Genomic DNA, 57671 nt, shown 5'->3' with positions numbered 1-57671 from the left:
AAATATATTATAGTAGAATTATAATATATTAAGGGGGGAACGTTGATAATGAGAGCAACAGGAATGGTAAGAAAAGTCGATGAACTCGGAAGAGTCGTAATTCCAAAGGAAACAAGGAAATTACTTTCAATTAATGAAAAGGACTCTTTAGAAATTTTTGAAGAAGAAAAGAAAATAATATTAAAAAAATATGCTCCTGGATGTATTTTTTGCGGCAATATAAAAAGTGTTACTAAATTTAAAGAAGTTGCTATCTGCGAAGAATGTATAAAAGAATTAAAGAAATTAAATACATAAGAAAATTCAATTTTCTTTTATGAAGTTTTAAGAAAATTACGAATGATGTAATTCTATTTAATCAAGGCTTAGATTTTTAGTATCAAACAAAAATCTAAGCCTTGATTTTAATACCATCTATTGATTATAAATTATTCTTAAAAGGAAAAAGTTATATTAACGAAACTCATAAATCCTCAAGATTTTATTATAGAAGTAAGTTTATTAGTAATTTTATTTATTAACAGGCTCATATTTAAATGATAAAAGTGATAAAATTAGAGTATAGTAACCATATTTCTTAATGAGTAATAATATCAATTATGGGTATTATATAATTGTGGTATTTTAGTAAATCTAAGTTAAAATATTTATATAAAAGGAAAGGAAGTGAGTATTTAGGCTAAGGAACTTATAGATTCGTATAGTGATATGCCTAAAGAAGTGAGATGAGTTTATTTTTTAATAAAAAATCAATAGTAATAATTGTTATGACCTTGTTTATAACTATAATGGCAGGATGCTCGAATTCAAGTAAGCCTTCAGGTGATGCAGCAAATGATGGCAAAAACAGCAGTGAAACTAGTGAAAGCAGTGAAGACAAAAATTCAAAGTCAGATGCTCCTTCAGAAAATAGTAATGTTGAGACGTCAAATACTGAAAACAATGAACATAAAGCTGTTCTTGATAATATTAAGAAATTATCTGAAGAGGGAAAGATTATTAACTGCGATTTCCCAGTAAAAACTTCAACTCTACAGGATATAGAAAAAAAGTGGGGAAAAGCAGATAAATCAGATTGGGTAGGAGAAGCAAAAGGAAATTATGCTACTTATTCAAGTAAGAATGTTGTCTTTGGTACTAATAAAGGTGATCAAGTTTTTGAAGTTAGATCATTTGACAGTCAGCTAAAACAAATTTCACTTTCAGATGTTAAAGACTTTTTTGGTCAGCCAGATCATGATGTTACATCAAATGGGGAAAGAATTATAGGCTATAAATCTGGAAGCGAGTTTAAGATTTTATTTGTTTTTAAGGACTCTGGAAATGATCCTAAATTGGACCATTACTCAGTATTATATCCTAGTGGAACTAAAAATAATATGTCTGGTGATAAGGGCAGAGAATGGTAGATTAGTAATAAGGATATGCTTTGGAATATTTATTTTGAGGCATATCCTTATTATGTAATAAAAAATATAAATTAGTAGACATCGCTCCTAAAAACTCTAAGACAAATATCATAATATTTTTGCCTGCCACTAAAGCCATTTAATCCACCATTAACAGCTCTTGTTATAGTTTCAACAGAAGATCTGCTATCGCAAAGAGAATTCATATTATTAGTATACCACCAGAAACCAGCACTCATCCAAGGATAGTTAGCTGCTACGTAGTTAACTCCGTCCATAATGTTTTTATCACGCATATAATTTGAAAAGCTTTGGTAGTTACTTCGCCCAGTTATTTGTATATAACCAGCACCCTTAAATTTTGGACCATCTCCAGGATATATGTTTCCTAAATCCTCACGACCTTCGTATTTATAACCAGGATCAACTTCTTTAGTGTAAAGTCCACATTCAGATTCATAACTGCATTGGCTTATAAAATGCCTTAACCTTGGAAAGGTTATTATAGCAAATGTTTTTAAACAGCTATTTAGCTCATTAATTTGATTAATGGATACATTTTTCCAACCCACTTCATTAAGCTGATTTATTGAAACAATTTGTTCAGATGTTGAAGACGGCGTTGTACTTGGTGTTTGACTAACCAAAGTTGCTAATGTACTAGATCCAACCATTCCATCCGCCACAAGACCGTTTTCTCTTTGGAATTTTACTACTGTATTATAGGTATTAATGCCAGCAATACCATCAACAGTTAAGACATAGCCTTTGCTATTAAGTTGCTGCTGAATTAATTGAATATCTGTTTTTAAAATAGTCCAAGTAGTATCATCAACCACACCATTAGCAGTTAATCTCTTTGAATTTTGGTATTTTATCACTGAATTATATGTTGTAGTTGAAAATTCCCCATTAACTATATCAAAATAGCAACATTTGATTTTTAAGGCATATTGCAGATAAGTAACGTAAGAACCGGTAGAGCCTTTTTCCAGTAACATAATCATATCTCCTTTAAAATTGTTAAACTAATCAAAATTTAAAAATGCATAACTTTATTTTCATATTATGCTTTATATAAACTCAAAAACTAAGTTTCCGCTAAAGATTTCACTTTAGTTAATTAGATAATGTTACTAATAAATATATTATGGATTTAAGGTAGTTATACAAAAATTTTAAGCGTTAACTTATGCTAAAGGTTGAATATTTTTTAGGGGAAATTCCAACTGCATTTTTAAAGGTTTTTAGAAAATTAGTATAATCATTAAAACCACATTTTTCACAAACCTCATTAACATTTGTGCCATTAGCTAACAATGACTTAGCTATGGTTATTCTTCGTGCTGAAATATATTTATTTATAGTAGTTCCAGTAGCTGATTTAAATATTCTACATATATAAGATGGACTTAAATAAAAGTGATTTGCTAAATAGTCAATGGTAATAGGTTCAGTAATATTTTCATTTATATATGTTATAATTTCCTGGACTTGTTGATTGTACTTGTAAGAGTGATCGTCAACATGTAAGTTATTATTTGCAATATAAATTCCATTTAATAAAGTAATTAGTTCTAAAAAAGATGCATATTCAATTATGTCAGAGCCATATCCATTAGTAGCTATTATCTTATTGATAAAATAAAGAAAATGTTGTTGCTGTTCTTTATTTAAAGAGATCTTATGATTGAAATTCTCACTACGATTTGTGAAACAATAACTTAAATCTGTTTTATCACTTGATATAGATTTAAGAAATTCTGGATGAATCGATATAACAATTCGTTCATGAGCCCTATCAACCTTGGAAACGTGATGGCTTTCATATTGATTAATTACAAATAAGTCCCCAGGGCTAATATCATATAGCTTATTATGAATAAGTATTTGCTTTCCACCGGATATAGAGTAATATATTTCATAACAATCATGTATATGTATGTCCATCGTTTTTTCTTCTTTATATAGGCGTGCAATAGAGAAATAGCGTTGTTCTAAGCAGTTCTTTATGGAAGCCTTACAAGAAATTTCTTCTTTCATAAATAAAACTTCTCCTTTCATTTTTAGTGTAAGTTTACTTTAAAAACATCAGTACCTAATATATAATGCATTCATTATAAATCTATGGTTCAAGATTTGCAATATTTTCGAAAGGATATAACAAGAAATTGATTATATGTAGTGATATACTGTAAATATAAAATGTAACACATAGAGGAGGATTTTAACTATGGGAATTATGGATGGATTTTCATTAAAGGGAAAAATTGCATTAGTAACAGGTGCTTCTTATGGTATAGGGTTTAGTATCGCAAAATCTTATGCTGAAGCAGGAGCTACTATTGTATTTAACGATATTAATCAAGAATTAGTAGATAAAGGACTAGCAGCTTACACAGAATCAGGAATAAAAGCTCATGGCTATGTTTGTGATGTAACAGATGAAGCTAAAGTAAATGAATTAGTTGAAAAAATTGAAAAAGAAGTTGGAGTAATTGATATTCTTGTAAATAATGCAGGTATAATCAGACGTATTCCAATGCTTGAAATGAAAGCAGAAGACTTCCGTAAGGTTATTGATGTAGATTTAAATGCACCATTTATTGTGTCTAAAGCAGTAATACCAGGAATGATAAAAAAAGGTCACGGAAAGATAATAAACATTTGTTCAATGATGAGTGAGTTAGGTAGAGAGACAGTTTCAGCATATGCAGCAGCAAAAGGTGGATTAAAGATGTTAACAAAGAACATTGCTTCTGAATATGGAGAATATAATATCCAATGTAATGGTATAGGGCCTGGATATATAGCTACACCACAAACAGCACCACTTAGAGAAGTTCAACCAGATGGTTCGAAACACCCATTTGATCAATTTATAATTGCAAAGACACCAGCAGCGCGTTGGGGAACAGCAGAAGATTTAGCAGGACCAGCTGTATTCTTAGCATCTGATGCATCAGACTTTGTTAATGGTCATATTTTATATGTAGATGGTGGTATCTTAGCTTATATAGGAAAACAACCTCAATAGGAAAGGAACGATAGTATGAAAATAGCATTAATAAATGAGAACAGTCAAGCAGCAAAAAATTCAATTATATATGAGTCGCTAAAAAAAGTTGTAGAGCCAAAAGGTCATGAAGTATTTAACTATGGAATGTATGGAGTAGAAGGGGAAGCACAATTAACATATGTTCAAAATGGTATTTTAGCTGCAATATTATTAAACTCAGGAGCAGCAGATTATATAATTACAGGATGTGGAACAGGGGAAGGTGCAATGCTTGCATGTAATGCATTCCCAGGTGTTTTATGCGGTCATATAGTAGATCCATCTGATGCATACATGTTTGCACAAATAAATGATGGAAATGCAATTTCTCTTCCATTTGCCAAAGGATTTGGATGGGGAGCTGAATTAAATTTAGAATACATATTTGAAAAATTATTTGAGGGTGAAAGTGGTCAAGGATATCCAAAGGATAGAGTAGTACCAGAACAAAGAAATAAAAAAATACTAGATGAAGTTAAAAAGGTAACACATACAGATATGTTAACAATCTTAAAGAATATAGATCAAGATTTATTAAAAGGTGCTGTAAGTGGAACTAATTTTAAAGAATATTTCTTTGATAACTGTAAATGCGATGAGATCAAAGAATATATAAAAAATGTATTAGCTTAGTAGATTATAAATATATTTTTGTAACTTATATGTGAGTAATATATTAAAGAATAATGAGTATGTTTTGCTAAATGTTCAACTATTTTAAGAATGTAAACAAACATACTCATTGCGTTGCTAATTGAAATAATATGACTGCATAATAATTAAATGAGATTTATCTATAACGTAAGGGAGGATATGTAAAATGTTTTGTTTTAATAAAGATGTTGAATTTGAGATTCTAGATGAAAACACTAAAAGAAAGGTATTAGTACATGATGAAAAGATGATGGCTGTAGAAGTACATTTTAAAAAAGTAACTAATAACGTAGAGACTCATTCTCATGTACATGATCAGTTATCATATGTGTTAAAAGGTTCTTTTAAATTTATAGTTGGTGATAAAAGCGAGATTGTTAGAGAAGGTGATACAATCTTCATGCCATCAAATATTCCCCATGGATGCATTGTGCTAGAAGATAATTCTATTGTTTATGATGTATTTACGCCAGAAAGAAAAGATTTTTTAAAAAATAACTAAAAGAAACATTTAAAATTTCTACTATAGTAATACTTATAGTAGGAATTTTTTATTCTTTAGGAAATTATAATGCAATTAAATCTGTGGATAACTTTATAGTAGTATATTTTACTAGGGTTAATTATTATAAAAGAATAAAAAAATAAATCATATTCGCCTGCAAAAATGTTCTTGAATGCAGCAGAGCTGCTATTTCTAATGTGCAGATTTTTCTCACATGCGTTCGAAAAGGCAGATGCGTGAAAAAAATCTCCGGTTCCACAGTCGCCTGCGATTTTTTTATTTAAATCAAAAACTCTAGCAGTACTACTAGAGTTTTTTGAAATAAAAGGGAGTATAAATAAAAGTATAATAGGAATAGCTATGTCTTATTTATTATAATGATCTAATAGTCATTTTGTTCCATAATTTTGAAATTATTAGATGTAAAATTTAATAGGAAATAATGAAAGTAGGTGTGTTACAAAAAATTTAGGTGTATATTTATTAGTGTTAGTATACTTATAAAATTAGAGTATCTATGAGTTTAGCAATATATAATAATTGGAAATTTAAATGTGAGAATTTAGGTTAAAAATTTGATTATATATTGAAATATCAAGTATTAAATTAAAATTAAGATTTGGCACAAATGGTTGAATATTACTATTTATTAATACATAATTATCATATAAACTAATTGTTTCGACTTTTCAGGAGGAAATTTTACATGAATAAATATTTGATTAATAGCAAGCTTTTAAAACAATTAGATATTACTATGTTTGTGACAGCTATTTTTATTACAATCTTTGGAATCATAAACATTTATAGTGTAACTCATATAAAGTTTGGATTCTATTATGCTGAACTGCAAATGTTGTGGCTAATTGTTGGACTAGCAATTGTATATTTTATTTTAGTATTTGATTATAATACTATAGGTGGTTATGCAAAACTAATTTATTGGGCAGGAGTAGGACTTTTATTATTTAATGATATAACAAGCAAAGCAGTAAAAGGTGCATCATCATGGATAAGGATTGGAAATAGAGCTATAGAACCTGGTGAATTTGTAAAGTTTGGATTAATACTAATCCTTGCAAAAAAGTTAGATGATCTAGATGGCGATATTAACAATCCAAAAAACTTTCTTATCTTATCTTTTTATGCCTTAATTCCAATGTTTCTAATTGTAATTCAACCTAATTTAGGAATGACTCTTATTTGTTTCTTTATTACGTTAGGAATATACTTCATTTCTGGATTAAACTTAAAGGTTCTTGTAGCAGGCTTTTTCTCAGTTGTCCCATTAAGTCTTATTATATGGTTTAGTGATATATTAAAACCATATCAAAGACAGAGAATATTGGTATTCTTGGATCCAGAATCATATCAGCAGAATGCTGGTTTTCAATTAATGCAGTCTATAACAGGTATTGGAGCTGGTGGGTTAATTGGCTCTGGATTTTTAAAAGGAGTTCGTGCATCCGGTGGCTTCATTCCTGAGGTCCATACTGATTTTATATTTTCTGCAGTTGGAGAGGAATGGGGATTTTTTGGGGCTCTTTTTCTCATAGCTTTATATAGTATTTTAATATATAAAATGATTAAGCATGCAAAAGAATCAAAAGATATTATTGGACGTCTCATTTGTGTTGGAACTGCATCTGGTTTCTTATTTTCAATTTTTCAGAACATTGGTATGACTATTGGAATTATGCCAATTGCAGGAATTACTCTTCCATTTATGAGCTATGGAGGAAGCTCTATACTTGTAAATTTTATGTCATTAGGAATTGTATTAAATGTAGGAATGAGAAAAAGTAGACTTAACTTTTATAGTTAAAACATATAGATTATATATTTTATTTAATAAGTAATTCTATATAAATCTGTATGAGTTATTCGTTATAAGAGTATATAACTTGCAGTCTACGATAGTTTAGACTGGGCTCAATGGATCAAAATTACAGAATATATACTATTATTTCGAATAAATAAAGTTAATTAGACAAAGGAAGATGAGTAATACTTATAGTGATAAATAAAATGGAACAAGGTATATTATTTAAAGCATACCTTGTTCCATTTTATTTATAAATATATATAAATAATAAAGATTATAACATATATTTTATTTCATAAGAATTTCTAGAGCCTCATATAATTATGAAATAAGAGGCGATACAAATAAAATTATTGATAGAATTATAATAAATATAACTGTAGCCCAAGAAACAATATTTTGAGTCTTATTATTAACGTATTCACCCATTATACGCTTATCATTGATTAAAATTATCATAAATGTTAATATTATAGGAGATAGCAAACCAGCAATTTGCTGTGATACAAGTATAATTTGAATAAGCGATATTCCAGGAAGAAGTATAAATAATGCTCCAAGAACAATTATACCAGTATATATTCCAAAGAAAGCTGGAGCGTCCTTGTAATCATTATCCACACCACTTTCCCAGCCAAAAGCTTCACATATCGCATAGGACGTAGAAAGTGGGATGACAGCAGTAGCAAGAACTGAAGCACCAAAAAGTCCAGCACCAAAAAGTATAAATGCAGCTTCACCAGCAAGTGGTTTTAAAGAAATTGCAGCCTCTTCTGCACTAGTTATTGTTATTCCAGCTTTATAAAGTGTTACGGCTGTACATACAATTATGAAAAATGCTACTGCATTCCCCCAGAAAGCGCCTAAATAAACATCAAGTTTTTCGTATTTATACTCAGATATACTGATTTTTTTATCTACTATTGATGATTGGAGGTAAAACTGCATATAAGGTGTAATTGTTGTACCAATCATTCCTATAAAGGTAAGAAGAAAACCTGTATTTAATTCAATGGTAGGCGTCATCATTGATTTCATTACGTGTCCCCAATCAGGTTTAGTTAAAAAAGCTGATATAATATAAGTAAAAAATACAAGAGTAAACAATAGGAAGATATTTTCTACTTTTTTATATGAACCTTTGGTAACAAGTAACCAGATTACTACAGAAACAATAGGGATAGATATATATTTGCTTACATCAAATAATTCTAAGCTTGCTGCAATTCCTGCAAAATCACCAAAAACAACACCCATATTGGCAACTAGTAAAATGGTCATTGCAAAGAAAGTAAGCTTAACTCCGAATTTTTCTCTAATTAAATCAGACAAACCTTTACCAGTTACCACCGCCATTCTTGCATTCATCTCCTGTATAACTGCAAGACTGAAAGTGATTAAAAGTAATCCCCATAGCATTTTATATCCATAAGACGCACCAACGGATGCATAAGTTGTAATCCCACCAGCATCATTTCCTGCGTTAACAGTAATTAATCCTGGGCCAATAATAGTCATAATGAAAAGTAGCTTTTTAAATCTACCAGATAATACTTTCTTCATAGTGCAACCCTCCTTAAGCGTGAATGTTCATGGATACTGTCATTTAATGATACTACACCAACTAAATTATTATCTTCGTCAATAACAGGAATTGAAACAAGATTATACTTATGCATTAAGCCTATAGCATCTTCTATTTCATCCGTATCCCTTAAACTTTCAGGTCTAGTTGTCATTATATTATAAAGTTTTGTATCTGGTTTTGAAGTAATAAGTGAGAATAAAGAAGTAACCCCAATAAGATTATCTTTATCATTTGTTATATATATATAATAACTTTCATCTTCATCAGGCGCATTTCCTTGAATCCACTTAAATACATCACTTACAGTTACATCAGGTAAGAAGGTTAGAAAATCTTTTGACATAATACTTCCTACAGTTTCTTTTTCGTATTCCATAAGCTCTCTAATTTCATCCTGACTTTCTTCGTCCATGTGTGTTAATAGTTTTTCAACTCTATCTTCATCCATCTCTTCTAAAATATCAGCTATTTCATCAGAAGGCATAATCTCAAGTATATCAGAAGCTTTTTCATCAGACATAGATTTTAATAAATTTACTTGAACATCAGTTTCGATTTCCTCGAGAACTTCAGCAGCTTTTTGATTGTTTAAGCTGTGAAACAATATATCTCTGCTTTTGGTATCAAGATCTTCGATTATATCTGCTAAATCTGCTGCGTGTAGAGTTTCAATTTTGCTTGCTGGCATTTGAAGTTGTAGATTGTTAACCCCAGTAGACAAAGTTTGCACATCATCCCATATAATTAACTTGTTTCTTAATCTATACTTTAAAGCTTCTGTAAATATTATAAAAGGATATTCTACACCAAGACGCCTGAGTAATCCTCTAGTTCCTATATCAACGGCAACAAGCTGCCATTTGGAATTTATATTTCCAAGTCGTACATCATTTACACGTTCTACTTTTTTGCCGTTTATGTCTACTATTTGTTTATCTAAGAAATCTCTTACTAAAAAAATATCATCTTCACCAGGAAACTTTATTGTAAGGCTCTCGCTATTAATTTTAATATGATACTTTTCTTTTTCATCTTTGAATATATCTAGCGCATCAGCAGATAGATAAAAAGATTTTTTCCAATTTGTAATTTGTATATATACTACAGTTGGTTTTTCTTGACTAAAATCAAGAATAAGGTCATTTAGTTTACCAATTATTTGGCCAGAAATATTATGAATTTCTTTATGAATAATTTTACTTACAAAGAAATTTGTTATTTTTTCCATGTTTTTCACCCTTTCAATTCAGGGCATAAAGAGTGTATCCAATTAATGCCCTAAAAATATTATTGCTTGAATTTAAATAAAAATGTATATTACAACTTTCCGTATCATGGTCATCCACTGGATACACCTCCTTTAAAAAATAATAAAAGCCCTTCACCATAAGTGAAGGGCACAATAATCAAACACAACATTATACAAATATACGGAATGCAGTAGCACAAAGTACATTTGTTGTATTAACACCTTCACTCGTTGAGTTTTAGCACTATAGAGCATAGAAAACCATATGGTTTTCGGCTACATTAAGTAGAACCTTAATCCGGTAATACCTGTTGACCCATTGGCGTCTTTCGACGTTTCCGGGCAGCAGCATGTATCTATATAGGAGCCTCACCTAACAAAGTTTTTATTTAGCTTTTGTTTTCCGCCTTAATTTTACTACGACATGGTATAAGCCGTCAATAGTAGAAAAAAATTTTTTATATACATAGTAAGTGGATTTTTATGCAGTTATATTTTTAATATGGAAGTTATAAAACACTAAATTAAGAATTGATTATAATTGCAAAAAATTAGAATAAAATGTAATATTAATATGATATAATAATATTATTAATTGAATGGATAGGGGACGATAAAATGGTAAAAAGGTTAATAATATCATCATTACTGGCCATATCAGTGATAGGGATTATTCCAGTATCAGCTTCTGCGACTTGGAAGCAAGATAAATATAAACATTCTTATTGGGTAGAGAATGGTGTAAAAGCTAAAGGATGGAAACAAATCAATGGAGACTGGTATTATTTTAAGGAAGATGGTTCAATAACAAACCAATGGATGGAGTATAATGGAAATTGGTATTATTTTTGGACAAATGGAGTTATGGCATCAAATTCCTGGTTGAAGAATAACGGAATGTGGTATTACTTTGATGGAAGTGGAAAATTAGTGCAAGATTCAATTATTATTGGAGATAAAAAATATGATTTTACTACTTTAACATTTATATTCTCAAAATACTTAACTACTGGTCAAAATATAAATATTGTTGGTGCAGACAATAAAAATATTTCAGATAGTCAAAACACAGCAAATAATCAAGTAAATCAATCATCTGAAAACAATGCAACAAGTAAGAATTAAGGAAAATAACAATATTTAATATAATATTTTAGATCTGGAAGACTAACAGATTGAAGTTGAATTATTCTGTTAGTCTTCTTTATTTTAAAGAAAATTACAGAATTTCGTATAATGAAAGTTTGGTGTCATTTTGCTTTAGATTTATTTATAAAGAATGAATTATAATATTTAGGATTAGGTCGTAGTGACCTAATCCTAAATATTACATGTGCATAAAGATTAAGCATGTCCTAAAAATATACTAGTAAATTCTAAGAATTAAGGAGTAAATGATTAAGCTCTTCAAAGGTAGAAATTTCATACTTAGGTGATATATTTGAATTATTCTCAAGTTTATTTGGATTGTACCAACAGGTATCTATACCGAAATTGATTCCACCCTGTATATCGGAAGTTAAACTATCTCCAACCATAAGTACTGTGTTTTTATTAGTGTGGCGTATGTTTTTTAAAGCATGTCCAAATATTTCTGGATTAGGTTTTGAGATGGAGATTTCCTCAGATATCACTACATCTTCAAAATATTTTGATATAGTTGATTTTCTAATTCTATTTTCTTGTACAGCTGTGAGACCATTAGTAATTATTGAGAGTTTATAGTTTTTAATCAAATGCTCTACAAGCTCTAGGCTGCCATCAAATAAAAAGGAGCAGTTAGACAAGTTTTTCATATATGATTTAGCAAATTCAATCTCATCAAAAGAAATTTTAAGTTTATCCGCAAGTCTTTTAAATCTTTCTACCTTGAGTTTTTCCTGAGTAATTAAGCCTTGTTCAAACTCTTTCCATATAGCAGTATTTATATCGTGATATATTTTTAAGTGGTAATTTTCATCGTAATTGATATTAAATTCGAGTATAGTGTTTTTGAAAGCCTCTCTTTCAGATTTTTTGAAATCAAATAAGGTATCGTCTGCATCAAATAGTATAACTTCATAGTTCATAATATGTCCTCCGTATAGTTGTATATAAATTTGTAAAAATCAAAATTTAATTTTATTTACAATGTCCTGTTAATAAAATAATATATTTATAGGAATTTGAAAATGACATAAGTCATGTTAGGAGAGTCTATGAAAAAAATTTTAGATAATAAACTTTTAAATTATTATATTAAAAAGCATAACATACAAAGCATATTTGATGACACGATACTAAAACATTTTCAGCTTCATTTCTATGAAAAAGAAGAATATATAATGAAGTCAGAAGAAAAACTTGAATATTATTATCTAATTGTAGATGGGAAAATTAAAGTGTTTTATCCTTTTGAAAATGGTAAATCAATGCTATTAAAATTTTATAGAGATTTTAATACTGTAGGAGATTTAGAACTTTTAAAAAACATTCCTATACTTTGCAATATTATTGCAGTAGAAGATACTTATTTAATAGGAATTCCATCAGATATATTAAGAGAAAACTATTTCGATAATACAAAGTTTTTACATCATTTAGTAGAGTCTTTAAGTGAAAAACTTTATGTAACTATTAATAATAGCTCATATAATTTTGTGTATCCACTTATTAATAGGTTATCTAGTTATTTGATGGAACATATAATAGATGAAAGTTACATAATTTTAAATTCATCTTATTTAGAGATTGCTGAATTTTTAGGAACGACTTACAGGCATTTAAATAGAACGTTTAAAGAATTGGAATCACAGGGAATCATAAAGTGTGAAAATAAGAAGATAAATATACTAGATATGAAAAAATTAAATGAGCTTTCAAAAAACATTTATGTGAAATCTCTTTAATATAAATAATGGATGACTTTTAAGACGTGTAAGGGTATAACTTAAGAAGATAAAGTATGAAGTTAGTTAGATTAATTATGCAAACAGAAAATACTTAGAGAAATACGAACTCTAAGTATTTTTTAGTGCCAAAATATATCATAAAATCTTAAGGGATAAAATAAGCTTATTTAAATATTTTAAACATTGTGAAAATTTAAGGGCTTAGGCCTATTATGAAGTAAGCATGATTTAGCTATCTTGAGTGAGTATATGAAATAAGGTCTAAATTTATTTTACATTTTATATGAGATTTGCAAAGATAATTTTAAATTTTCATAAATTATTTTAATTTTGTATTATATCTTAAATCTTTGAATCATTTCATTAAGTTTTTGTGAAAGTTCAGCTTGGCTTTGAGCAGATTTTGTAACATCCGAAAGAGCAAAGGTAACTTCAGTAATGCTATTTAATATTTCTTCTGTATTTGAGGCAGATTCTTGAGCTACTGAAGATACATTTTGTATTGCACCGCTTATCTGCATTATAACTTCATCCATTTGTTTTGAAGAAGTGGCAGATTTATCTATAATATTACTTATAAATTCAGAATCCTTTTCATATTCAATTCCTGTATTCATAAGGAGTTCATAATTAGGTTTAACATTGTCAGCCATAAATTCAAGAACATCTTGTCCACTTTTTGATAGACTTTCCACAGAAGCTTCAACTTGTGATACCATGGTTTGAATATTATAAACTGCATTGGAAGATTGTTCAGCAAGTTTTCTAACTTCGTCAGCAACTACTGCAAAACCTTTTCCATGTTCACCAGCTCTAGCGGCTTCAATAGCAGCATTTAGAGCCAATAAATTTGTCTGCTCTGCTATACTTCCAATAGAATTTGCCATTATTCTAACTTCTGACACTATTTTAGAATTTTCAATTGATTCTAAAATGTTTAAACGATTTTTATCATAAATTAAATTACTTTCTTCAATACTTTTTGAAGATTTATTTCTAATATTATAAGCACGTTCTTTTATTTCATTTACTGATGCTAATGAATTTTCTGCATCTTTAGCAATGGAATTTATGGCGCTACTTATTTCTTCTGTTGATGCAGTTACTTCTTCTGTAGTAGCACTTAAATCTTGAACACCTTTAGATATATGCTCTGTGGATTCATTCACAATTTCCATTTTAGAAGCAATTTCTTCAGTAGTAGCAGAAAGTTCTTCGCTTGTGGCGCTTATATCACTTGAGCTGTTCATTATTTCAACAATTAAATTCTGTATATTTTCTTTTGCATTGTTTAATGCCATTGAAAGATTACCTATTTCGTCTTTAGAGTCAACAGTTATAGTTTTAGTTAAATCACCACTACCAATAGCTTCAGCAAAGATTAAAACTCTTTTTACTTGTTTTGAAATCATAAATGAAATTGATAAACCTAAAATAACAGCTAGTAGTAAACTAATAAGTATTATTGAGATTGTTATGTATAAAGATCTTTTAAAAGTTGAGTTATTTTCAGAATAAGAAGCATCGGCTTGGTTAACATTATTTTTTATTAATTCATCCATGCTCAAATATATATTTTTTCTGGTTTCGGTAACTTTAGAATAATTTTCATCAGCTTCACTAAAATTATTCTCATCTACGTATTTTATTATTGAGTTAGATAAATCAACATATTTATTAAAGTTTTCTTTAAGGTTTGAGAATGCAGGTTTCTCAGATTCAGAGATTAAAGTGCTTTCATATATTTTTATAAGGTCATTATTCTCGTCAATTAAGTCTTTAATGTCTTTTTTTACTGTATCTTTTTCGCTGACATTTCTTTGATAAGCAAGTTTTAGCAAATCTGAACGTATATCAGAAATATTTTGCTTTAAAGTAGTTAAGTTATTTATTGAGGCCAAGTTATAATCATGCATGGAAGTTGCATTGTTATTAATTATATTCATATTATATAATCCAATAAAACCAACAATACATACCAAAATTGAAATAAAAATAAAAGTAGAAATAAGTTTATGCGATATTTTTAAATTTTTAAACCAAATCATTAAATCAACCCCTCTTTATTTTTTTATGCGAAAGTTTTTTATTTTCCCACCTCCATTAAAAGTTCAATATAAATAGTTTATATTTGAGAAAAGTTGTAATTAAAAGTCTACATACTCCTTGATTTTAATTCATAGAAATTTAGTTTAAACTACCAGCTATTGCAAACCAAATAACACGATGTAAAATGAATTATATTATGTAGAATCTATATATTTATAATAATCGAAATTAAAATTAAAAAATTGAGAGAAAATAAAGAAAAATGCAGAAAAAACTAAAAATATAACCAAATATGGTTATAAGATATCTTGAAATTTAAGGTGGGTTAAATAATTTTTTATAATAATATTAATATGGTTAAATTATTATGAGTGATGGTAGCCATGAAATCAATAATAAATATTTAGAAATGCTATAGTTATAATACTAACAAGTAGTAACATATTTAAAGACATAAAAAAGTATAATAGTAGATGAGACAGAGGAAGGGCATTGAAATAAATTATGCAATAAAATAATTAGTAAAAAGACAAGACTGATGCATTTAAAGAATAAAGAAGAATCAGCTATAAAGGAGAAGGTTCTTCTTTATTTTAATTATAGAAAAGTAATAGAATTAAACACATTTATTATCTAATTCAGGGTAGTGTTTAACCGACCAAGACTCAATTTGCTTAATAATACTAGTAAGCTCTTTTCCTTTATTAGTGAGGGAGTATTCAACTTTTGGTGGAATTTCTGCATAAACCTTTTTACATACAAGTTCATCATTTTCTAATTCTTTAAGTTTTTCATTTAACACTTTTTGACTTATTCCTTCAGTCATTCGTTGAAGTTCTAGGAATCTTTTTGGTTCATTATATAAATGACATAATAAAACTGCCTTCCATTTTCCTCTTATAAAATCCATTGCAAAATCTAATAAGCACACATAACTTCTTCCGTTATAATTTACCATTTAGTTACCCGCTTTCATTTTTTAATATTTATAAATGTTACTAGATATTAGTATAAACAACCTATCTTATAATATCAAATCAATTAAGTAAAATGTATGTTATTAATAATCTTGGAAGATTGTATGGGATAATGGCTATTTTCCCATGACTATTAGAATAAGTTATATATTGCGAATTATAATAAGGATATCATTGTTTTATGAAAAATTTATTATGACCTTACATGTAGGTTATTCAATAATTCTTACCAAAAAGTAAGTTGTCTAACTAAAAAGTGCGTACTTGTTACTTACATTACTGAGTTATATAATCACATCATGATCTTAATATTATGGAGGTATGTATTATGAAAGTAGTTGCTTTTAATGGGAGTCCTAAAAAGAATGGAAATACTTACGAGGCAATAAAAGCTGTAGCAGAAGAATTAAAGAAAGAGAATATAGATGTAGAAATAGTTCATGTTGGAAATAAGGTTATACGTGGATGTATGGCTTGTGGCGGATGTGCCAGAAATATGAACGAAAAGTGTGTTATGCAGAATGATGAAGTTAACGATTGGATTCAAAAGATGAAAGAAGCTGATGGAATCATTCTAGGCTCTCCAGTGCATTATTCTGCCATAGCAGGAACTATGAAATCATTTTTAGATCGTGCGTTTTATGTTACATCTGTAAATAATGGCATGCTTAGACACAAAGTAGGTGCAAGTGTTGTCGCAGTTAGAAGGTCTGGTGGAGTTCCAACATTTACTCAGTTAAATAATTATCTTAATTATTCTGAGATGTTAATGCCAACATCAAACTATTGGAACGTAGTTCACGGTACAGCACCAGGAGAAGCAGTTCAGGATGAAGAAGGAATGCAGATAATGAGAGTTTTAGGAAAGAACATGGCATGGTTATTAAAACTTGCTGATTCTGGGAAAGCTAATGTAGAAGAAAGTAAAGGTGAAGAGAAAATATTTACTAACTTTATTAGATAGTGTTTAAAATGATAATGACTAAATTAATTAAATTAGTATTTCAAAAATTAAATTCAATAAAATGGTATTAAAAAAATATATATATTTATAAGAATAGGATGAATTAAGTAACATCCTATTTTTATTTTTTATGCATGTAATATTATTCGTTTAAACCTGTCCATAATTTATTTAGAAGAATATCATTGTAATCTTGATTATATTCCCAAAACATTGCGCCACCGAGGCCTTTTGATTTTATATATTTAACTTTATAGTCAATTGATTCTTCATCCTCATAAGTAATAAATGAATCATAATTTTTTAAATAAGCAGCTTTTGCTTCATAATCCCAGTATCTAGTCCAACCATTTTTATTTATATAATTTTCAAGTAGATTTCCATATGAAAGATATTCATGACCATAATACCCATAAAAAGGAATGCCTAAATTAATTTTCATAGCTGGAACACCTGCCCGCAAAAATATGTTTACTGACTCATCACAGCTAAAACCTGATCCATAGGGGGAAGAAGTTGGATAAAGATTTGCATTATGAGCATTATAACCAAAGTCATAAGTCATTAAATTTATATAATCGCAGATATTTACTATTTCATTAATTTCAACATTATTAATGTAAAATTTATCTGCTCCAGCTGCAATACTGAGTATTTTATTCGTTCCAATTTTGTTACGTATAGATTTAAGTAAAAGCGTGAAATTTCCTTTATCTTTAGGAGTACATTTAATTAGGTTACAAGAGCCGCTAACAGGATATTCCCAATCAAGGTCTATTCCATCTATACCATAGTTATTTACGATATCCAGACAGCTATTTGCAAAACTATTCCGTGATGACTCTGAATAGGCTGCATCGGAAAAACCTTCAGCTCCCCAGCCACCTATTGAAAGGATAACTGCTAATTTAGGATTTTGAGATTTTAATGATACCAAATTCATTAAATTTTGAGCATCAGGAATGAAAATTGAACTGTTCATAATACTTCCAAAAGCATAATTAATATGGGTCAATTTGTTTGGATTTACATTAGTGGTAATACCATGTATATATCCTACTATTCTATATTTAGCTATATTAGGGGAATAATAAGATGAAGTTACCCTTTTTATTTCAATCAGTCCCTTCTAAATGCTTATAAAATATTTATATTTAATTATATTCTAAAATAATTACTTAATCCTTGTATTTACTTGGAATCTTTAGTAAAATACTTAAAAATAAGATTTAAGAGAGAAGGTGTTACATGAACAACAAACCATTATTCAAAAATTATATTAGTAACCTTGAAGTAATATTAGATAATATGTTTAATGCAATAATTGCAGTTGATAGTAACAGCAAAATATTTTTTATTAATGAAGCAGCTAGTATTCTTTTTGATATAGATAGTAAAGGTGGTTTAGGCAAGAATATTAATGAAATAATGCCAGATCCAGATATAGAATACTTTCTGTCAACTAAAAAAGAGGAAATTAAAAGGCCAATAGTAGTTAATGAATTGAATTTAATTTTGAGTATCATACCTTTTGGAGAAAATACTAATACACAAGGATCAATGCTGATTTTTAGTAATGTAACAAATTATAGTCAGTTAATTCATAAGCTTGAGGAAGAGAGGGATAGCAAAGAAATACTAAATACTGTAATTGAAACCGCTTATGATGGAATGATTATCATTGATAAGCAGGGGATAGTTACTATGATCAGTAATGCCTATACAGAATTTTTAGGGATTAAGAGGGAGGATGCTATCGGCAGGCATGTAAATGAAGTGATAGAAAATACTAGAATGCCAATAGTATTAGAAACTGGAAAAGAAGAAGTAGCACAACTTCATAAGATAAAAGGAAGCTATATGATAGCCTCAAGAATACCAATAGTAAAAAATGGAGAAATTATTGGGGTAGTGGGTAAGGTCTTATTTAGAAATGTAAAAGAATTAAATAGCCTTTATAAACGAATAAGCGTTATAGAAAAGGAATTAGCTACTTATAAATCAAGGTTTAGAGAATTCAATAAAGCAAATTATTCGCTTGAAAATATTATAGGTGAGAGTGAACCTATTGTTATGGCTAAAGCCATAGTTGAAAAAGCAGCTCATACAAATTCAAATGTTCTAATTTTAGGGGAAAGCGGGACAGGTAAAGAAATCTTTGCACATGCAATACATTCGGAAAGTAATAGACATGAAGGGCCATTTGTTAAAGTTAATTGTGCAGCAATTCCAAGTGATTTACTTGAATCAGAATTATTTGGCTACGAAGCAGGAGCTTTTACAGGTGCCAAAAAAGAAGGTAAGATAGGAAAATTCGAGATTGCAAATGAAGGTACTATATTTCTAGATGAGATTGGAGATATGCCTCTCCATATGCAGGTAAAGCTATTAAGAGTTATTCAAGAAAGAGAAGTTGAAAAGGTTGGTGGCGTAGCTAGTAAAAAGATTAATATTAGAATAATTGCTGCAACAAATAGAAATCTTGAAAGATTAGTTGAAGAAGGTAAGTTTCGTGAAGATTTATATTATAGACTTAATGTCGTAACAATTGAAATTCCACCTTTAAGAGAAAGAGGAAATGATATAATACTTATTTCTAATCATTTAATAAAAAAGCTTTCAGTTGATTTAGATAAGAAGGTTAGAGGAATCTCTAAGGAGGCTGAACAATATCTTAAAACCTATGAATGGAAGGGTAATGTAAGGGAATTAGAAAATATATTAGAGCGGGCTATAAACATTATGGAGAATAGTGAGATTATTCAAGTGAAAGATTTACCGAAAGAGATCACAGGGAAAAAGGTTTCAATGGTTACTAAGAAGCTTCAAGATATTCTCGCGGAAAGTGAAAAAAATGCTATTATTCTTGCCCTTAGGGCTGCGGATGGTAATAAAAGTAAGGCGGCAAAAATTCTTGATATAGGGCGTACTAGTTTATATGAGAAAATAGAAAAATATAAAATACAGACATAGTTGTTCGTTCTTACGAACAACTATGTTTTTTATGAAAAATAATTGTACGGAAAATCGCACACAATGTAAATGTTTACTTAAGAAATTGTACGGAATAACGAACAAAAACTTTCTATTATTAAGAATTTTTTATGAAATTGCTTATAGAAAAGCGCAGTTTTACGTTGAATACATGCTCGAAATCTTGGCACGGATATTGCTTATATAAATAAGTGTAAAAGGAATTATAAATAAAATATTACACTCTTGCTTTATGGAGTATATAAAAGTGTGAAAAGGAGGAGTAAAGATGAACAAGATAATGTCGGTAGAACAAGCAATCGCCTTAATCAAAAGTGGAGACACAGTTGCATTTGGTGGATTTATAGGTGCTGGGCATGCAGAAGGGGTTTCTAAGAAACTTAAGGAAATATACTTAGAACAAGGTGCCCCTAATAATTTAACTCTTGTTTATGCAGCGGGACAAGGAGATGGTAAAGAAAAAGGTTTGAATCATTTAGGACAAGAAGGCCTTCTTTCAAAGGTAATAGGTGGACATTGGGGATTAGCTCCTAAGATCCAAAAACTCGCAATTGAAAATAAAATAAAGGCTTATAATCTTCCACAAGGAGTAATATCTAGTCTTTATAGAGATATTGCGGCAGGTAAACCAGGTACAATTACTCATGTTGGTTTAAAGACTTTCGTAGATCCAAGAGTTGAGGGAGGAAAATTAAATGAATGTACAACAGAGGATATTGTAAAGGTTATCGAAATTGATAATAAAGAATATCTCTACTACAAAGCTTTTCCTATAGATGTAGCTATATTAAGAGCAACATATGCAGATGAAGATGGAAATGCAACTCTTCAGAAGGAAGCAGCAACACTAGATGGTTTAGCTATGGCACAGGCAGCAAAAAATTCTGGTGGAAAAGTAATTCTTCAGGTTGAGAAAATAGTCTCTAAGGGAACTTTAGATCCAAAGCTTGTAAAAATCCCTGGAATACTTGTAGATGCTATAGTTGTAGCTAACAGTGAAGACCATATGCAGACATTTGCTGAAGCATTTAATCCAGCCTATAGTGGAGAAATAAGAATGCCAGTAGATTCTATCGAATGTCTTTCAATGGATGAGAGAAAAATAATAGCAAGGCGTTGTGCAATGGAACTTATACCAAATGCAGTAACTAATCTTGGTATAGGTATGCCGGAGGGAATTTCAATGGTTGCCAATGAAGAAGGAATAGGAGATACAATGAGATTAACTATTGAATCTGGCCCAATTGGTGGAATCCCAGCAGGAGGTTTAAGTTTTGGTGCAGCTATAAATCCAGATAGCATTATAGATCAATCATCTCAATTTGATTTTTATGATGGCGGAGGGTTAGATGTAGCATTTTTGGGACTAGCTCAATGCGATGAAAAAGGCAATATAAATGTAAGTAAATTTGGTCCTAAGATAGCTGGATGTGGAGGATTTATAAATATAACTCAAAATTCAAAAAAGGTTATATTCTGTGGCACATTTACAGCAGGAGGACTTAAAATTAATGTTACTGATGGCAAGCTAGTAATCGAAAATGAGGGAAGGTCAAAGAAGTTCATTAAAAATGTTGAACAAATTACATTCAGTGGAGATTATGCTAGAGATGTAAATCAACCGGTATTATATATAACTGAAAGAGCAGTTTTCAGATTGACAAAAGATGGAGTAACATTAGAAGAAATAGCTCCAGGGGTAGATTTACAAAAGGATATTATTGATCAAATGGACTTTAAGCCAATAATATCAAATAATTTAAAAACAATGGATGAAAGAATTTTTAAAGATAAGCCTATGAAGTTGAAGTAACAACTAATATAAGTGAATAGGATACGGATAAAATATTTGAAAAGAAAAATAATAAAATAACGGAGGTTTTGTATATGGCAGTTATAGGAATTTTATTAAGCTTAGCACTTTTAATGTTTATGGCCTATAAGGGGTTTTCAGTTATTGTTTTCGCACCTATATTTGCGATTATGGCAGCTATATTTTCAGGAATGGCGATTATGCCAACTTATACGGAAATATTCTTACCTAACTTGGGTAACTATGTAAAAGTTTACTTTCCATTCTTCTTACTAGGTGCAGTATTTGGTAAGGTTATGGAGCAATCTGGTGCAGCAAAATCAATAGCAAAATTTATAGTAGATAAATTAGGAAAAAAACGAGCTATGCTATCTGTAATACTAGCAGCAGCTATACTAACTTATGGTGGAGTAAGTCTTTTCGTTGTAGCATTTGCTGTTTATCCATTTGCAGCTTCTATATTTAAAGAAGCAGATATACCAAAGAGACTTGTGCCTGCAACTATTGCTGTTGGTGCTTTCACATTCACAATGGACGCGCTTCCAGGAACACCTCAAATTCAAAATTCTATACCAATGAAATTCTTTAATACAGATTTATATGCAGCTCCTATATTTGGAACTCTAGGTGCAATTATGGTTTTAGTTTGTGGTGTATCCTACTTAGAATGGTGCAAACGCAAAGCTCAGGCAAAAGGAGAAGGATATGGAACAAACCATAAGCAAGAGCCTGTAATTGTTGAAGACAGCAGCTTGCCGAATCCATTTATATCAGCATTACCATTAGCATCGGTACTTATAGTGACTCTAGTTCTTCAAAAAGTTGTATTTCCTAAATGGGATATCGTTTCTTGGGTAACTAAAGCTCCATACAACATACCGGAAGCTGGTGTTGTAGGTTCAATGAATAACTGGGCTCTTATGATTGCACTTGTAATTGGTATTACTCTTGCAGTGTCAATTAACCCAAAACGTATGAAAGGAAACTTTGCTGCAGCAATTAATGCTGGTGCAATTGGATCACTTTTAGCAGTTATGAACACAGCATCAGAAGTAGGATTCGGTAATGTTATCAAAACTTTACCAGGATTTCAATCTATAGCTCATGCTTTAACTAATATTAACCCAGATGGAAGCCCATTACTTTCAGAGGCAGTTACAGTAAATGTTCTTTCAGGAGTTACAGGTTCTGCTTCAGGAGGAATGAGTATAGCACTTGATACTTTTGGAAAACAATATTTAACTTGGGCAAATAGTGTTGGAATAGATCCACAATTACTTCACCGTGTTGCTGCTATGGCTTCAGGTGGAATGGATACATTACCTCATAATGGTGCAGTTATAACTTTACTTGGAATTGCAGGGTTAACTCATAAACAATCATATAAAGATATATTTGTAATCACTTGCATAAAGACAGGAACTGTATTTGCATTAATAGCATTACAAAGCTTATTACATTTTGTTTAATTAGAATTGAAAATACTTACAAATAATATTCTGAAAATTATATAGCAAAGAAGGGGGAGTACTAGTGAAAGGATTAACTATAAAGGAATTAAAGATTGGAGATAAGGCATCTTTTCAAAAGACTATTACAGAAACTGATGTATATTTATATGCCGGAATAACAGGAGATTTAAATCCGGCTCATATAAATCAAGTTGAATCAGAAAAAACAATGTTTCAAGGTAGAATTGCTCATGGAATGTTAACTGCTGGCTTAGTATCTGCAGTATTAGGAATGCAATTGCCAGGTCCAGGTTCAATTTATCTTGGACAAGAACTAAAATTTACGGCTCCAGTAAAAATAGGAGATACAATTAAGGCTGAAGTAGAAGTGATAGAAAGAATTGAAGATAAAAATAGAATAAAATTAAGTACTATATGTACAAATCAAGATGGTGTTCAAGTGCTTAAAGGCATAGCAACAATAATGCCTCCTAAATAAAGACAAGCTCAAAAACAATGTGAATTTCATTAATTTGAAGTTCACATTGTTTTTATACATTAACTAAAAATATAAAAAATAATGAATGGATCTGCTTTGTATTATATGAAAGTATATTATTTTCTTAGAAGGATTTATGTATTAATGTTGAAGTTTTCTAAGTAAAACATTAAGTCTGTAGTCATTTGATTAAGATATGTAAGTAATAATCAAATGACTACAGACTTCTATTCATTTAAATAAAAAGTTTTTTATTAAGAATTTTTTTCAGCCCATAAACCATGTAAGTTGCAATATTCTCTAGCAAAAAGAACAGGTTCATCTACCTTAAAGAAAGCCTCAGGCTTTTCACCAGGTTTTAAGAATTTTTTATATACGTTACTTTCAGTATGAATTTCAATCCATTCTATATAGTGGTTATCAAGCATAGGATGTTCTACAGAGCCTACCTTTACTAAAACTCCACCTTCAACTTTTTCAATTACAGGAACGTGCTTTTCTGTTGCTCCATCAGTAGTATTTTCAGCTTTAAGCTTCATTGGCTGATTACAACATACTAGTGTACCTCCAGCATTATGAACAACCTCCACAATATTACCGCAAATTTCACATTTATACACTTGTTTCAATTCAGTCATTTTATTACCTCCTAAATTTAATTATAATTATTTGACTATTTCTTCATGATTTTTTTTGCAAGACCTTGGATATAAAGTTTTACTTTCTGCTAAATAACCAAGTTTAATTGTCATTACAACAGTCTTGTACTCTTTAAATTTATTTCTAAAATGTCTTTTTAATGACTAAGAATCTTAAAATTATTATTTATGTATATTTTAAGATTAAAATCATCAATGTGTTTAAAATTTAGCTGACATAATTAGAAAAAAATGAGAGTGTTATCTTTAAGACTATTATATACATAATAATTATATTAGTCAATAATAATTATTAATTAATAAAATAAATTTATAAAAATTATATGCTTTTATTATCTAATTGTTTATTGGAACATTGGGCCAGTATATTCTTCGTATGGTATACGAATAGCAGCTTCCGATTCATCTAATTTGTATGCTGTTCCTTCAATAGGATTTATTCCATGAACTAAGTTAGAACCTATTGTATAAATAGCGTTAGCCATAACGCTAGTATCTTGAACAGGAGAGCCTAACATAAAGCCTTTTGAAATTAATTCTTTAGCTTCAGGAACGCCATCCACTCCAACAATAGGAATTACTTTAGATTTATTTCCAGTGTTATAGCCATATTTTTGTAATGCTTTAGTTGCACCAATTGCCATAGAATCATCATTTGAAATTATTGCTTCCACCTTACTTCCAAGTCTTAGGAATAATGCATCAACAGTATTTTGCGCTGTTTCTCTATCCCAATTTAAAACAGGTGACGCAAGTTCCTCTGTTTTAATTCCAGCCTGCTGTATAGTTGAAATAGAATATGCAGATCTATCTATAGATGTTTTATTAAGTCTTTCACCAATAAGCATAATGTATTGTAATACATTATCTTTATTTTTATCAATTAAATCTTTATGATTATTCCAAGCATCAGTAATAATTTTACCTTGTAAAGTACCAGCTTGTTTTGAATCAGTACCTACATATAGGGCTTTTTTATATGATTTTATAGCATCCATTGTAAGTGGTTCTCTATTAAAAACTATTACTGGAATTTCATATTTTGATATTTTATTAATTAAGTCTCCTATATCGTTAACATTAACCATATCTAGCAATATTAAATCAATTCCTTCATTAAGTTTGGTATCAAGTTCGGCATTTTGAGTTGATTGATTGAATTTCGCATCATAAAATGTAAAGATGACTTCGTTCGGATGTTGATTTTGTATATCTTCAAAATTTTTACGGAGAAATATAAGGTAATCATCATTAAGATCTGCCGAAAACAGGCCAACTCTAATAGTAGTTCTTTGTTTAGAATCTTCTGCAATAGCTGTATTATTGAGAAAGATGCTTCTAAGTACCGTACTAAATATTATGGTAATTGCAGTTATAGCTAATATCTTTTTTAATATTTTCATTTAAATCCTCCAATCCTGTGTACTTATAAATGTATTATACGTTTTAAGAAAAAGTTTATACTTAATCTAAGTATATCTATAAGTTAAAAATGATTTTCAGGATAAATAAAAAAGCCCCAATAATGGGGCTAAAAGTGGATAGTTTAAATCATGAAAACATCTATATTATATGAAATCTTCGTAAAAATATTCATGTAATATGGATATTATTTGAATGCAATATATATTGCGATAATACATTTACAGTGTTTGTTTAATATTATTGATATCCCTGCTTTTTAATTTCAATAGTAGATTATTTATAATCATATTTGCATCCAAGAATATTTAATGTAGTCTGCGCAGATTCTATGCCGTTAACTATAAGAACAATTTTATGAATGCCAGGATAGTGCTTACGAACAGTAAGATCTTCAAAGCTATGTATACGCGTACCTTGTAAATGTGCATTAGGTAACGATGTTTTGTCAGATAAAAAGAATAATTTACGTGATGATTTACCATTTGATTTTATAAAATCAATGCCATATTCCAAGCGGATATGTACTGGAGAACCCCAGTCTATATCCAGTGAATAATTTAACTCACAACTGCCTCCAATTTTAAGTTGGTTAGGTTGAACAGAGATTGAGGCATTTCTAAATATGGGATTTTCAGCTGAAGAGTTAGTGTAACCAAAGAGTGACATTGCCTTGGGATTAGCTCTTTTAATAAGGGTACGGCAGCCGCGTTTTAAAATCCAATCAGTATTTTGATTATGACATATCCAATTCTCCGCTATCGCTAAAACAGCGTCAGGATTATCTTTTGAAATGTCATTAAGGTTGTTAGCAACACTCTTACGAACATAAAGAGAGTCGTCTTTTTTCAAATTTTCTAACACTTTAAAAACAGGCGATGGATCGGCTTTAAACATCGGAAGAGCTATTCCCCAAGGAAGACGTGGTCGACAGCCTTCACTTGAAAGACGTCGTACATGTTCATTAGGAGATAATGACCACTTCATCATATATTCCATTACACCTCGAGGGGCATTCAATAAAAATGGTCGAATCGCAAACTCTGAAGATGACTGTTGAGTGAAACGTTCTAAGGCATCCATAGAGAGCTCAAAGTACTTCTCTTGCTTCCCATAGGTAGCAACAAAATCTGGAAAGAATAGATATGGAAAACCTACGCAACTCTTATTAATGGAGAATAAGATATTTAGGGCATTTTCAAAATCATTAGGAAGGTAGTCGCCTAATATTTCAGCTATTCTATGAATACGAGCCTTTAAAGGCAATTCATCCCACGGATAAGCTAAAACTGAAGCGACAAAATCGCTCTTATTAAATTCTGCATAAACATTGTGTATCTTATTTGAAAAATCATTTAAAAATTCTAACGTATAAATATTTTTTAGTGGTTCACTCATAAGTATTTCATAATCTCCTTGTAACTATTATATCAAAAAACTTGATATTTTATTATAATCTGAATTTAAAATATACTAAAATATTTTAATAACGTAATCCTTATACAGTTAAATTTTATTTATTATTATTGTAATAAACTAAACTTGACTACATTATGTCAAGTTTTAGAAGTATATTTATTTATCATGTTACCTAAGCGGTTGATAATTTCGTTTCGGACATCTATAGGCTCTATAATTTCTAACATTGTCCCGAAGGAAAGAAGATAATTATAAATCCATTCACCCTCAGGCATCGAAATGTCTATGGAGTAAGAGCCATCTTTATCGATAGTTATATTTTCTTCATCAAAATCATCGTATACTCTATAGGCACCTTCTGAAGATATTTTTAGTTTAAGATGAATTAGTTCACTGAATTTTTCTGATGGTGAATCATCCATAAGATCTTGTAAATATTGATGTATACAACTTTCATCTGTAATATTAATATCATTCATTCGAGTTATCTTAAAGGTTCTAAACGCTGTTCTTTCAAGACAATATCCTTGTAGATACCAGGCTTTATCTTTAAATAACAATTTAAAAGGTTCAACATACCTATTACTTTTCATACCGTCAGCACTAAAATATGAGAAATTGATTACTTTTTGCTTTAGTATTGATTCTTTTATTAGATTGAAGATCTCTTTTTGTTTTCTTTCACTACCCCAATTAGAAAAATCAACTTCAATCCAATTAATATCACTTTTCTGAAAAAGATTGCTCAATTTTGATAATACGTCATTAATATCATCATATCCTACAGCGGAAAGACTCTGTAGAGCAAGTAGAATTTTATCCTGTTCAACTTCAGAAAATAGTGATTTATCAAAAATGAATTTATCTACTAATGAAATACCGCCTCCTTTACCTTGACTTGAATATATAGGAATTCCAGCCTGGCATAGAGCATCAATATCTCTATAAATTGTTCTGACAGATACTTCAAAATGCTCTGATAGCTCTCTTGCTGTTATTGATTTTTTTTTGAGTAGAATATATATAATTTGAAACAATCTGCTAATTTGCATAACATCACCTCACATATAAATATATAATATATAACTTGACAACATAATGTCATATTATATCATTAATATAGAAAGCTTAACCGAAAAAACTTTAAAAGGGGTAATTTAAATGATAGGAATAATTGTAGGAACTCATGGAGATTTATCTAAAGAGTTAGTTAAATCGGCAGAAATGATTTATGGAGAACAAAAGAATATTGGATGTGTTACGTTTAAGCCAGGAGAGGGAATTGAAAATTTATTAGATAAATACAATAAACTTATACAAGAATTAAATTGTACAGAAGGAATTTTAGTTATGGTTGATCTCTTTGGTGGAAGTCCATTTAATGCTGCTAGTATGATTGCATTAGAAAAGGAAGATATGGAGGTCATAACTGGAGTTAATATGCCAATGTTATTAGAAGTTTTTGCAAGTAGAGATATTTCATCAAGTCTTTCAGAGCTATTAGAGATTGCAAAAAATGGGGGCAAAAACGCCATAAAACAATTAGAGAAACAAACAGGTAGAAATTTAGATGATGACATATTATGAGCAAATAGGAGAACTAAACCTGAATGGGAGGAAGTTCTCCTATTTGCATTTAGGAAAATGTTAATAATAAATTTTATGAGAGTATAAACATTTATATGACTTATAAGAAATTATTTATAGAATAAAGTTTATAAAAATAGAAATTTATTATTTTTTGAATCAAAGAATATTCATGTGGAACTCGCAATACGTCATATGCTTTTTTCAAATGGCAGTATAATCTTATTATTTGATAAATTTTATGCAGCTGATAAATCAATAAATTCTTTATAATTTTTAAAAAAGTTGAAGTGTTTTTTATTTATTGATCGTTATATTTAATGTAAGGATTAATTAAGGTGGTGATAGATATTGAAAAAGAACAATTTCCAAATTGCATAAAACAATATGAACGGTTAATTATCACTATTTGTTTATCCTTCACAAAAAATTATTTTGATGCTGAAGATTTGGCTCAGCAAACATTTTTATCAGCATATCAAAATTGGGAAGGCTTTGATGGTGATAACCTTAAGGCTTGGCTTGCTAAAATTGCTGCAAATAAATGTAAGGATTATCTTAAGAGTAAGGCAAGAAAAACAGTTAGCTTGTCAGAAGATGAATATCAAGATCTTGAGTATAGAGGAGATTCACCAGAGGAAACAGTAGTTAAAAAGAATACTACAGAGAGAATACAAATTTTATGCAACAAGCTAAAAGAGCCATATAGAACTGTAGCTATAAATTATTTTTGCAAAGATGTCAAACTATCACATTTAGCAAAGGAAACTGGGCAGAATATTAAAACTTTGGAAACGCAACTTTACAGGTCAAAAAAAATGTTAAAGGATTTATGGAAGGAGGAGTTCATGTGAATAATGGATTATTTGATAAAGAAGGTCATTTAACTGAAGAAACATTAACCATGCTAAAGTTTGATATTTTGGGCGACGAAGAAATGATAGATATATTAGAACATATTAGTGATTGTCAAATGTGTGCTGGTGAATTTGCCGATAGTTTTAAAGAAGATGAACTTGCAGAAGCTCCTTTAGGTTTTCAAGAAAAAGTACAAATTAAAATAAAAAGTAAGAAGCAAAGCAAGATTCAGTTCCGTTTTTATTGTGTTAAAGTTGCAGTTGCAGCTAGTGTGGCATTAGTATTGGTTTTTTCAAATGGATTAAATTCTTTGGTTAATACAGCGACAAATCATGTTAGACCATTGGATTCTAGGATTGTAGATTCGGTTAATGTAAATCTTAATAACTTTTCTGAAAAAATAATTAAACTGGAGGTTTTTAATAATGATCAAGAGAAAAAGTAGATTTTTGACTTTTGTTTTTTCAATGTTGCCAGGTGCAGGACATATGTATATGGGATTTATGAAAATAGGAGTATCTTTTATGTCTGTATTCTTCTTTTTAATATTTCTTTCTTCTTGGCTTAACATAGGACCGCTATTATATATAGCACCACTTATTTGGTTTTATTCTTTCTTTGATTGTACTAATAGAATGAATTTAAATGACGACGAACTTTTACTTTTAGAGGATAAGTACTTGTTTTCTATTGATAAGCTAGCAAAATTAGACAAAGATATATTTGAGAAACGCAGGCTTGCAGTAGGTGTTATATGCTTATTTTTAGGTGTATATTTAGTTATAGAAAATATAATGAGTATTTTAGAACCATATATTCCATACGAACTACGCCGCTTTATTATTTATGATTTAATGAGGGACATTCCTAAAGTAATCATAGGAGTAGCAATAGTTACACTTGGTATAAAACTTATCAAAGGGAAAAAAATGGAGAGTGAGATAGATGATTAAGGGGCGTAAGGTAGGCACATTAACCTCAGGACTTGCTTTAGTTATATTTGGGATAATGTTTTTACTAAGATTGTTTATAACTAATCTCAATGTTCTTTTAATTGTATCAATGTGGCCACTTATTTTAGTAAGTGTTGGAATAGAGATTATCGCAGCTTATATAATAAATAATCAAGAAAAAATGCAATATGATTTTAGTGCAATAATATTAGTTATTATTTTAGTGTTCTTTGCTATGGGAATGGGAGGAGCGGAATTTATAGTTACTCATTCGCCACAGTTTGGAGTAACAATTTAACCGAAATTTATGGAGTAAATATTTCGATTTATAAATTAAAGTTATATTTATTATGATTTAATGGTTAATAGATAAAAAGTGAATAATAAATTTATTATGTAAAAATAATTTAAATGAGTACATATCATTTTAGCTAGAATGAAGAATTGACTATAGATAGTAATGCATCTATAGTCAATAGCTATGGTAAAAAATAAGCCCAAGACATATCGAACTGTCTTGGGCTTATTTACTGTAATTGAAATTAAGCATCATAATTATCAACAGAATGCTGAAAAATAAATATTATATTGAGAAATAGAACTTCTATATTATAATAGGATAAGAATTATTTTAGTGAAAATGTTAATATCATTTCAATGAGTATTTTGAAATATTCATACTACAAATTCTGGTTTGTTTTTTCCAAGTTCAGTTTCTTTCATTTTATTAAAAGGTACTGCTGCTAATCCTAAAATTGCAATAACTGCTGTGAGTAGGAAGCATTTATTATAAACTTTATTGCTTTCATCATTTTTTATGACAGCCATGTCATCTAAGACCTTATGGATCTCTTTTGTTTGAGTATTAAAGTTCTCTTCTATAGATGGCTTCATTTTATCGGGAACAGAAGCTAACACAATATTCTCCTTGTCCTTGATCAATTTATCAACCATATCTTTCGAAAAGGAAGTATTTTTGCTTGAGTTAGCAGTCTTTATTTTATCAACTACAGTAGATTTTACTTGATCTTCAAGAATTGTATTGTTATTAACAAGTTCTATTATTCTGCTTTTTGAATTATCTATAGCTTGAGTAGTGTAATAGCTGCTTAATGTTGAAACTAAGGCTATAGCTAAACATGCAGTTAGTTGCCTAAAACTGTTCAATATTCCTGAAGCCATACCATTCTTATCTTTTGAAACCTCGTCAAATGCACTTTTATATAATGGAGAGGTTGAAGCAACACCAAGTCCTACTACAATGAATGAGCCATAAATTATCTTCATATTGTTTGAACTATTCATAAATACAAACATAAGATCACCTAAAGATACAAAAATTATTGCTAATAATGAAATAACTCTAGCACCATACTTTTTAGATATAATGCCGAATATTGGAGAGGTGAGAAATGAGACACCGCTTACTATACCTAAAATAAGTCCAGATTTTAAGACAGAATAACCTAATTGGTTTTCTAGATAGAAATTCATTAAATAAGATATAGGCATATAAGCAAAGAATATTACTCCGACTATTATGATTGAAGAAGTAAAGCTTCTTATTTTAAATAATTTAAATTCTATCATTGGATTTTTTGATCTTAATTCATATATTAGGAAAGCAATAATTGAAATTGCTGAGGTTATTATTAAAGTAACAATTTTTGTACTGCCCCAGCCATATGAGCTTCCTTTAACAAGGAAAAAGGTTAGTGCTCCGATTCCGTAAGCTAATAATATAGAGCCAATAAAATCTATTCGCTTTTCAATTGTTCTATCATAACATTCTGTAAGACATTGAGCTCCAAAGATTAAAGAGATGATTATAAAAGGAACATTTACATAGAATATTGCTTTAAAACCAAAGGCTTCATTTAATATTCCTCCAACAACAGGACCAGAAGCTGCAGCTATAGAAATTGTCATACCAATTACAATGGCAAGTTTTGACATAGCATCTTTACCAAATAATTCGATACCTAAAGGAATGGCTAATGGAGCGAGAATTGCAGCACCTATCCCTTGCATTATTCTAAAAATTATAATCATGGAAAGGGAAGTGGAAAGACCACAAAGTATTGATGAAATACCAAATACTATAAGACCAATTATAAATAGTTTCTTTCTTCCAAAAATATCTGCGATTTTAGAGAAGTTTATTAAAAGAGCTGAGAATGGAATCAAGTAAGCGGTACTTACCCATGATATTCCTGTTATATCTGTGTTGAAGTAATCAGCCATAGAAGGCAAAGATACATTAACTATGGTTGAATCTAATACTGTTAAGAAGCAAGCTATTGCCAGTGAAATAAATGCTAATACTTTTTGTTTTTTATTCATGATGACCTCCAAAATCTTTATTATATGAATATGAAATTAAATTCACATTTATATAATATACTGGAAAAAATTAAAAGTCAATACATGAAATGAATTTCATATTTTATTGACTTTTATTTTTTTATATTTTATTATTTAAATAGGTGATAAAGATGGAAAGAAAGACAAGAATACCAACACAAAAAAGAGCTTTAGAAAAATATGATAGAATTTTAGAAGCAGCTTATAAACTATTTAATGAAAAAGGTTATTATAATACTACGACAGCAGATATATCTAATGAAGCCAATGTAGCGACAGGTTCTGTATATGCCTATTTTGAAGATAAGAAGGAAATTTATCTTAAGGTAATTGAAAGAATTAACAAAAGTTTTGATTATCCAAGTCATGATTATTGGTTAGAAAATGCTGATAAGGAATTTGATAATGCTGAAGTAGTAAAACCACTATTTAAAGTATTTATAAAGATGATGTTAGATTATCACGACTGTTCTAAAACTTTTCATGATGAAATGGAAGCATTAACACTCTTAGATAAAGATGTAGCTGCTTTGAGGAAAGAATATGATGAGCAGAGAAAAGATAAAATCAAAGAAATTTTCAAAGCTTTATCTATACCTTTTAACAGCGAAGAGGAAGAAAGATTATTCTACCATTATTCATTTTTTATAACAGATGATGTATGCCATAAGATTAAATTTGATGATGAAATTAAAGACATAGATTTGTGCATTGAGAAATGTGTTAATATGCTATATTGCTTATTTAAAGATTGTACAAATTATATAAAGGTAACATAGGATATTAATTTACTGGCACGAGTGGCTTTATGGTCAACGTTATCTTTTAACATAAAAACGATATGATTAGTATAGTGAAAAATTTTCTTCATAGAAGTACATACTATTTATATATAGATTAAATTTATAGTATTAATATTATTTGTATATATTAAAAAAACCCCGATAAAGGGGCAAAGAATGAATGCCTAGGCTTAAGAATAAACCCATTTTTAGTATGCGTAAAGTTGAAATTTTTATACTAAATTATTGTTGAACTTTTATTAATATTTATGAAAATGCGGAATTTCTATTTTATGAGCAATTATTAGAGCATATATTGTAAAAGCAATAACAAATATAGTAAATTAGCATAGTATATAATTAGAAGTTTAATCAAAAGATTATAAATTTGATAATTTACGGAGGAAAAGAAATGGGATACAGATGTCATAGAAGAAGATATAGAAATTCTAATACTCTTGGAGCTGTAAGTAATAATAATAATTGTAACGGAACTCTTGGAGAAAATGTACGATGTAATTGTAATGGAACTCTTGGGGAAAATGTTCAATGCCGTTGTAGAAGAAATTATCCTTCAGCTGGTGCATTAGAAGATGCTTATAACCAAGGATATAAGGATGGATATTGTGCAGGAGTAGAAGCAGGGCGTGAAGAAGGATATTGTCAAGGATACCAAGAAGGTGCACAAGAAGGGTGCCAAGATGCAAAAGAAGCTGCTGTAAGGTGCATAAATAGTATTAGATGTAATTAGAGTAATAGATTTTTTATAATAAAAATTAAGAAATAGAGAGAGCAAGGTAGTTGTACAGTGCTGTCTCTATTTGATATTGTTATTGTTTTTATGTAATTTTTATCATAGTTAATGAAAAGCCAAAGTGGGAATATAAGTGTGAATTTTACCTTGCTTGTATTCAGTAGTGCCCGCAAAAGGTTATATAATATAAAAAATCAACATTAAAAGAGGTCGATATCGTCATCAAGAAATAAAAACCAATGAGTTATTGGAAAAGTAACTAGGTAGTACTTAAATTTAAGATTTTTATATATTAATACCGTGAAAAAAGTAAGTTATAAAATGCTTAAAGCAAAATAGAGGCTTTAAGCATTTTTTGTTTTTATGATAAAACGTAATTTGGAATCCAATAGTGAAAAAAATACATGAACTTATTGCGTTGAACATTGAACAGTGATAGTATTACATTGTTCAATAATTGAACTTGTTGAACGGCGTAATATTATAAGGATTTATATTAATATATAAACATATTGTAAGTTACCATATATTCCTTAGAAAAATAAATCTTACTTTTTCGATATGTTTTATAGTATTTTTTGTTGACAATACTTGGATGGTCTAGTAAGATATATTTAAAATTAAATCATAGTAATTCTATAGGAAAAGTAAAGAAGGGGGATGTGTATGAAAAATAAGAATTTAAAAAATAGATGTAAAAAGAAATGGGGGAGGGAAATTAACCTATATGAATAATCAAGACACAGCTACGAAAATAGTGAAAAGAAAAAGAGGTGAAATTTTTTATATTGGCATTTCTTTTACTTCTGTAATCATGTTCTTTTTTGTATGGGAAATTGCCACAAGTAAAGGCTTGATTAATCAAGTATTTCTTCCATCGCCTCAAAAAGTATGGCAGGCATTTATTGAATTAGTTCAGCAAGGTTATAAAGGAGAAAGCTTGTTATCTCATATTTCAATAAGTATGGAGAGACTTTTTATTGCTATATTTTTTGCAATAATAATTGGTGTTCCTTTAGGACTTATTGCAGGTAGCTCAAGGATTGTAAGAGCAATTCTAGACCCATTTATTGAATTTTATCGTCCGCTTCCACCACTAGCATATTATACATTAATTGTGCTTTGGTTTGGAATTGGAGATGAATCAAAAATTATCTTATTATTTTTAAATGCATTTGCACCTTTATTAATCGGAGTCATATTTAGTGTTCAAAAGGTACCACTAGATAGAATTAATGGCGCTAAATCATTAGGTGCCAGCGGAGTAAATCTTTTTATCAGTGTTATTTTTAGATCATGTTTACCAGATATATTAACTAGCCTTAGAACAGCTATCGGTGTTGCTTATGCAACTTTAGTTGCGGCAGAAATGGTTGCAGCTGTATCAGGAATAGGCTGGATGGTATTGGATGCAAGTAAATATCTTAGAAACGATATTGTCTATGCTGGAGTTATAATTATGGGAATTATAGCAATTATATTAGATTCTTTTGTGAGATTTTTGATCAGGAAGGCTTCACCATGGCTAGAAAAATAAAAAAATAGAAAATTCTTTATATTGAGTAATAGTAGATTATTAATAAAATCAATCAATGTACAAGCAGGTACATAGAGATATTTAAAGGAGTGTTATTTATGAAAATTAAAAAATATACAGTACTTCTGTCAGCTATTTTATCCGTTGGTATTTTAATAACAGGCTGCTCAGGAGCAAAAACAGCTAGTACAACAGGGAATACTCAAGCTTCAGATTCAGCACTGCCAAAAGAAATACGTTTGGGATATTTTCAGTCTCCAAATGGAGAACTTCTTGCAAAAGGTGAAAAGTTACTTGAAAAAAAATTCCCGGGAATTTCAATTAAGTATGTTCAATTTGATGTTGGGCGTGATGTAAATGCTGCAATGGCTAGTGGATCTATAGATATTGCAACCATTGGTACACCTCCAGGAACAACTGGAATTGTTAATGACCTTCCTTATAAAATTTATTATTTACATGATATAATCGGTTCAAGTGAGGCACTTGTTGCAAAAAATACATCTGGAATCAATTCAATAGCAGATGTAAAGGGTAAAAAGATTGCAACTCCATTTGGTTCAACTTCACACTATAGCTTACTTGCTGCATTGAAACAAAATAATATTTCAGAAAATGATGTAACTATTTTAGATATGAGTGCACAAGACATTATAGCGGCATGGAGTAGAGGGGAAATTGATGGAGCTTATATTTGGCAGCCAGCACAATCAAAGCTAGTTTCAGATGGTGGAAAAGTAATACTTTCATCTGAAGATGTTGCTAAAGGCGGAGCTGTTACTGGTGAATTTGGTATTGTAAATAATGATTTTGCAGCTAAGTATCCAGATGTAGTTAAGGCATATATTGATATATTAGATGAAGCTACTAAGTCATATAAGACTCAATCAGATGATGTAGTAAAAACATTATCAGCAGAACTTGGATTAAGCGCTGAGGATACAAAGCAAGCCATGAATCAAATTTCTGTTTTAGATAAGTCTGAGCAGGCAAAATATATAGGAACAGCAGACAATCAAGGGACACTACCACAAATTTTAAAGGATACAAGTGATTTCTTGTTAACTCAAAAAGCAGTTACTACTTCACCAGATATTGAAACTTTCAAGAAGGCGGTAAGAAACGATTTATATAATTAATAGAGGAGATATAATATGGAATCGTTAGTTGAAATAAATAGACCAGAAGAGAGAAAAGCAAATTGTTCTGTTGAATTAAAGAATGTTAATTTAATATATAAAAATGGAAAAGAGTATTCGAATGTCTTAAATGACATTGAACTTAAATTATTTGATGATGATTTTGTTTGTGTTCTTGGCCCATCTGGATGCGGGAAAACTTCATTACTAAATGCTATTGCTGGATATAATGCAGATATATCAGGGCAAGTACTTATAAATGGAGCACCGCACACTAAGCCAAATCCAGATGTAGGAGTTGTTTTTCAGCAGCCTAACATCTTTCCTTGGTTAAGTGTTGAAAAGAATATTGAATTTGGACTTAAGATGAAGAAGATTCCTAAAAAAGAGAGAGCAGAAATTGTAAATCATTATGTTAACTTAGTTGGTTTAGATAAAGCTAGAAAGCTGCTTCCTCATCAATTGTCTGGAGGTATGAAGCAGCGTGCAGCAATTGCAAGAACATTAGCAGCAGATTCAAAAGTAGTTCTGCTTGATGAACCTTTTAGTGCATTAGATGCTTTAACGAGAGAAGCTATGCAAAAACATCTAAAGAAGATATGGAAAGAAACTAATAAATGCTTTTTATTTATTACTCATGATGTGGAAGAGGCGATTCTTTTATCAACCCGGATTATTGTAATGAATGCTAATCCGGGAAGAATTGTGAGTGATTTTAAAAATCCACTTCAACAATATGATGACAATAGCTTTAAAAAAATCAGATCTTCAGAAGAATTTGGAGAGCTTAGAGACTCGTTAATAGAATTGATTCAAGGAAATGACTTAGAAAATGAAGTTTAAGAGATTATACGCTATATCAAAGAAAGCAGACGATCTATTCACAAAAATAAGTATCAATATTAAGAGTAATAGAAATTTTTTTGTTGATTGTTTTCTTGGTGGAGGTACATTAACGACAGAATTGTTGAAGGGAGATAAATATTATGAAAAGAGCAGCACTTACTCAAAAATTATTGGTTTTGGGCGTAGATGGCATGGATCCAAGAGTGAGTCAAAAATTTATAAAAGAAGGAAAAATGCCAAATTTAAAAAAGCTGATTGAACGTGGTTCAGCTAGAAATGATTTAAGACAAATTGGTGCAATCCCAACAATTACACCGCCTTGTTGGACAACACTTGCTACAGGTGCTTATCCAGGAACACATGGAATTACTTGTTATTGGAGACAATCTATTGAAAGTCTTGATGCAGTTGTTTATAATATGGATTCGCGTAACTGCACTGCTGAACAGATTTGGAATATTACATCAGAAGCTGATTTAAAAACATTAGTTTGGCATTGGCCAGGCAGTTCTTGGCCGCCAACTTCTCACAGTGAAAACTTGAGTGTTGTAGATGGAACTCAGCCAGGATCTGTTAATATGGGAGTTGCACAACTTGATTGGGAAAAAGTTATTGTTGCTTCGCCTGAAATCGAAGAGGTTCGTTATGCACCAAGAGTTGAAAAGCCAGCAGGTGTTGGTTGCATAATTACAGATTTAGAAGGCACTTTAGACGATGAAGTTGATGACGAAATGATGGAACTTTGGTGGGGAGATACAGCTCGTCAAGGTGGTGAAATTCGTACCTATGTTATGGATGATAATGATACAGAAATTGTTATTGGAAGTAAAGTAGCTTATGATATTGTAAATTCTCCACTTAAAGATGCAAAAGGTTGGAAAAACGCGCCAGAAGGAGCAAAAGAATTCACTATAATAACTTCAAGCGGTGTAACTAGGCGTCCAGCCTTAATTCTTAAAAATGAAGCTGGTGAATATGATAAAGTAGCAATTTATAAAAATAAGAAAGCAGATGAACCAATCGTCATTTTAGAGAAAGATAAGATGGTAACAGGTATAATAGACGATGTTACAAAAAAAGAAGTGACAAAGCCTGCATGCCGTTCAATGAAGATTTTAGAACTTCATCCACAAGGCAATAAAGTTAGAGTCTGGATTAGTAATGCTCTTGATATCTCAAATGATCAATTATGGCATCAAAAATCTTTATATAAAGATATTACCGAGAATGTTGGACATGTTCCGCCTGTTAGCTTAATCGGTGGAGAAGATGATGAACTAGTAAGAGAAATCTTTGAACCATCCTGGGCAATTTACGATAAGTGGCAGGCGGATTGTCTTAATTATTGCATTAAGGAGAAAAAATATGATGTAGTATTCTCTCATCTTCATAATATTGATTGTGCAGGACATCAATTATGGCATCTTGCTAAGACGCTTGAGCCATGGGATTACACTGATGAAAAAGTATATCAGGAATTTATTGAAAAATTCTATATACAAACAGACGATTATATTGGTGAATTCCTGCATCTATTAGATGAAGGATGGACTGTATTACTTGTAAGTGATCATGGGCTTATGGTTGGAGAAAATGTACCTCCAATTTTAGGTGAATATGGCGGATTAAATACAAAAGTCATGGAAGAGCTTGGGTATACAGTTTTGAAAAAAGATAAAGATGGTAATTCAACAAGAGAAGTAGATTGGGATAAAACAAGAGCTGTTCAGATTCGTAGTAATTATATTTATATTAATCTAAAAGGCCGTGATAAATATGGTATTGTAGATCCTAAAGATAAATATGATTTAGAAGAACAAATAATCTCTGACTTGTATAATTACAGAGATGATAAAACTGGTAAAAGAGTTGTGGGCATATGCCTTAGAAATAAAGATGCTGTTTTAATTGGTACTCATGGACCAGAATGTGGAGATATATTCTTTTCTATTGAAGAAAAATATAATAGACTTCATGGAGACAGCCTTTCAACTTCCGAAGGATATTTTGATACATCAGTATCACCAATCTTTGTAGCAGCAGGTTCTGGGATAAAGAATGGATTTACAACTGAACGTATTATAAGGCAAGTGGATGTTGCGCCTTCAGTTTCTGTATTATTAGGTTTACGTTACCCGGCACAGTGTGAAGGAGCCCCAATTTATCAAATATTCTCAGAAGATATTTAGGAATATCCGAAAAAATAACAAGTTCATCTGTTTTAATAAAAAATTAGTGCTATCGGAAAGTAAGAATTCTGATAGCTGCTTTTTAAAATAGGCAGAAAATTTATAAGGAAAACTAAATAATAAGCGCATAGAAGTTTTGCTTATTATTATAATGAATTTATTTAATAAATTGATTATAAGGTGTCTGGCATTATAGTCTCTTAAAATTGCGGTTTTAAAATAATTATAGAGGAGTGAATAGTATGTCTTTACAACATTTAGATTCTAATGAATTTGATGAAATTATATATGACAACGCTGAATCCAGCCTAGTGATTTTTTCTAGAGAAAGCTGTAGTGTATGTCAAGGTGTAGTACCAATTTTAGAAGATTTAAAATCAAAATACGATGGTAAGTATAATTTTTATTATGTTGACGTTGAAGAACAAAAGAATTTATTTCAGAGATTTTCTTTAAAAGGTGTTCCTCAAATTCTGTTTTTTAAAGATGGTGAGTACCAAGGAAAATTAGCCGGTCATGTGGAAGAAGATGCAGTTGAAGAAAAAATTGTTGAAGTTTTTGAGGAGTGATTAAAAGTATGGACGATATGACTAATTTCTACGATTTGATTATCATAGGTGGCGGACCTGCAGGACTTTCAGCAGCAATTTATGGTGGAAGAGCTAAACTTAAAACTCTGGTAATTAATAAAGGAGTAGTTGGAGGTCTCGTAAATACAACAAGGGAAATAGTTAATTATCCTGGTTATGAACAAATCAGCGGACCAGAACTTATGAAAAACTTTAAGAAACATGCAGAGAGCTTTGGAGTTGAGTTTCTAAGAGATGAAGTAGTAGATGCTGATTTGTCCTTAAGAGAAAAACTTGTTACCACTAAAAAAGGAAAGCAATTCTTAGCTAAAGCTGTGATTATAGCTTGTGGCAGTGAGCCTAGATTATTAAACATCCCTGGGGAAAAGAGACTCCAAGGCAATGGAGTAGCATACTGCGCAACTTGTGATGCAGAGTTTTTTGAAGGAGAACATGTTGTAGTAGTTGGAAGTGGTGATCAGGCCATTGAGGAAGGAATGTACATCACAAAGTTTGCAAGTAAAGTGACTGTCATAGTGCTTCATGATGAAGGGATTCTCGATTGTAATAAAGTAAGTAGCGAAAGGGCCTTCAATAATGAAAAAATGGAGTTTATCTGGAATTCAACCATAGAGGAAGTCCTTGGGAATGAAAATGTAGAAGGCGTAAAAATTAAGAACTTAAAGACTGGAAATATAGAAGAGGTAAACTGCCAAGGTGTATTTTTCTTTGTAGGTATGGTACCATCAACTAATTTTCTAAAAAATAGCGGTCTTGAAGTTGATTCAAGAGGGTATATATCTGCAAATGAACTTATGGAAACTAGCTTTGAAGGAGTTTATGCAATAGGAGATAATAGAGTTAAATATTTAAGACAGGTTGTTTCTGCTGCTGGTGATGGAGCAACTGCGGCTGTGGCAGCTGAGCGTTACATTGAAGAATTAAATGACTTTAATGAAAGTATTCTAAAAAGTGAAAAAAGAGTATTATTACTATTTTTAGATGCTTTAGTTAATGAAAACTTAAGATTTAGAACACTGATAGAAGAGGTAAATAGGGAATTAGTTGATTGTTATAGGATTAAAGAAGTAAATATAGCCACAAAGAAAAATCTTATAGGAAAATATAATGTTAGAAATGTGCCTGAAATAATTGTGTTAGATCATGGTAATGAAATTAAAAGATTAAAGTATACAATGGATAAAGAACAATTAAAAAGTCAATTATCCTAACTTGTCATCTTTATGGTAATAGTCAGTAAAATTTATTTCACCAACAAATAAGAATATAAATGTATCGTATAAATACTAAGAAGTAACAGGACTTGAGTTCAGTATTAATGAAAGAGAATATAGTAAAAGATTTATATAAGGAAATAAGTTAATTAATGCATATGCAACTCCCAGTATTAATATAATATTTTATAAAATTTAAATATTAGTGAATCAAATTGCTATAACACTTAATATTATATGTAAATAAGGAATATTTGAATTAATTGAAATTTTACTTTAAATATTTCTTGTGATATGATTATATTAAAAAAAAATTTATGTTGGAGGAAATATTTTTATGGATTTAGACCCGGAACAGACGAGTATCACGTCACAATTAATTTTAATAGTCATATTGACTTTGATCAATGCATTTTTCGCATCAGCAGAAATGTCTATAGTATCATTAAATAAAAATAAAATAAAGCTTCTTGAGGAAGAAGGAAATAAGAAGGCCAAGCTTTTATTGAAACTTATGGAAGAGCCTACTAATTTTTTATCGACTGTACAGGTAGGAATAACTCTTGCAGGATTTTTTAGTAGTGCTTCAGCAGCAACAGGACTATCAAAGGATGTAGCTCTTTATTTAAAGGGACTTAATGTTCCTTATAGTGGACAAGTTGCATTGGCATTAGTAACAATTGTATTATCTTATATCACATTGGTATTTGGAGAACTTTTTCCAAAAAGAATAGCGCTTAAAAAATCAGAAGCTATTGCAATGTTCTGTATAAAACCATTAGTGATTATAGCTAAAATTGCAGTTCCATTTGTAAGGTTGCTTTCAGCATCAACTAATATATTAGTTAAACTGATTGGGCTCGATAAAGAGGATTTAGGTGAAAAAGTATCAAAAGAGGAAATCAAATCTTATGTAGAAGCTGGACTAGAACATGGAGTCATAAATAAGACTGAAACAGAAATGATAAATAGCATATTTGAGTTTGATGATAAATTAGCATGTGAAGTAATGACACCGAGAACAGAAGTATATATGATTAATATAGAAGATCCATTAATGGAATATTTGGATGAATTGATTGATGAAAGATATTCAAGAGTTCCTGTTTACGAAGATGATACTGATAATATAATTGGTATTCTTTATATGAAGGATTTCTTTAGTGAAGCAAGAAAATATGGATTTGAAAATGTGGATATAAGAAGCATATTGCATCCACCTTATTTTGTTCCAGAAAATAGAAATATTGATAGGTTATTTAAGGAGCTTCAAAGTACTAAAAAGCATATTGCTGTATTAGTAGATGAGTATGGGGGATTTTCAGGTATAGTTTCTATTGAGGATTTAATAGAAGAAGTCATGGGAAATATAGATGATGAATATGATGAGGATGAGCCATCAATAGAAGAAATAGATAATGATACTTTTATGATATCAGGTATGCTTTCAATTAATGATTTTAATAATTACTTCGATACAGATATTAAAAGTGAGAATTATGATACTATGAGTGGTTTTATTATTGAAATTCTTGAACGTATTCCTAGTAATACAGATGAACAAGAGATAGAATATGAAAACTTGATCTTTAAAATAGAAGAAGTAAAGGAAAAAAGAATTAGTAAGATAAAGCTTTATATTCAGAAAGATGATGAAATTTTAGCTGTATTATAAGGCTGTAATATAAAATAAAAGTGGCTGTTTTAGAATAAAAGATAGAACAATATAAGTACTGTTTTTTTATTAAAGACTATTTATGTTGTTCTAAGAATTTATTTTATAATAGCCTTTTTATTTGCAGTTTTATAACTAATATCTAATACAAATTGTGTGATATATCCTTAATTATGAAATATTAATATAGAAGTTAATTGCAAGATATATAATTATGTTGAAATTATGGATTACTCGAATGAAAACTTTTACAAAAAGTATATAAAATATACAAAAGATTAATGTATATTTATAAATTCATGCGATTACTGTAAATTAAAATATAAATATAGCATAATGTTAAATCTCCCTGCATAAATATCAAAGGTATTTCAATTTAAGGAGGAATTTTTATGAATACTAGAGCAGACCTGAAGAGATTTGCCAAAGATCAACTAAAAGGGAGGTGGGGACTGGCTATTGGAGGAATTTTTGTTGCTGGATTTCTAATTCCAATTATTTTTAATTTAATTTTAAGAGTTGTTAGAGAAAGTTTTGGTTTGAGTTTAATAGTATTTTTAGTAACAATATTTGTTAGTGTAGCAATAGGAGTTGGCATATGCAGATTTTCTCTAAACTATGCTGAAAGAGATAGTAACCCTAAATTTACAGATATATTTTCAGGATTTTCAATAATTCATAAAGCTGTAGGCCTATATATTTTATTGACTATAATTGTTACTATAGGATTATTTTTATTGATAGTTCCAGGCATTATATTTATATATATGTTTTCACAATCATTTTTTATTTTAGCTGCTGATAATAATAAGTCAATAATTCAATGTTTAAAAGAGAGTTCAGCTATTATGAAAGGTCATAAATTTGAGTACTTCGTCCTTACTTTAAGTTTTTTAGGGTGGATAATACTTGGAATGATTCCACTATGTATAGGGCTATTATGGGTGGTTCCTTATATGAACGTCACAGTGGCTACCTATTACTTAAAACTTAGAGATAGTTATAATAATAATGATAAAATAGCATAAAGAACAATAATTTATTATTCAGAAAAAAATATATATATTGCAAAAATAATTCTTTATCATAATTCTAAAAATATTGTAAGAATTTTAGCTGTAATTGTGAATTGTGCATTGTGAATTGCGACATATATATTTATAAAATATTATATATGTTAAATTGAAGACTAAAGAAATTATACCTTCAGTAATGCCGTACGAAAGCGTTACTGAGGGATTTTTTATTTTTAAATACAAGTAAGTTTCTTAAATTTCAGTTCCTTATAAATTCCTTATAATTAAGGCTTATTATTTAATTATAAGAGGAGGAGTGAAGATGAACGAATTTATTTTAGAAACAAAAAACTTATGTAAAAACTTTAAAAAGCAAGAAGCAGTTAAAGATATTTCAGTATTAGTTAAAAAGAATTCAATATATGGGTTGCTTGGTCCAAATGGAGCAGGAAAGTCAACACTATTAAAGATGGTTACGGGAATGCTTAGAGCAAATTCAGGAGAAATCTTATTTGATGGACATAAATGGAGTAGAAAGGATTTACGCGAAATTGGGTCATTAATAGAATCAGCGCCTTTATATGAGAATTTGACGGCAAAAGAGAATTTAAAGGTTCGTACTACAGTACTTGGATTGCCAGATTCAAGAATTGAAGAAGTTCTTCATGTAGTAGAGCTTGAAGGTACAGGTAAAAAGAGAGCAGGACAATTTTCTATGGGGATGAAGCAGAGATTGGGGATTGCTATTGCACTACTTAATAATCCTAAGCTTTTAATTTTAGATGAGCCAACTAATGGACTTGATCCATTTGGAATACAAGAATTAAGAGAGTTAATACGATCTTTTCCAAAGAAAGGCATTACAGTAATATTATCAAGTCATATGTTAAGTGAAGTAGAACAGATCGCTGATCATATTGGAATTATATCTGGAGGTATTTTAGGATATCAAGGAGAATTAAAAAAAGGTGAAGATTTAGAAAAATTATTCATAGATATTGCAAAAAAATATAGGAGGGAGAAATAATGATGCTTAAATATTTTATTTCAGAAAATATGAAGATAAATCATACGTTTGTAAAGAAATTAGTATGGATAGCACCAATTATGGTAATTCTTCTTTCGGGATTTTTAGCATCAAATTATTTTCAGGTTGATATTTATAATTGGTGGTATACATTAATACTTCCTGGAGCTATATCACTAGGCAGTTGCCTTTTATCAAAAACTGATGGCTCTATGAAAAATAAAGCGGTTATATCACTTCCAGTAGATTTAGATAAAATATGGATTGCTAAAATATTGGTGGGAGTAAAGAATATAGCTATTTCTTGTATAGTTATTTTTATAGCTGGAGAGTTAAGTGTGTTCTTTATTAAAATGGATAGCATATCACATATTTCGATGTTAAGTGGTTTAGTCGGAACTTTAGTGATCATTATAACTTCAATGTGGCAGGTTCCGTTATATTTTTTTCTGGGAAATAAAATAGGATTATTTCCAACTATTGTATTAAGCCTAGCTGTTAATATGTTTTCTATAGTTATGGCAGTAAAGGATTTTTGGTGGATAAATCCTTTTTCGTATACATCTAGACTAATGTGTCCAATTTTGAAATTACTACCAAATGGCTTAATAGCTAAACCCGAAAGTCAAACTTTTACACCAGAATTACTTAAGAGTTGGGGGATACCTCTTGGTATCGGAATTTCAATAGTTTTATTTATATTGATAACTTATTTAACAGCTAAATGGTATGATAGACAGGAGGCAAAGTAATATAATGAAAATTCTTCGCTTATTGAAGGCAGACTTTATAAAAATGAAGCACACACACTTTTATTGGATTCATATTTATTTACCAATTATAGGAGCAATAATATTTTTGGAATATTATTCATTTTCAACTTGGAATTCTGTAAACAAAATAAATGGATATTTAGAAGTAGTATCATTAACATTTCCTGTGGTAATCGGAATTGTATGTTCTATGGTTATAGAACAGGAGGTTATGGCCGGAAAATTTAAAGAAATGCTATCTATAGAATATGGAAAAGGAATGTGTCTTGTGAGTAAAATATTAATTCTACTTCTTACAGGTTTATTTTCGCTTAGTTTAGCGGTTGGCATTTTTTTTGCTGGATTTCAATTTATTTTAAGGCAAAATACTCTACCAGTAAATTTTTACTTAAATATAATTTTTATTATATTTGGAGCTCAAATCTTCTTTTATTTATTTCACCTATGGTTGAGTATTAAAATAGGAAGTGGAGCATCGATAGGAATGGGCATACTTGAAAGCTTATTAGCGGCTTTGCTGATTACAGGACTTGGAGATGGAATATGGCAATGGATACCTTGTGGATGGTCAGTTAAGTTTTGTGATAATTTCTTTATAAAAGCCTCTAATTCTGCAGATAATTTTAATAAACTGGCTGATATTAATACTGTATTTAGTAATAGCGCCATTGGATTTAGAGATTGTGTTTTATTTACAATTGTCTTTGGGATTTATCTTGGAGTTTGGTTTAACTTTTTTGAAGGTAGAGGAGAGAAGTAGTAATAATTTATAGAATAATAAAGATCAGCTGGTAATATTGGGTATAATAGATGTAGGAGGGATGGAAATGGCATATATTCTAGCGATAGATGATGAGCAAGGCATATTAAAGGTTATAAAAGGTGCCTTAGAAAGAGAAGGACATAATGTAACTATAGTTTCTAATCCTACGGATATATCAAAGGATCAGTATGTAAAATACGATTTAATTTTACTTGACGTAATGATGCCAGAAATAGATGGATTTTCTCTGTGCAAAGAGATACGTAGTCTGGTTGATTGTCCAATTATATTTTTGACAGCAAAAACTATGGAACAAGATATTGTAATGGGATTAAGTATTGGTGGAGATGATTATATATCAAAGCCTTTTGGTATAGGTGAGCTTCGGGCAAGGGTAGCTGCACATTTAAGACGTGAACATAGGGAAAAACAAAATGCTTTTTCTATTTCTGATATAAAATTTAATATAACTGCAAAAGAGGCTTATTATAATGAAGAATTAGTACCTTTTACAAAAAGTGAGTATAATATATGCGAGTATCTTGCTCTAAATCATGGGCAGGTATTTTCCAAGGAGAGAATATATGAAAGTGTATTTGGTTTTGATGGAAATAGCGATACTACAGCGATTGTGGAGCATATTAAAAATATAAGAAATAAGTTTAAGAAGGTAGGAATAAACCCTATAGAAACTGTTTGGGGGATAGGATATAAATGGAAAGAGTGAAGAAGCAAAAAAGCATTTCTAAGATTTTCGCAATATATATAATGTTCTTTTGTATAGTTACAATTCTTTTAGCTATATTTGATTTTATTCTATTTCAAATTGGTTTGAATAGTGGGTTTATTTTACCAGCAAACTACTATGAGCAGAAAATTGAAAAACAAAGAGAAGAAATAGCAAAAGCAGAGGGTGTTAAAGTAAAAGACTTTATACCGGATGAGTGTAATTATATAGTTTATGATTCTATTGGAAATGTATTTTATAGCAATGTATCAGAAGCTAAAGCAACAGATATTTGGAATCTTGTACAAAGTGATAAGAGAAGTAAAGGAAAATATTATTATAAATTTATTTCTAGGGAGAATGGAATCTGTGTAGTTGAATACACCATAGGGGCAAGTTTTGTTAGCCCTGTTTTGAAAAAGTATGTTCAAAATGCTGAGCTTAGTTTTGTTTTTATATATTTTATTTTGTTTAGCATTGAAATTATAATTCTATCTAGGTGTTTTAGAAGAAGAATATCGAAAGAACTACATGTTTTAAAAGAGACTACAGAAAATATACAGATGGAAAACTTAGAATTTGAGGTGAAGTATTCAAATATATTAGAAATCAATGAAGTCATTTCTGCGCTCGGTAAAATGAAGACAGAGTTGAATGATTCTCTAAGTAAACAATGGAAGATGGAAGAAGCACGTAAAGAGCAAATAGCAGCATTGGCTCATGATATAAAGACACCATTAACAATTATTAAGGGAAACTCTGAGCTTTTAAGTGAACTTAATTTAAAAGCAGATCAAGCCGAATTTAACGATAGTATAATAAACGAGGTTAAAAATATAGAAGATTATATTAAATCATTAATAGAAATTATGAAAACTGAGAAAGAATCAATATTAGAAAAAAAGAAAATAAAGTTAGAAGAATTTATACAGGATATAATTGAACAAGGAATTTCCATAGGTATAAATAAAAAAGTAGAGTTTAGAAATGAAATTAAACATATTCCAGAAGTTATTATAGGAGATGAACTGGCTTTAAAGCGAGCTTTAAGCAATGTTATTTCGAACGCGGTTGAATATTGCTCCGAAAATGGGAAAATAGCATTTGGGGTTGATTCAGATAATGATAATATAAGATTCACCATTGAAGATTCAGGAAGAGGATTTACAGAAGAGGAATTACAGTTAGCTACAGAGCAGTTTTTCCAAGGCGACAAGAGTAGAAATTCCAAAAATCATTATGGTATGGGTTTATATATTGCAAAAAAATTTATGGAAAAACACAACGGGAATATTTCACTTGGAAAATCAGAAAAACTTGGAGGGGCTAAAGTTGTTATAGAATTACCCATTTTATTTAATTAATCAAAGTAGTTAGCTAAATAATAAGAAATTATTTATTATTCAAACAACTATTAAACCTAAGTAAAATGAATATTTCTAATTATAAACCTAATAAGAACCAAGAGTATAGATCTCTGTGAACATGGAGATTTTTACTCTTGGTTTTGTGATTTTATAAAACAATAAATAAAGGATTATTTTATAAAAGAAAAATTATTGTAAAATCCAAATATGTAAAAGCTATACATTGACTTTGAGTATACTCTAGAATATATATTAGAATTAAAACAGTTTTGTAGAAAGAAGGCGAATTATATGAAATATATTAACTATATAAGAAGCGTAACTTAAGTTAATGGCATTTTTGCATGTTACTAAGGATGAAGAAATCAATACATATAATATATTGGTTATAAGGAATATTTATATTTAACATTGTTATACAAATTTTAAAATCAAACAGGAAGTGAATTAAAATGAAAAACATTAAGACAAAAGTTATTCTATTGGTCGTAGCAGTTTGTTTTTTTAGTTTATTATGTTCTTCGACGATAAGTTATTATCTTTTTTATAAAACTACTGTGGTTGAATCAAAGGATAAACTAGGGGCACTATCTGAAAAATATGCAGAAACTATAGACAATTGGATGGCTACTCAAGGAAACTTTGTTAATCAAACAGCGGAGAACATCGAATTTAACAATAATTATGATGGGATAAACCTTTTGAAATATATGAAAGTTAAAGCAGAGTCAAATACCGATATTATGGATATATATTTTGGTTTTGAAGATAAAAGTTTTGTTGATGAAGATGGATGGATACCTGATAATGACTTTAATTGTACAGAGAGAGATTGGTATAAAGATGCTTTAAAAAGTGACTCAGTAATTTATTCTGATCCATACATAGATTTTGAAACTAAGAAGTTAGTCGTTACAGTTGCAAAATCAGTTAAAAAAGATGGAGCAGTCATAGGCGTTTTAGGTACTGACATAAATATGGAAAGTATCTCTAACGAGGTTCAGAAGGCACAACCTATAAATAACAGTTATGGATTCTTATTAGATGAAAAAGATGAATTTGTGATTCATCCAAATAAAGATTTTCAATCAAGTGCAGATAAGCTAAAGAATATTAGAGATGTATTAGGTGGAAGTTTAAGTAGCATGGTTGGAAAGGATAGTTCTGAATCTAATATTGTAAAGCTAAAAGATTATGATGGAATAAATAAATATTTTGCAACAGCTCCTATTACTTCTTCAAAATGGACAATGGGTATTGCAGTTCCAAATGCTGAATTTTTAAAACCGCTAACCGGTTTAATTATCAGTTTTATTGCCATGTTTGTATTTTTAATGGTTATTTTTTCTATGGTTGCTTTATATTTTGCAAGTAAAATATCAAGACCGATTTCATTGGTAACTAATTTAATAAATAAAACTACTAGCCTAGATTTAGAAATGAAGAAAGAAGATGAATTCGAGAAATTACTTCAAAGTAAAGATGAAATTGGAATTATTGCTAGAGCTGTAACATCGCTAAGAAAAGAGTTAAGGGAAACTATTGAAGTTCTTAAAGAAAAATCAAAAGAGTTACTTGATCATTCAGAAGGAATTGCAGTTTCAACTAATGAAACGCTTCAGGGAATTCAAGGTATTTCTGCAACGGTGGATCAGCTTTCAGTTGGCGCATTAGACCAAGCAAGGAATACAGAACTTACTTCTGAAAAATTATTGCATCTTGGAGAGAAAATAGATGTCTCATCAAATAATGCAGATTTAGTAACAAAGTTTTCAAAAAAATCGCAGCATATTAGCGAAGATGGTATTAGTGCTTCAAGGGATCTTATGGATAATATCAATGCTAATAATGAAGCTTTGGAAAAAGTAATTAGAAATATAGACTTATTATCTAATAAATCAGGATCTGCAGGCAAAATAATAAATACAATTCAAGCGATTTCAGAACAAACTAATCTTCTTGCATTAAATGCAGCAATTGAGGCGGCAAAAGCAGGGGAAGCAGGTAAGGGATTTGCGGTTGTAGCAGATGAGATACGAAAACTTTCAGAACAGACTTCAAATTCCACTAAGGAAATAGAATGCATTGTAAATGAAATTATAAGAGAGATAAATGCAGCTAAGAAAAGCATGGATGAAGAAAAAAACATAATGACAGAAGTAAGCAAAACTACTAAAGAAGCTATTAATACATTCCAACTTATAAATAGTACATTTGATGATACTATAGAAAATATAGAAGAGTTAACTTCTAATATAAAGTCTATAGATGAAAATAAAGATTCAGCAATAAGCAGCATTCAAGAAATTTCAGCTGTAGCAGAGCAGTCAGCAGCTTCAATTGAAGAAGTTTCAGCAACTGTTTCAGAGCAATCTAATTCTATGGAAAAGATATCACATTCTGTAATAGAGCTTAAGAATATTGCAGATAAATTAGAACAAATAGTTGGAAAGTTTAATGTATAGAGGAAATAATTAGATGCGATAATATAAAAACTAGCAGCACAGCAAAATTTACATTTTGATATGCTGCTAGTTTTTGTAAAATAATAATTTAACATAGAACTCACTATTTGGAACATAGATATGTAGTTAACATTTTGAATTAAGATTTAAAAGTTTCTTAGTTATTTTTCTGATATTGATAAAATAAAGTCATCTATCATTAATTTAAAGCTGTCTTCTAAATTGACTGGATTTTGAAAATATCCGTGAGAGCTTAAGGAAACGAATCCATGTAATAGACTTCTTAAAGCCCTGCTTTTATGAATTATAAATATTTTATCACTGCTATAAAAGTCTAAAATTTTACGTATTATTGCATTACTTTCACTAGCTAAGCGCTTAACTTCATCACTTTCAGTACTTGGGATATTCACGTAAAGCTTATAGCCACTCTTGTTTTCAAATGCAAAATCTCGATATACATAAGCAAATTCTCTTATTGCAGTCTCTCCACTTTTCCCGATTAGTCGCTCCATTAAAGTTGAATTTAAGTTATTTAAAAAGTATATGGTCATTTTTATTTTAAGCTCTTCAATGTTGGCAAAATGATTATATAAAGACGGATATTTTATATCCAGTTTTTCTGCAATCTTTTGGAAAGTAATTTGATTAAGTCCAATTTCATCAGCTAGTAAAAAAGAAGATTCAATAATTTTTTCCTTAGTTAAATTTCGTTTCTGAACCATTTTATCACCTCTTATAATTCTGATTAATAAAGATAGTTTAACATGATAGGTTATTTTTATCAAATTGGAAATAATTATTAAACTATAAGATGTAGTTTACAAATTATATTTTATAGTTTATTCTTATATTTAGAAGACAATATACAAGTTATTGTATTGGAATAACAAAACTAATTAGTAAGAAGGAATAAATTTATTATGGAAATGTGGAAAAGAAATTTAAAAGTTTGTTGGTTCGGAATGTTCGTGACAGGAATAGGCATGAGTCAGATAGCACCAGTATTACCACTATATATACAGCATTTAGGAATTCAGGATTCGGCTTCGATAGAGAGGCTTTCTGGAATTGCTTTTGGTAGTACGTTTATTATCTCAGCTATTTTTTCACCCATTTGGGGACATGCTGCTGACAAATTTGGGCGAAAACCAATGTTGCTTAGAGCAAGTCTTGGTATGGCTATAGTTATAAGCTGCATGGGATTTGCACCTAATGTATATGTATTAGTAGCTCTTAGGTTATTACAAGGAGCTATCACAGGATATAGCACAGCCTGTACTACCTTAATTGCAACTCAAACAGATAAAGAACATGCAGGATATGCTCTAGGAACTATTTCAACAGCAAATATTGCAGGTTCCTTACTTGGACCTACAATTGGAGGATTTGTAGGAGAGACTTTTGGTTTGCAAAATGTATTTTTTATAACAGGCGGGCTTATGCTCATTGCATTTATTACTACAGTATTATTTGTAAGGGAATCTTTTAGTCGTGAAGATAATAAAGTTTTAAGTTTCAAAGAAGTTTGGAATACAGTTCCAGAAAAAGGATTAACCATTACTTTATTTATAACTTTTTTTATATTATCTGTAGCAATGTATTCGGTAGAGCCAATAGTAACAGTTTATGTTACTCAACTATCTAAGGAAGCGAGTCATATTGCATTAATAGCGGGAATAACTTTTTCTGCATCAGGTTTTGCTAATATAATTGCAGCTCCAAGGCTTGGAAGGCTCTCTGATAAAATAGGAGCACATAAAGTTATGCTAATATGTCTAGTAATAGCTGGAATAATATTCATACCTCAAGCATTTGTAACGAACACTTGGGAACTTATGGGACTTAGATTTTTACTAGGACTCACAGTTGGTGGTCTTAACCCTTCTGTTAATATATTGGTTAAGAAAATTACACCATCCGCTCTTACAGGTAGAGTATTTGGTTTTAGTATGGCAGCAGGATATCTAGGTGTATTTGCAGGATCAGTTCTAGGAGGACAAATCGCAGGATATTTAGGAATAAAATGCGTATTTTTTGTAACGAGTGCATTGTTATTAATTAATGCAGTGCTAGTATATTTTAAAGTGTATAATAAACTTAATATAAATAATAATCATAGAATGGAGAAGTATGAAAAGGGGATAAGAAATGGAAAACTTCAAGTCAGTGGAAAATAAATTTATTAATATAGAAAAAACTGCATTAGTTCTTATAGATTTGTAAAATGGAATCGTAAATAGAGAACTTTCACTTCCTAGGATTGGAAGTATTAGAACAAGCGAAGAAGTAATTTCAGCATTAAAATAATTAAAAACAAAAAGTAGCGAAAAAGATACAATGCATATAATACATAAGCATTGTATCTTTTTTACTGTAATTAAATTTACAGTTTAGAAAACATTTTATTTATTATTCTTATCGAATATAACTTTTCCAGGACACACTTCGGATTGACCAAACCACATGCACTTTGCACAATTTAAACATTTTCCAGTATCTTTTCCATCCATAGCATGGTTTGCCCAATTAGGATTTATAAGAATCCCTTTACCAATATCAACGATATCTACATTTGTTTCATCTAATATTTCTTCTGCAATTTCGGCTGAGTTAATTCCATTAACTGCAAATACTGGAATTGATACTTCTTGCTTGATCTTCTCAGCAGCATAAACAGCATTGGAATACTTATAATCTTTGTTTACATTAATTTCTTGTTCATTAAAGAATCCATAAGAAATATCAAGAAAATCTATTCCACTCTTATCTAATATTTTAGCATAACTTACTCCATCTTCTATTGATGGTTCAAATCCGCCTAGACGAATTCCTACAACAAATTCTTCTGGAGTTACTTTTCTAATTCCTTCTAGTATTTCTAGTACAAATCTTTCTGGGTTAGTGCCATATTCATCAGTTCTTTTATTAACATTCTTATTTAAAAATTGACTTATTAAATAACCATGACATCCGTGTAGCTCAACGCCATCATATCCAGCTTCGTAAGATCTTCTTACAGCTTCAATATAGTCTTTTTGTATTGATTCTATATCTTCTTTAGTCATTTCACGTCCAATAACTGTTCCGGCAAAACCTTTATATTCATATGGACTTGGACATAGAGGAGATTTAGAGATTCCTGTAACTCCAGCATGATGAATTTGAATAAATATTTTACATCCTTCTTCATGAACTGCATTAACTATGTTTTTTAATCCTTCAATTTGGTTATCTTCCCAAATTCCAATTTGCTTTTCTGATAATCTTCCATCTTTATTAATACATGTAGCTTCTTGTATTATAAGTCCTGGACCGCCTTTAGCTAATTCCTTATAACGGTCTAAATTTTCTGCTGTTACATATCCATCTTTGGCTAAACCTACAACCATTGGAGGTACGCATATGCGGTTTTTTATTTCTATATTTTTAATACTAAATTCTGAGAATAACTTTTTCAAAATATCCACACTCCCATTTTGACTTATTTACATATTACCATTTGTCTGGTATGTTAATATTATAATTTAATAGGAAACATAATAACAAGTACGCACATTTTTGTGCCTTAGTTTTAAGGGGGATTACTTATGAAAGGTGAAACAGAAAAAACGAAAAACAAGTATTCTAAAGCATGTCCTGTTCTTCACGCACTTGAAATTATAGGAGGTAAGTGGAGGCTACCTATTATATGGGAGATATCAGGTTCAAAGAGCATTAGGTATAATGAACTTAAAAGAAGCATACCTGGTATAACTAATATTATGCTGACTCGATCTCTGCAAGCATTAGAAGAACATGGACTTATAAAAAGAACAGAATATAATAAGATTCCACCGCATGTAGAATATTCTTTGACTGATGACTGTAATGATTTACTTCCCGCATTAGCAATCATTAATGAATGGGGAAAAAGGGTATGGCCAGAATATGAAGCTAAAAATAAAACAAAATAAAAGAGTCTAGACGTGATGAATGTTTAAACTCTAAATATGATTATAGTTTCGTAGTAATTTTGATGTTAGGAATTATTTCTTATTTCATTTGTATAACAAATGCAAACAGTATTTCTACCATTCTCTTTTGCATTATATAAGGCATTGTCAGCACGCCTAAACCAGCTATGAAAATCCTCAACTACATCTTTTTCGGCTATGCCTATGCTAACAGTTATTTTATTTACAAATTTGAATTTATGATTTTCTATGGATAATCTTATTGTTTCAGCAATTATAGTACTTTCTTTTGAATCTGTGAAGGGGAGTACTGCAACAAATTCTTCTCCACCCCATCTAACAAGAATGTCTTCTTTTCTAAGGCACTGTTTAATAATCATAGCTGTTTCAGATAAGACTAGGTCCCCAGTACTATGTCCATAGGTATCATTAACTTTTTTAAAGTGATCAATATCAAGAACCAACATTGATACAAGACTCTTTTCTTTTTCGAGTTGAAGAATTTTATTTACAACTGTTTCTTCAAAATAGCGCCTATTATATATATTTGTAAGTTTATCTGTTATAACTTCTAATTGAAGCTTAGTATTAACTTCTTTTTCATGTTTTATTTGTTTTATAATTCCGATGGTAAATAATAATGTTTCAATGGAGGCAGCAGGATAGCATGTACTAAAAGCAAAAATATTCCATTCTAGTAAACCGTAAGAACCTAAAATATATATGATAAAGCCAGTAAATAGTATAAATATGCCAACCAAGTAATATATAGATCCCATACCAAATTTAAAATAAGAATATATTGAAATAAGAATATATAACCCTACTAGGATCATCTGCAAATATAAAATATCATAAGTAAATCCGTCAGGAATAATTTCAGATATATATAGAGAAAGTACGAGAAAAAGTATTGAAAGTTTAAAAAAATTATTTAATATGGGCATGTTATTTTTTATATCTAAGTATGAATAGATAAATAAAACCCAGGTTGAAGCGGCCATTGCAGCTAATGCTATAAGCCTGTTATTACTATTAAATCCTAGAATTAACTTTTGCATTCCAGATAAGCAATATAGTAGTGAAAGCAGTGATCCTGTAAAAAGTGAATGAAATAAATACTTCTTATCTTTTGATGAAAAGAATAGAATCATATTCATAATAAGCATTCCTAGGAGTACACCCAAATTACCGATATAAAAACATGCTAACAAGTTTTGAATAATATAAAAGTTACTGTCTTTTGCTAGAAGTAAATTAAATACATTTGAATCCCAAGTTGAATTTATATAGATATCTCTATTAAAATCAATATTTTCAGGTAGATTAATATATGGAAAAATAAAGTATTCATTAGGCTTTTTAGTTACATACTTGCCATCAGTAGTTGGAATATAAAATTGAATATTTTCAATGAATTCACAATCAATGTACATTATATTATCAGTGCTAGCTTGTTTACCTTGTAATCTTAGTTTAAGCCAGACTTTTTGAACATCTTCAGGAAAGTAGATATTTTTAGAATTGTTTTTTTCAAATTTAATATAACTATTATCTGCTACTTGGTTTATTTCTGCATATTGATTATCTTTAGGGATGAAGTATTCTACATTGTTTGATAAGTTTATATATTTATCATCATCAATAAGTTCAAAATAACTAT

General features: G+C 29.8%; 52 protein-coding genes and 1 riboswitch (1 of these 53 running past the window's edge). Of the genes, 36 read left to right on the top strand and 16 right to left on the bottom strand.

All coding sequences use genetic code 11. From position 1 onward, the window contains the following. Positions 1-48: 48 nt before the first annotated feature. A complete protein-coding gene (locus tag KEC93_RS17205; protein WP_012059552.1) occupies positions 49-297 on the top strand; it encodes an AbrB/MazE/SpoVT family DNA-binding domain-containing protein in 249 nt (82 codons plus the stop codon). A 428-nt stretch (positions 298-725) separates the two neighbouring features. After that, on the top strand, positions 726-1409 hold the full coding sequence (locus KEC93_RS17200; RefSeq protein ID WP_077869796.1) for a YjgB family protein: 684 nt from the start codon (positions 726-728) through the stop codon (positions 1407-1409). A gap of 71 nt (positions 1410-1480) precedes the next feature. Here KEC93_RS17200 and KEC93_RS17195 read toward each other — a convergent pair whose 3' ends face one another. Together KEC93_RS17195 and KEC93_RS17190 are read right to left on the bottom strand one after the other, a co-directional pair. Continuing rightward, positions 1481-2410 carry a peptidoglycan-binding protein gene (locus tag KEC93_RS17195; RefSeq protein WP_077869795.1) on the bottom strand — a complete coding sequence of 310 codons (930 nt, stop codon included), beginning with the start codon at positions 2408-2410 and terminating at the stop codon, positions 1481-1483. Positions 2411-2594: 184 nt separating this feature from the next. Then, complete coding sequence (locus tag KEC93_RS17190; protein WP_077869794.1) at positions 2595-3452, bottom strand: AraC family transcriptional regulator; 858 nt, start codon at positions 3450-3452, stop codon at positions 2595-2597. A 190-nt stretch (positions 3453-3642) separates the two neighbouring features. Between KEC93_RS17190 and KEC93_RS17185 the strand changes: the two genes are divergently transcribed. The 4 genes from KEC93_RS17185 to rodA all read left to right on the top strand — a co-directional run bounded on the left by KEC93_RS17185 (position 3643) and on the right by rodA (position 7451). Further along, positions 3643-4446 carry a gluconate 5-dehydrogenase gene (locus tag KEC93_RS17185; RefSeq protein WP_023974393.1) on the top strand — a complete coding sequence of 268 codons (804 nt, stop codon included), beginning with the start codon at positions 3643-3645 and terminating at the stop codon, positions 4444-4446. Positions 4447-4461: 15 nt separating this feature from the next. Beyond that, on the top strand, positions 4462-5100 hold the full coding sequence (locus tag KEC93_RS17180) for an RpiB/LacA/LacB family sugar-phosphate isomerase (protein ID WP_077869793.1): 639 nt from the start codon (positions 4462-4464) through the stop codon (positions 5098-5100). Between the two features lie 187 nt (positions 5101-5287). Then, positions 5288-5623: a cupin domain-containing protein gene (locus tag KEC93_RS17175; protein ID WP_017210985.1), complete on the top strand. Its 336-nt coding sequence runs from the start codon at positions 5288-5290 to the stop codon at positions 5621-5623. A gap of 709 nt (positions 5624-6332) precedes the next feature. After that, on the top strand, positions 6333-7451 hold the full coding sequence (gene rodA, locus KEC93_RS17170) for a rod shape-determining protein RodA (RefSeq protein WP_077869792.1): 1119 nt from the start codon (positions 6333-6335) through the stop codon (positions 7449-7451). A 321-nt stretch (positions 7452-7772) separates the two neighbouring features. Here rodA and KEC93_RS17165 read toward each other — a convergent pair whose 3' ends face one another. Beyond that, complete coding sequence (locus KEC93_RS17165) at positions 7773-9014, bottom strand: Nramp family divalent metal transporter (protein WP_012059541.1); 1242 nt, start codon at positions 9012-9014, stop codon at positions 7773-7775. Next, positions 9011-10267: a magnesium transporter gene (locus KEC93_RS17160; protein WP_077869791.1), complete on the bottom strand. Its 1257-nt coding sequence runs from the start codon at positions 10265-10267 to the stop codon at positions 9011-9013. Before KEC93_RS17160 ends, KEC93_RS17165 begins: the two co-directional genes overlap by 4 nt. A 237-nt stretch (positions 10268-10504) precedes the next feature. Further along, positions 10505-10676, bottom strand: a riboswitch (M-box (ykoK) riboswitch). A 230-nt stretch (positions 10677-10906) separates the two neighbouring features. Between KEC93_RS17160 and KEC93_RS17155 the strand changes: the two genes are divergently transcribed. Next, on the top strand, positions 10907-11413 hold the full coding sequence (locus KEC93_RS17155) for a cell wall-binding protein (RefSeq protein WP_017210989.1): 507 nt from the start codon (positions 10907-10909) through the stop codon (positions 11411-11413). A gap of 251 nt (positions 11414-11664) precedes the next feature. Here KEC93_RS17155 and KEC93_RS17150 read toward each other — a convergent pair whose 3' ends face one another. After that, on the bottom strand, positions 11665-12357 hold the full coding sequence (locus tag KEC93_RS17150; RefSeq protein WP_039769282.1) for a YjjG family noncanonical pyrimidine nucleotidase: 693 nt from the start codon (positions 12355-12357) through the stop codon (positions 11665-11667). Positions 12358-12486: 129 nt separating this feature from the next. Between KEC93_RS17150 and KEC93_RS17145 the strand changes: the two genes are divergently transcribed. After that, positions 12487-13176, top strand: coding sequence for a Crp/Fnr family transcriptional regulator (locus KEC93_RS17145; RefSeq protein WP_077869790.1), 690 nt, complete (start codon positions 12487-12489; stop codon positions 13174-13176). A 338-nt stretch (positions 13177-13514) separates the two neighbouring features. On the opposite strand, the gene KEC93_RS17140 is transcribed toward KEC93_RS17145, so the two are convergent. After that, on the bottom strand, positions 13515-15227 hold the full coding sequence (locus tag KEC93_RS17140; protein WP_077869789.1) for a methyl-accepting chemotaxis protein: 1713 nt from the start codon (positions 15225-15227) through the stop codon (positions 13515-13517). A gap of 617 nt (positions 15228-15844) precedes the next feature. Continuing rightward, complete coding sequence (locus KEC93_RS17135) at positions 15845-16186, bottom strand: winged helix-turn-helix transcriptional regulator (protein WP_077868828.1); 342 nt, start codon at positions 16184-16186, stop codon at positions 15845-15847. 347 nt (positions 16187-16533) lie between these two features. Between KEC93_RS17135 and KEC93_RS17130 the strand changes: the two genes are divergently transcribed. Beyond that, complete coding sequence (locus KEC93_RS17130) at positions 16534-17169, top strand: flavodoxin family protein (RefSeq protein ID WP_017210998.1); 636 nt, start codon at positions 16534-16536, stop codon at positions 17167-17169. Positions 17170-17311: 142 nt separating this feature from the next. Here KEC93_RS17130 and KEC93_RS17125 read toward each other — a convergent pair whose 3' ends face one another. Continuing rightward, positions 17312-18211, bottom strand: a complete 900-nt coding sequence (locus tag KEC93_RS17125) for a glycoside hydrolase family 18 protein (RefSeq protein ID WP_420022549.1) — start codon at positions 18209-18211, stop codon at positions 17312-17314. A 206-nt stretch (positions 18212-18417) separates the two neighbouring features. On the opposite strand from KEC93_RS17125, the gene KEC93_RS17120 reads away from it, so the two are divergent. From KEC93_RS17120 to KEC93_RS17105, 4 genes are all read left to right on the top strand, one after another. Then, a complete protein-coding gene (locus KEC93_RS17120; protein WP_077868826.1) occupies positions 18418-20142 on the top strand; it encodes a sigma 54-interacting transcriptional regulator in 1725 nt (574 codons plus the stop codon). 289 nt (positions 20143-20431) lie between these two features. Next, complete coding sequence (locus tag KEC93_RS17115; protein WP_077868825.1) at positions 20432-21976, top strand: acyl CoA:acetate/3-ketoacid CoA transferase; 1545 nt, start codon at positions 20432-20434, stop codon at positions 21974-21976. 74 nt (positions 21977-22050) lie between these two features. After that, positions 22051-23445: a GntP family permease gene (locus tag KEC93_RS17110; protein ID WP_012059527.1), complete on the top strand. Its 1395-nt coding sequence runs from the start codon at positions 22051-22053 to the stop codon at positions 23443-23445. A 64-nt stretch (positions 23446-23509) separates the two neighbouring features. Next, positions 23510-23926: a MaoC family dehydratase gene (locus KEC93_RS17105; RefSeq protein WP_012059526.1), complete on the top strand. Its 417-nt coding sequence runs from the start codon at positions 23510-23512 to the stop codon at positions 23924-23926. Between the two features lie 254 nt (positions 23927-24180). On the opposite strand, the gene KEC93_RS17100 is transcribed toward KEC93_RS17105, so the two are convergent. The 4 genes from KEC93_RS17100 to KEC93_RS17085 all read right to left on the bottom strand — a co-directional run bounded on the left by KEC93_RS17100 (position 24181) and on the right by KEC93_RS17085 (position 28478). Further along, on the bottom strand, positions 24181-24564 hold the full coding sequence (locus tag KEC93_RS17100; protein ID WP_012059525.1) for a desulfoferrodoxin: 384 nt from the start codon (positions 24562-24564) through the stop codon (positions 24181-24183). A 365-nt stretch (positions 24565-24929) separates the two neighbouring features. Continuing rightward, positions 24930-25988, bottom strand: coding sequence for a galactose ABC transporter substrate-binding protein (locus KEC93_RS17095; RefSeq protein WP_077868824.1), 1059 nt, complete (start codon positions 25986-25988; stop codon positions 24930-24932). Between the two features lie 295 nt (positions 25989-26283). Then, the gene (locus KEC93_RS17090; protein WP_077868823.1) at positions 26284-27405 is read right to left on the bottom strand and encodes a DNA alkylation repair protein; all 1122 of its coding nucleotides are present in this window, start codon (positions 27403-27405) and stop codon (positions 26284-26286) included. Positions 27406-27563: 158 nt separating this feature from the next. Beyond that, on the bottom strand, positions 27564-28478 hold the full coding sequence (locus tag KEC93_RS17085) for a helix-turn-helix transcriptional regulator (protein ID WP_039769305.1): 915 nt from the start codon (positions 28476-28478) through the stop codon (positions 27564-27566). 109 nt (positions 28479-28587) lie between these two features. On the opposite strand from KEC93_RS17085, the gene KEC93_RS17080 reads away from it, so the two are divergent. The 5 genes from KEC93_RS17080 to KEC93_RS17060 all read left to right on the top strand — a co-directional run bounded on the left by KEC93_RS17080 (position 28588) and on the right by KEC93_RS17060 (position 31122). Beyond that, complete coding sequence (locus KEC93_RS17080; RefSeq protein ID WP_012059521.1) at positions 28588-29013, top strand: PTS sugar transporter subunit IIA; 426 nt, start codon at positions 28588-28590, stop codon at positions 29011-29013. A 341-nt stretch (positions 29014-29354) separates the two neighbouring features. Further along, positions 29355-29867, top strand: a complete 513-nt coding sequence (locus KEC93_RS17075) for an RNA polymerase sigma factor (protein WP_026015777.1) — start codon at positions 29355-29357, stop codon at positions 29865-29867. Beyond that, positions 29846-30316 (top strand): hypothetical protein, encoded by a 471-nt coding sequence (locus tag KEC93_RS17070; RefSeq protein WP_207717944.1) that lies wholly within the window; start codon positions 29846-29848, stop codon positions 30314-30316. The genes KEC93_RS17075 and KEC93_RS17070 overlap by 22 nt, the downstream gene beginning before the upstream one ends. Next, entirely contained in the window at positions 30297-30824 is a 528-nt protein-coding gene (locus tag KEC93_RS17065; protein ID WP_023976045.1) for a hypothetical protein, read from the top strand. The genes KEC93_RS17070 and KEC93_RS17065 overlap by 20 nt, the downstream gene beginning before the upstream one ends. Further along, positions 30817-31122, top strand: a complete 306-nt coding sequence (locus KEC93_RS17060) for a hypothetical protein (RefSeq protein WP_023976044.1) — start codon at positions 30817-30819, stop codon at positions 31120-31122. Before KEC93_RS17065 ends, KEC93_RS17060 begins: the two co-directional genes overlap by 8 nt. A 377-nt stretch (positions 31123-31499) precedes the next feature. Here the strand turns inward: KEC93_RS17060 and KEC93_RS17055 are convergent, their stop codons facing one another. Next, positions 31500-33167: an MFS transporter gene (locus KEC93_RS17055; protein WP_077868821.1), complete on the bottom strand. Its 1668-nt coding sequence runs from the start codon at positions 33165-33167 to the stop codon at positions 31500-31502. A gap of 152 nt (positions 33168-33319) precedes the next feature. On the opposite strand from KEC93_RS17055, the gene KEC93_RS17050 reads away from it, so the two are divergent. From KEC93_RS17050 to KEC93_RS16975, 16 genes are all read left to right on the top strand, one after another. Further along, entirely contained in the window at positions 33320-33967 is a 648-nt protein-coding gene (locus KEC93_RS17050; RefSeq protein WP_017211011.1) for a TetR/AcrR family transcriptional regulator, read from the top strand. 415 nt (positions 33968-34382) lie between these two features. Further along, positions 34383-34721 (top strand): hypothetical protein, encoded by a 339-nt coding sequence (locus KEC93_RS17045; RefSeq protein ID WP_077868820.1) that lies wholly within the window; start codon positions 34383-34385, stop codon positions 34719-34721. Positions 34722-35451: 730 nt separating this feature from the next. Then, entirely contained in the window at positions 35452-36261 is an 810-nt protein-coding gene (locus KEC93_RS17040) for an ABC transporter permease subunit (protein WP_077868819.1), read from the top strand. A 98-nt stretch (positions 36262-36359) separates the two neighbouring features. Continuing rightward, positions 36360-37400 carry a taurine ABC transporter substrate-binding protein gene (locus KEC93_RS17035; protein ID WP_077829165.1) on the top strand — a complete coding sequence of 347 codons (1041 nt, stop codon included), beginning with the start codon at positions 36360-36362 and terminating at the stop codon, positions 37398-37400. Between the two features lie 15 nt (positions 37401-37415). After that, positions 37416-38243 (top strand): ABC transporter ATP-binding protein, encoded by an 828-nt coding sequence (locus KEC93_RS17030; protein WP_077868818.1) that lies wholly within the window; start codon positions 37416-37418, stop codon positions 38241-38243. Positions 38244-38386: 143 nt separating this feature from the next. Then, on the top strand, positions 38387-40435 hold the full coding sequence (locus KEC93_RS17025) for an alkaline phosphatase family protein (protein WP_077868817.1): 2049 nt from the start codon (positions 38387-38389) through the stop codon (positions 40433-40435). A 242-nt stretch (positions 40436-40677) separates the two neighbouring features. Next, positions 40678-41004 carry a thioredoxin family protein gene (locus KEC93_RS17020; protein ID WP_017211018.1) on the top strand — a complete coding sequence of 109 codons (327 nt, stop codon included), beginning with the start codon at positions 40678-40680 and terminating at the stop codon, positions 41002-41004. A gap of 8 nt (positions 41005-41012) precedes the next feature. Beyond that, the gene (trxB, locus tag KEC93_RS17015) at positions 41013-42236 is read left to right on the top strand and encodes a thioredoxin-disulfide reductase (RefSeq protein WP_077868816.1); all 1224 of its coding nucleotides are present in this window, start codon (positions 41013-41015) and stop codon (positions 42234-42236) included. A gap of 340 nt (positions 42237-42576) precedes the next feature. Beyond that, positions 42577-43914 carry a hemolysin family protein gene (locus KEC93_RS17010; RefSeq protein ID WP_017211020.1) on the top strand — a complete coding sequence of 446 codons (1338 nt, stop codon included), beginning with the start codon at positions 42577-42579 and terminating at the stop codon, positions 43912-43914. A gap of 392 nt (positions 43915-44306) precedes the next feature. Beyond that, complete coding sequence (locus KEC93_RS17005; protein ID WP_077868815.1) at positions 44307-44942, top strand: DUF975 family protein; 636 nt, start codon at positions 44307-44309, stop codon at positions 44940-44942. A 310-nt stretch (positions 44943-45252) separates the two neighbouring features. Then, positions 45253-45957, top strand: coding sequence for a lantibiotic protection ABC transporter ATP-binding protein (locus tag KEC93_RS17000; protein ID WP_039769334.1), 705 nt, complete (start codon positions 45253-45255; stop codon positions 45955-45957). A gap of 2 nt (positions 45958-45959) precedes the next feature. Then, positions 45960-46709, top strand: coding sequence for a lantibiotic immunity ABC transporter MutE/EpiE family permease subunit (locus tag KEC93_RS16995; protein ID WP_039769395.1), 750 nt, complete (start codon positions 45960-45962; stop codon positions 46707-46709). 4 nt (positions 46710-46713) lie between these two features. Continuing rightward, on the top strand, positions 46714-47490 hold the full coding sequence (locus tag KEC93_RS16990) for a lantibiotic immunity ABC transporter MutG family permease subunit (RefSeq protein WP_077868814.1): 777 nt from the start codon (positions 46714-46716) through the stop codon (positions 47488-47490). 67 nt (positions 47491-47557) lie between these two features. Beyond that, on the top strand, positions 47558-48220 hold the full coding sequence (locus KEC93_RS16985; protein WP_077837652.1) for a response regulator transcription factor: 663 nt from the start codon (positions 47558-47560) through the stop codon (positions 48218-48220). Next, the gene (locus tag KEC93_RS16980) at positions 48208-49584 is read left to right on the top strand and encodes a HAMP domain-containing sensor histidine kinase (RefSeq protein ID WP_077868813.1); all 1377 of its coding nucleotides are present in this window, start codon (positions 48208-48210) and stop codon (positions 49582-49584) included. Before KEC93_RS16985 ends, KEC93_RS16980 begins: the two co-directional genes overlap by 13 nt. Before the next feature lie 455 nt (positions 49585-50039). Next, complete coding sequence (locus KEC93_RS16975) at positions 50040-52052, top strand: methyl-accepting chemotaxis protein (RefSeq protein WP_077868812.1); 2013 nt, start codon at positions 50040-50042, stop codon at positions 52050-52052. Between the two features lie 161 nt (positions 52053-52213). Here KEC93_RS16975 and KEC93_RS16970 read toward each other — a convergent pair whose 3' ends face one another. Further along, positions 52214-52777, bottom strand: coding sequence for a TetR/AcrR family transcriptional regulator (locus KEC93_RS16970; protein WP_017211025.1), 564 nt, complete (start codon positions 52775-52777; stop codon positions 52214-52216). Positions 52778-52975: 198 nt separating this feature from the next. Between KEC93_RS16970 and KEC93_RS16965 the strand changes: the two genes are divergently transcribed. Further along, on the top strand, positions 52976-54232 hold the full coding sequence (locus KEC93_RS16965; protein ID WP_077868811.1) for a multidrug efflux MFS transporter: 1257 nt from the start codon (positions 52976-52978) through the stop codon (positions 54230-54232). A 225-nt stretch (positions 54233-54457) separates the two neighbouring features. Here the strand turns inward: KEC93_RS16965 and KEC93_RS16960 are convergent, their stop codons facing one another. Continuing rightward, complete coding sequence (locus KEC93_RS16960; protein ID WP_337250450.1) at positions 54458-55522, bottom strand: NADH:flavin oxidoreductase; 1065 nt, start codon at positions 55520-55522, stop codon at positions 54458-54460. A 120-nt stretch (positions 55523-55642) separates the two neighbouring features. On the opposite strand from KEC93_RS16960, the gene KEC93_RS16955 reads away from it, so the two are divergent. Then, positions 55643-56008 (top strand): winged helix-turn-helix transcriptional regulator, encoded by a 366-nt coding sequence (locus KEC93_RS16955; RefSeq protein ID WP_039769350.1) that lies wholly within the window; start codon positions 55643-55645, stop codon positions 56006-56008. A gap of 65 nt (positions 56009-56073) precedes the next feature. Here KEC93_RS16955 and KEC93_RS16950 read toward each other — a convergent pair whose 3' ends face one another. After that, on the bottom strand, positions 56074-57671 hold the 3' portion of the coding sequence (locus KEC93_RS16950; protein WP_039769352.1) for a GGDEF domain-containing protein. The gene runs 109 nt beyond the window's last position; 1598 of the gene's 1707 nt are visible here — the last part of the coding sequence; the start codon falls outside the window, past its right edge; its stop codon occupies positions 56074-56076.

The sequence above is a fragment of the Clostridium beijerinckii genome, from assembly GCF_018223745.1.
Lineage (GTDB): Bacteria > Bacillota > Clostridia > Clostridiales > Clostridiaceae > Clostridium > Clostridium beijerinckii.
The sequence above is the reverse complement of the archived record's forward strand: the minus strand, read 5'-3'. Positions and strand labels throughout refer to the sequence as shown.

Excerpts from the sequence above, each read along its gene's own strand:
- KEC93_RS17205 (WP_012059552.1), top strand. The coding sequence starts at position 49 with ATGAGAGCAACAGGAATGGTAAGAAAAGTCGATGAACTCGGAAGAGTC.
- KEC93_RS17200 (WP_077869796.1), top strand. The coding sequence starts at position 726 with ATGAGTTTATTTTTTAATAAAAAATCAATAGTAATAATTGTTATGACC.
- KEC93_RS17195 (WP_077869795.1), bottom strand. The coding sequence starts at position 2,410 with ATGTTACTGGAAAAAGGCTCTACCGGTTCTTACGTTACTTATCTGCAA.
- KEC93_RS17190 (WP_077869794.1), bottom strand. The coding sequence starts at position 3,452 with ATGAAAGAAGAAATTTCTTGTAAGGCTTCCATAAAGAACTGCTTAGAA.
- KEC93_RS17185 (WP_023974393.1), top strand. The coding sequence starts at position 3,643 with ATGGGAATTATGGATGGATTTTCATTAAAGGGAAAAATTGCATTAGTA.
- KEC93_RS17180 (WP_077869793.1), top strand. The coding sequence starts at position 4,462 with ATGAAAATAGCATTAATAAATGAGAACAGTCAAGCAGCAAAAAATTCA.
- KEC93_RS17175 (WP_017210985.1), top strand. The coding sequence starts at position 5,288 with ATGTTTTGTTTTAATAAAGATGTTGAATTTGAGATTCTAGATGAAAAC.
- rodA (WP_077869792.1), top strand. The coding sequence starts at position 6,333 with ATGAATAAATATTTGATTAATAGCAAGCTTTTAAAACAATTAGATATT.
- KEC93_RS17165 (WP_012059541.1), bottom strand. The coding sequence starts at position 9,014 with ATGAAGAAAGTATTATCTGGTAGATTTAAAAAGCTACTTTTCATTATG.
- KEC93_RS17160 (WP_077869791.1), bottom strand. The coding sequence starts at position 10,267 with ATGGAAAAAATAACAAATTTCTTTGTAAGTAAAATTATTCATAAAGAA.
- KEC93_RS17155 (WP_017210989.1), top strand. The coding sequence starts at position 10,907 with ATGGTAAAAAGGTTAATAATATCATCATTACTGGCCATATCAGTGATA.
- KEC93_RS17150 (WP_039769282.1), bottom strand. The coding sequence starts at position 12,357 with ATGAACTATGAAGTTATACTATTTGATGCAGACGATACCTTATTTGAT.
- KEC93_RS17145 (WP_077869790.1), top strand. The coding sequence starts at position 12,487 with ATGAAAAAAATTTTAGATAATAAACTTTTAAATTATTATATTAAAAAG.
- KEC93_RS17140 (WP_077869789.1), bottom strand. The coding sequence starts at position 15,227 with ATGATTTGGTTTAAAAATTTAAAAATATCGCATAAACTTATTTCTACT.
- KEC93_RS17135 (WP_077868828.1), bottom strand. The coding sequence starts at position 16,186 with ATGGTAAATTATAACGGAAGAAGTTATGTGTGCTTATTAGATTTTGCA.
- KEC93_RS17130 (WP_017210998.1), top strand. The coding sequence starts at position 16,534 with ATGAAAGTAGTTGCTTTTAATGGGAGTCCTAAAAAGAATGGAAATACT.
- KEC93_RS17120 (WP_077868826.1), top strand. The coding sequence starts at position 18,418 with ATGAACAACAAACCATTATTCAAAAATTATATTAGTAACCTTGAAGTA.
- KEC93_RS17115 (WP_077868825.1), top strand. The coding sequence starts at position 20,432 with ATGAACAAGATAATGTCGGTAGAACAAGCAATCGCCTTAATCAAAAGT.
- KEC93_RS17110 (WP_012059527.1), top strand. The coding sequence starts at position 22,051 with ATGGCAGTTATAGGAATTTTATTAAGCTTAGCACTTTTAATGTTTATG.
- KEC93_RS17100 (WP_012059525.1), bottom strand. The coding sequence starts at position 24,564 with ATGACTGAATTGAAACAAGTGTATAAATGTGAAATTTGCGGTAATATT.
- KEC93_RS17095 (WP_077868824.1), bottom strand. The coding sequence starts at position 25,988 with ATGAAAATATTAAAAAAGATATTAGCTATAACTGCAATTACCATAATA.
- KEC93_RS17090 (WP_077868823.1), bottom strand. The coding sequence starts at position 27,405 with ATGAGTGAACCACTAAAAAATATTTATACGTTAGAATTTTTAAATGAT.
- KEC93_RS17085 (WP_039769305.1), bottom strand. The coding sequence starts at position 28,478 with ATGCAAATTAGCAGATTGTTTCAAATTATATATATTCTACTCAAAAAA.
- KEC93_RS17080 (WP_012059521.1), top strand. The coding sequence starts at position 28,588 with ATGATAGGAATAATTGTAGGAACTCATGGAGATTTATCTAAAGAGTTA.
- KEC93_RS17070 (WP_207717944.1), top strand. The coding sequence starts at position 29,846 with ATGGAAGGAGGAGTTCATGTGAATAATGGATTATTTGATAAAGAAGGT.
- KEC93_RS17065 (WP_023976045.1), top strand. The coding sequence starts at position 30,297 with ATGATCAAGAGAAAAAGTAGATTTTTGACTTTTGTTTTTTCAATGTTG.
- KEC93_RS17060 (WP_023976044.1), top strand. The coding sequence starts at position 30,817 with ATGATTAAGGGGCGTAAGGTAGGCACATTAACCTCAGGACTTGCTTTA.
- KEC93_RS17055 (WP_077868821.1), bottom strand. The coding sequence starts at position 33,167 with ATGAATAAAAAACAAAAAGTATTAGCATTTATTTCACTGGCAATAGCT.
- KEC93_RS17050 (WP_017211011.1), top strand. The coding sequence starts at position 33,320 with ATGGAAAGAAAGACAAGAATACCAACACAAAAAAGAGCTTTAGAAAAA.
- KEC93_RS17045 (WP_077868820.1), top strand. The coding sequence starts at position 34,383 with ATGGGATACAGATGTCATAGAAGAAGATATAGAAATTCTAATACTCTT.
- KEC93_RS17040 (WP_077868819.1), top strand. The coding sequence starts at position 35,452 with ATGAATAATCAAGACACAGCTACGAAAATAGTGAAAAGAAAAAGAGGT.
- KEC93_RS17035 (WP_077829165.1), top strand. The coding sequence starts at position 36,360 with ATGAAAATTAAAAAATATACAGTACTTCTGTCAGCTATTTTATCCGTT.
- KEC93_RS17030 (WP_077868818.1), top strand. The coding sequence starts at position 37,416 with ATGGAATCGTTAGTTGAAATAAATAGACCAGAAGAGAGAAAAGCAAAT.
- KEC93_RS17025 (WP_077868817.1), top strand. The coding sequence starts at position 38,387 with ATGAAAAGAGCAGCACTTACTCAAAAATTATTGGTTTTGGGCGTAGAT.
- KEC93_RS17020 (WP_017211018.1), top strand. The coding sequence starts at position 40,678 with ATGTCTTTACAACATTTAGATTCTAATGAATTTGATGAAATTATATAT.
- trxB (WP_077868816.1), top strand. The coding sequence starts at position 41,013 with ATGGACGATATGACTAATTTCTACGATTTGATTATCATAGGTGGCGGA.
- KEC93_RS17010 (WP_017211020.1), top strand. The coding sequence starts at position 42,577 with ATGGATTTAGACCCGGAACAGACGAGTATCACGTCACAATTAATTTTA.
- KEC93_RS17005 (WP_077868815.1), top strand. The coding sequence starts at position 44,307 with ATGAATACTAGAGCAGACCTGAAGAGATTTGCCAAAGATCAACTAAAA.
- KEC93_RS17000 (WP_039769334.1), top strand. The coding sequence starts at position 45,253 with ATGAACGAATTTATTTTAGAAACAAAAAACTTATGTAAAAACTTTAAA.
- KEC93_RS16995 (WP_039769395.1), top strand. The coding sequence starts at position 45,960 with ATGCTTAAATATTTTATTTCAGAAAATATGAAGATAAATCATACGTTT.
- KEC93_RS16990 (WP_077868814.1), top strand. The coding sequence starts at position 46,714 with ATGAAAATTCTTCGCTTATTGAAGGCAGACTTTATAAAAATGAAGCAC.
- KEC93_RS16985 (WP_077837652.1), top strand. The coding sequence starts at position 47,558 with ATGGCATATATTCTAGCGATAGATGATGAGCAAGGCATATTAAAGGTT.
- KEC93_RS16980 (WP_077868813.1), top strand. The coding sequence starts at position 48,208 with ATGGAAAGAGTGAAGAAGCAAAAAAGCATTTCTAAGATTTTCGCAATA.
- KEC93_RS16975 (WP_077868812.1), top strand. The coding sequence starts at position 50,040 with ATGAAAAACATTAAGACAAAAGTTATTCTATTGGTCGTAGCAGTTTGT.
- KEC93_RS16970 (WP_017211025.1), bottom strand. The coding sequence starts at position 52,777 with ATGGTTCAGAAACGAAATTTAACTAAGGAAAAAATTATTGAATCTTCT.
- KEC93_RS16965 (WP_077868811.1), top strand. The coding sequence starts at position 52,976 with ATGGAAATGTGGAAAAGAAATTTAAAAGTTTGTTGGTTCGGAATGTTC.
- KEC93_RS16955 (WP_039769350.1), top strand. The coding sequence starts at position 55,643 with ATGAAAGGTGAAACAGAAAAAACGAAAAACAAGTATTCTAAAGCATGT.